At 59.9% G+C, this 47029-nt stretch carries 42 protein-coding genes; 17 read left to right on the top strand and 25 right to left on the bottom strand.

Annotated features, from left to right (window positions below; all coding sequences use genetic code 11):
• Window positions 1-359: 359 nt before the first annotated feature.
• The 7 genes from thiO to AC30D9_RS29110 are packed head-to-tail and all read right to left on the bottom strand — an operon-like array spanning window position 360 to window position 7148.
• On the bottom strand, window positions 360-1460 hold the full coding sequence (gene thiO / locus AC30D9_RS29080; protein ID WP_490145350.1) for a glycine oxidase ThiO: 1101 nt from the start codon (window positions 1458-1460) through the stop codon (window positions 360-362).
• Window positions 1461-1516: 56 nt separating this feature from the next.
• On the bottom strand, window positions 1517-1918 hold the full coding sequence (locus tag AC30D9_RS29085; RefSeq protein WP_134925875.1) for a type IV pilin protein: 402 nt from the start codon (window positions 1916-1918) through the stop codon (window positions 1517-1519).
• Window positions 1919-1928: 10 nt separating this feature from the next.
• Window positions 1929-5030: a pilus assembly protein gene (locus AC30D9_RS29090; protein ID WP_490145351.1), complete on the bottom strand. Its 3102-nt coding sequence runs from the start codon at window positions 5028-5030 to the stop codon at window positions 1929-1931.
• Complete coding sequence (locus tag AC30D9_RS29095; RefSeq protein WP_490145363.1) at window positions 5017-5487, bottom strand: pilus assembly PilX family protein; 471 nt, start codon at window positions 5485-5487, stop codon at window positions 5017-5019. Before AC30D9_RS29095 ends, AC30D9_RS29090 begins: the two co-directional genes overlap by 14 nt.
• A 19-nt stretch (window positions 5488-5506) precedes the next feature.
• On the bottom strand, window positions 5507-6220 hold the full coding sequence (locus AC30D9_RS29100; protein WP_134925877.1) for a PilW family protein: 714 nt from the start codon (window positions 6218-6220) through the stop codon (window positions 5507-5509).
• The gene (gene pilV / locus AC30D9_RS29105) at window positions 6217-6678 is read right to left on the bottom strand and encodes a type IV pilus modification protein PilV (RefSeq protein ID WP_134925878.1); all 462 of its coding nucleotides are present in this window, start codon (window positions 6676-6678) and stop codon (window positions 6217-6219) included. Before pilV ends, AC30D9_RS29100 begins: the two co-directional genes overlap by 4 nt.
• Entirely contained in the window at window positions 6675-7148 is a 474-nt protein-coding gene (locus AC30D9_RS29110) for a GspH/FimT family pseudopilin (RefSeq protein ID WP_176689112.1), read from the bottom strand. Before AC30D9_RS29110 ends, pilV begins: the two co-directional genes overlap by 4 nt.
• A 189-nt stretch (window positions 7149-7337) precedes the next feature.
• On the opposite strand from AC30D9_RS29110, the gene AC30D9_RS29115 reads away from it, so the two are divergent.
• The gene (locus AC30D9_RS29115; RefSeq protein WP_134925880.1) at window positions 7338-7877 is read left to right on the top strand and encodes a GspH/FimT family pseudopilin; all 540 of its coding nucleotides are present in this window, start codon (window positions 7338-7340) and stop codon (window positions 7875-7877) included.
• Here AC30D9_RS29115 and ispH read toward each other — a convergent pair.
• The 6 genes from ispH to murJ all read right to left on the bottom strand — a co-directional run bounded on the left by ispH (window position 7831) and on the right by murJ (window position 15302).
• Window positions 7831-8778: a 4-hydroxy-3-methylbut-2-enyl diphosphate reductase gene (gene ispH, locus AC30D9_RS29120; RefSeq protein WP_134925881.1), complete on the bottom strand. Its 948-nt coding sequence runs from the start codon at window positions 8776-8778 to the stop codon at window positions 7831-7833. The genes AC30D9_RS29115 and ispH overlap by 47 nt on opposite strands.
• Window positions 8779-8914: 136 nt before the next feature.
• Window positions 8915-9352: an FKBP-type peptidyl-prolyl cis-trans isomerase gene (gene fkpB, locus AC30D9_RS29125; protein ID WP_018600973.1), complete on the bottom strand. Its 438-nt coding sequence runs from the start codon at window positions 9350-9352 to the stop codon at window positions 8915-8917.
• Window positions 9345-9857: a signal peptidase II gene (gene lspA / locus AC30D9_RS29130; RefSeq protein WP_134925882.1), complete on the bottom strand. Its 513-nt coding sequence runs from the start codon at window positions 9855-9857 to the stop codon at window positions 9345-9347. The genes fkpB and lspA overlap by 8 nt, the downstream gene beginning before the upstream one ends.
• Window positions 9850-12681 (bottom strand): isoleucine--tRNA ligase, encoded by a 2832-nt coding sequence (gene ileS, locus AC30D9_RS29135; RefSeq protein WP_307576380.1) that lies wholly within the window; start codon window positions 12679-12681, stop codon window positions 9850-9852. Before ileS ends, lspA begins: the two co-directional genes overlap by 8 nt.
• A 13-nt stretch (window positions 12682-12694) precedes the next feature.
• Entirely contained in the window at window positions 12695-13633 is a 939-nt protein-coding gene (gene ribF, locus AC30D9_RS29140; protein WP_490145352.1) for a bifunctional riboflavin kinase/FAD synthetase, read from the bottom strand.
• Window positions 13634-13763: 130 nt separating this feature from the next.
• On the bottom strand, window positions 13764-15302 hold the full coding sequence (gene murJ, locus AC30D9_RS29145) for a murein biosynthesis integral membrane protein MurJ (RefSeq protein ID WP_134925884.1): 1539 nt from the start codon (window positions 15300-15302) through the stop codon (window positions 13764-13766).
• Between the two features lie 254 nt (window positions 15303-15556).
• Here murJ and rpsT point away from each other — a divergent pair, with 254 nt between their 5' ends.
• Window positions 15557-15835, top strand: coding sequence for a 30S ribosomal protein S20 (gene rpsT, locus AC30D9_RS29150; protein WP_003185593.1), 279 nt, complete (start codon window positions 15557-15559; stop codon window positions 15833-15835).
• Window positions 15836-16020: 185 nt separating this feature from the next.
• Here the strand turns inward: rpsT and AC30D9_RS29155 are convergent, their stop codons facing one another.
• The 5 genes from AC30D9_RS29155 to rplU form a co-directional block, all read right to left on the bottom strand.
• A complete protein-coding gene (locus tag AC30D9_RS29155) occupies window positions 16021-16485 on the bottom strand; it encodes a CreA family protein (RefSeq protein WP_134925885.1) in 465 nt (154 codons plus the stop codon).
• A gap of 9 nt (window positions 16486-16494) precedes the next feature.
• Complete coding sequence (proB, locus tag AC30D9_RS29160) at window positions 16495-17613, bottom strand: glutamate 5-kinase (RefSeq protein ID WP_003205734.1); 1119 nt, start codon at window positions 17611-17613, stop codon at window positions 16495-16497.
• A 193-nt stretch (window positions 17614-17806) separates the two neighbouring features.
• The gene (gene cgtA / locus AC30D9_RS29165) at window positions 17807-19030 is read right to left on the bottom strand and encodes an Obg family GTPase CgtA (protein ID WP_134925886.1); all 1224 of its coding nucleotides are present in this window, start codon (window positions 19028-19030) and stop codon (window positions 17807-17809) included.
• Between the two features lie 190 nt (window positions 19031-19220).
• Window positions 19221-19478 (bottom strand): 50S ribosomal protein L27, encoded by a 258-nt coding sequence (gene rpmA / locus AC30D9_RS29170; RefSeq protein ID WP_003205738.1) that lies wholly within the window; start codon window positions 19476-19478, stop codon window positions 19221-19223.
• 35 nt (window positions 19479-19513) lie between these two features.
• Entirely contained in the window at window positions 19514-19828 is a 315-nt protein-coding gene (rplU, locus tag AC30D9_RS29175; protein WP_003176051.1) for a 50S ribosomal protein L21, read from the bottom strand.
• Window positions 19829-20067: 239 nt separating this feature from the next.
• Here rplU and AC30D9_RS29180 point away from each other — a divergent pair, with 239 nt between their 5' ends.
• The 3 genes from AC30D9_RS29180 (at window position 20068) to AC30D9_RS29190 (ending at window position 22061) form a co-directional block, all read left to right on the top strand.
• The gene (locus AC30D9_RS29180) at window positions 20068-21036 is read left to right on the top strand and encodes a polyprenyl synthetase family protein (protein ID WP_490145353.1); all 969 of its coding nucleotides are present in this window, start codon (window positions 20068-20070) and stop codon (window positions 21034-21036) included.
• 220 nt (window positions 21037-21256) lie between these two features.
• Window positions 21257-21598 carry a zinc ribbon domain-containing protein YjdM gene (locus AC30D9_RS29185; protein WP_490145354.1) on the top strand — a complete coding sequence of 114 codons (342 nt, stop codon included), beginning with the start codon at window positions 21257-21259 and terminating at the stop codon, window positions 21596-21598.
• Between the two features lie 205 nt (window positions 21599-21803).
• Window positions 21804-22061, top strand: coding sequence for a PA4570 family protein (locus tag AC30D9_RS29190; RefSeq protein WP_116833489.1), 258 nt, complete (start codon window positions 21804-21806; stop codon window positions 22059-22061).
• 132 nt (window positions 22062-22193) lie between these two features.
• Here AC30D9_RS29190 and bamJ read toward each other — a convergent pair whose 3' ends face one another.
• From bamJ to AC30D9_RS29210, 4 genes are all read right to left on the bottom strand, one after another.
• Complete coding sequence (gene bamJ / locus AC30D9_RS29195; protein ID WP_003205746.1) at window positions 22194-22811, bottom strand: BamJ family beta-barrel-assembly machinery protein; 618 nt, start codon at window positions 22809-22811, stop codon at window positions 22194-22196.
• A 202-nt stretch (window positions 22812-23013) separates the two neighbouring features.
• Window positions 23014-23502 (bottom strand): TIGR00645 family protein, encoded by a 489-nt coding sequence (locus AC30D9_RS29200; protein ID WP_042731944.1) that lies wholly within the window; start codon window positions 23500-23502, stop codon window positions 23014-23016.
• 132 nt (window positions 23503-23634) lie between these two features.
• Entirely contained in the window at window positions 23635-23976 is a 342-nt protein-coding gene (locus tag AC30D9_RS29205; RefSeq protein WP_013694243.1) for a PA4575 family protein, read from the bottom strand.
• A 335-nt stretch (window positions 23977-24311) separates the two neighbouring features.
• Window positions 24312-26750, bottom strand: coding sequence for a Lon protease family protein (locus AC30D9_RS29210; protein WP_134925889.1), 2439 nt, complete (start codon window positions 26748-26750; stop codon window positions 24312-24314).
• Between the two features lie 285 nt (window positions 26751-27035).
• Here AC30D9_RS29210 and AC30D9_RS29215 point away from each other — a divergent pair, with 285 nt between their 5' ends.
• The 6 genes from AC30D9_RS29215 (at window position 27036) to lanM (ending at window position 34348) form a co-directional block, all read left to right on the top strand.
• Window positions 27036-27524, top strand: coding sequence for a DUF3015 domain-containing protein (locus tag AC30D9_RS29215; RefSeq protein WP_030140293.1), 489 nt, complete (start codon window positions 27036-27038; stop codon window positions 27522-27524).
• A gap of 87 nt (window positions 27525-27611) precedes the next feature.
• Window positions 27612-29465, top strand: a complete 1854-nt coding sequence (locus AC30D9_RS29220) for an Lnb N-terminal periplasmic domain-containing protein (RefSeq protein ID WP_490145355.1) — start codon at window positions 27612-27614, stop codon at window positions 29463-29465.
• A gap of 103 nt (window positions 29466-29568) precedes the next feature.
• A complete protein-coding gene (locus tag AC30D9_RS29225; protein WP_490145356.1) occupies window positions 29569-29925 on the top strand; it encodes a hypothetical protein in 357 nt (118 codons plus the stop codon).
• A gap of 70 nt (window positions 29926-29995) precedes the next feature.
• Window positions 29996-30487 carry a GreA/GreB family elongation factor gene (locus tag AC30D9_RS29230; RefSeq protein ID WP_109756394.1) on the top strand — a complete coding sequence of 164 codons (492 nt, stop codon included), beginning with the start codon at window positions 29996-29998 and terminating at the stop codon, window positions 30485-30487.
• 539 nt (window positions 30488-31026) lie between these two features.
• Complete coding sequence (locus AC30D9_RS29235; protein WP_167659358.1) at window positions 31027-31185, top strand: hypothetical protein; 159 nt, start codon at window positions 31027-31029, stop codon at window positions 31183-31185.
• Window positions 31186-31270: 85 nt separating this feature from the next.
• A complete protein-coding gene (lanM, locus tag AC30D9_RS29240) occupies window positions 31271-34348 on the top strand; it encodes a type 2 lanthipeptide synthetase LanM (RefSeq protein ID WP_490145357.1) in 3078 nt (1025 codons plus the stop codon).
• Window positions 34349-34523: 175 nt separating this feature from the next.
• Here lanM and ettA read toward each other — a convergent pair whose 3' ends face one another.
• The gene (ettA, locus tag AC30D9_RS29245) at window positions 34524-36188 is read right to left on the bottom strand and encodes an energy-dependent translational throttle protein EttA (protein ID WP_134925892.1); all 1665 of its coding nucleotides are present in this window, start codon (window positions 36186-36188) and stop codon (window positions 34524-34526) included.
• Window positions 36189-36459: 271 nt separating this feature from the next.
• Between ettA and AC30D9_RS29250 the strand changes: the two genes are divergently transcribed.
• From AC30D9_RS29250 to AC30D9_RS29275, 6 genes are all read left to right on the top strand, one after another.
• Entirely contained in the window at window positions 36460-40308 is a 3849-nt protein-coding gene (locus AC30D9_RS29250) for a sensor domain-containing protein (protein ID WP_307576357.1), read from the top strand.
• A gap of 229 nt (window positions 40309-40537) precedes the next feature.
• A complete protein-coding gene (gene glyA, locus AC30D9_RS29255) occupies window positions 40538-41791 on the top strand; it encodes a serine hydroxymethyltransferase (protein ID WP_490145358.1) in 1254 nt (417 codons plus the stop codon).
• 223 nt (window positions 41792-42014) lie between these two features.
• A complete protein-coding gene (locus AC30D9_RS29260) occupies window positions 42015-42554 on the top strand; it encodes a hypothetical protein (protein WP_490145359.1) in 540 nt (179 codons plus the stop codon).
• A gap of 302 nt (window positions 42555-42856) precedes the next feature.
• A complete protein-coding gene (locus AC30D9_RS29265; protein WP_134925895.1) occupies window positions 42857-44170 on the top strand; it encodes a C4-dicarboxylate transporter DctA in 1314 nt (437 codons plus the stop codon).
• A 59-nt stretch (window positions 44171-44229) separates the two neighbouring features.
• Window positions 44230-44934 carry a FadR/GntR family transcriptional regulator gene (locus tag AC30D9_RS29270; protein ID WP_490145360.1) on the top strand — a complete coding sequence of 235 codons (705 nt, stop codon included), beginning with the start codon at window positions 44230-44232 and terminating at the stop codon, window positions 44932-44934.
• A 22-nt stretch (window positions 44935-44956) separates the two neighbouring features.
• Window positions 44957-45670, top strand: coding sequence for a GntR family transcriptional regulator (locus AC30D9_RS29275; protein ID WP_490145361.1), 714 nt, complete (start codon window positions 44957-44959; stop codon window positions 45668-45670).
• Here the strand turns inward: AC30D9_RS29275 and yjiA are convergent.
• Together yjiA and AC30D9_RS29285 are read right to left on the bottom strand one after the other, a co-directional pair.
• Window positions 45662-46633 (bottom strand): GTPase, encoded by a 972-nt coding sequence (yjiA, locus tag AC30D9_RS29280; protein ID WP_490145362.1) that lies wholly within the window; start codon window positions 46631-46633, stop codon window positions 45662-45664. The genes AC30D9_RS29275 and yjiA overlap by 9 nt on opposite strands.
• Window positions 46634-46923: 290 nt before the next feature.
• A partial coding sequence (locus AC30D9_RS29285) for a CstA-like transporter-associated (seleno)protein (protein WP_490143715.1) occupies window positions 46924-47029 on the bottom strand: 106 nt, incomplete at its 5' end.

Here is a 47029-nt window from a genome sequence, read left to right on the forward strand (position 1 = left end):
TGTCAGGCCGCCTCGCGGTGGACGTAGATTTTGGCGCCCCGTTAACCACGATGGCCGAACGAAGGTATTGCGCAGTGGGCACCTCGGCATGGATGCCGAGGTAGCCGCGCTGGGCCATGGATGGCCCTTCGCGGCGGCCCACGGAGCAATGCCTTCGTTCGGGCATGCCGAGCCTAGGCGAGGCACCGAGTGGTGGGGCAGAAGCGCTTTGCTTACTTTCGCGCTCTTCGAAAGTGAGTCGCTGTAAAAGCGAAACCATAAGTGGCCGTTACCGCAGGAATGGATATGTACTCGGTCAACAAATCCCGGTCGGCTTTAAGGCCGCCTCGTCACCAAAACTCCCAAGCCAAAACCGAACCTTACAAGCGCCCCGCTGGCGCATAAGGCGCAGGATCAATCACAGGCTCAAGCCCCAACATCAAATCCGTAAACAACCGACACGACGCCGGCGCCAACACCAACCCATTGCGATAATGCCCACAGTTCAACCACAACCCCGCCACCCCCGGCACTTCGCCGATATAAGGAATGCCCTCAGGCGATCCAGGCCGCAGCCCTGCCCAATGCCCAACCACCTCAGCATCGGCCAGCTCCGGAATAAGTGCCACCGCCGAAGCCTTCAGACTCTCCAGCGCAGCATCAGTCGGGGTCTTGTCAAAGCCTTCGCGCTCCAGCGTGCTACCAACCAGGATATGCCCATCACGACGCGGAATCGCATAACGCCCTTTGGCCAGCACCATGCTCGACAGAAAATCCGACGCGCACTTGTACAAGATCATCTGGCCCTTGACCGGCTCGACCGGCAACTTCAAGCCCAATGTCTTGAGCAACTCGCCGCTCCAGGCACCGGCGGCCAGTACCACCTCATCGCCACGAATTTCACCTGCCGAACTGTGCACACCCACCACTCGCCCGCCATCACGGATGAATCCGCTGACTTCACAGTGTTCATGCAAGGTGACATTGGGCAGCGCCAACAATGCAGCCTTGAGGGACTTCACCAACCGGGGGTTACGCACGTTGGCCACGTCGGCCATGTAGATCGCCCGGGAAAACCCCGCGCCCAGCACCGGCACCGCATCGTGAACAATCGAGATATCCACGGCTCGCAACGGACGTCCTTCCCGTTCTGCCCAGGCCAGCGCTTCCTCTTGGTCATCCAGGTCCAACCAATACAATCCGGTGACATGCACTTGCGGATCGATCCCGGTAGCAGCGAATAGACGCTCACCCAGCTGTGGATAGAAATCCTGCGACCAGTGGGCCAGCGCCGTGACCGCCGGACTATAGCGCCACGGATACAGCGGCGACACGATACCGCCGCCAGCCCAGGACGATTCCTGGCCGACACTGGAGCGGTCCAGCAGCACCACGCGCTGCCCTTCGGACGCCAGATTGAACGCTGTCAACAGGCCAATCACTCCGCCGCCGACAATCACCACTTGCTGTTGCCTGGTCATGTTCTGATTCGACTCATAAGACAGAGGGCGCAGGACAGCGCCCGAATAAAAGAAACTCAGCGGCCCCAGCAATCCTTGGTGGTCAGCCCGGCAGCAGCGTTGATCATGCTCCGTACACCGGTATTGTTGATCGTGAAGTCACCGCATTTGTCCGTGGCCATGGACGAGCCACTCTTGCGCACGGCGGTCAGGGTGAAGCTCTGGTCTGCCAGGGTCGGGGTAATGGTGTAGAAATCGTTACCGCTGCTCAGGCCGGTCGCGTTGGTGTAGACGTTGTTCTTCGAGTAGTAGCGCTCGAGAATCTGCGCCTGCTGCGACAGCAACCCAGCGATTTCGGTACGCCGGCCCTTTTTCATGTATTCGGTCAGGCTCGGATAGCCGACGGTGATCACGATACCGATGATCGCAATCACGATCATGATTTCGATCAAGGTGAAACCCCGGTTGGATCTGCGCATGCCTTGCCTCTCACTGTATTTGTCGCCACATGATGCGACGGCTGCCGCTCACGGATTTTTCCAGCAACTCGGTGATATTGCCGCTGGAGTCGTTGACGATCATGTTGGTAGCCCCACTGGCGCTGACTACGGCGCTCAAGGTCGGAATACCGCCCGTGAAGACCACCCCGCTGGAAATCGTGTCAGAGCTGTTGAGCGTGCCGTCACCGTTGGTATCGAGCACTGCATAGTTGAGCATCTTACCGTTGAACGCATCCACTTCGATCAGTTTGCCGGTACCAAAGCTGGCGCAAGGGTCGGTGGTGTCCACGGCGGCCGTGGTAAAGACCACGCGCCCGCTCACCAGATTGGCCGGGTTGATCACCCGCTCCCCGGTCAGCACGTTGTTGTACACCAAGGGCAGGTACCAGCCTTTCTTCGCTGGATACGCCACATCGGTCTGGCTGGTGGTCACAAACTGCCCCGTGCTGCCCGAAAACACTCCCGTGATCGACTGGGCCTGCAGGCTCGACACGGTGATTTGCCCGGCACCGCCGGTGGCATCCCAAATCGAATAGAATCCCTGCAGGTCCTTATTGAGTTTGTCCGCCGTCTCGTTGAACTTGCCGGTGCCGAAAAACACCTGGGTACCGCCCTGCGGATTGTCTGCCAGCAACGGTTGAACGGTGATCGGCTGAGTCGCGCCACCGGAGGTGGTGAACAACGGCTGGCCGGAAAACGCCACGCCCCATGTGGCCGGGGAAGTGGCACTGAGGTCGAATTTCCACATCCGCCCTTTCAAATCGCCCCCGTATGCCGCCTGCACCACGTTCTGGGAATTGACCCGCAGCTTGACGGACGACAAGCCATTGCCGGTCTCGCTGCTGTTGATGACGATTTTCCTGATCAGCGAGCCGTCGCGGATATCCACCACGTACAATGCCGCGACACCGCTGTTGCTGCCGTAGCCATTGGAAATGAACGCCGCCCAACGTCCGTCCGCCAGGCGGGCGACTTCGGGCCGGGCGTAGGCGTAGCCCAGGTCATTGAAGGCGTTGGCGGTGTTGGCCACGGTCGGCGCGCTGATCTCCCACAACGCCCGCAACACATTGCCCGCTGTTGCATCGAACAATTGAACCGCATAGAACGTCTTGCCCCCGGCACCGGTGCCACCCAGGGCCACGGTCTTCCAGACACTCCCCGATTGCGTATCGAATACGCCGACCTGTCCATCCACCAGGAACTTGTGGCTCACACCGTTGATGTAGTTGGTGTCGGCAATGTTCTGCAACGAGGGCAGCACGCTCGACGGCATATAGGCGTAGCGCCGGCTACCGTTGGCACTGTTGATGACGCTGAAAAAACCATCGTTGGCGTTCACCACCAGGCTGGTATTCATGTTCGTCGCCTTGGTGGTCAGGTAGGTGCTGTAGCTGGTGTCGTTGAGCAAATCGGCAGCGGTCTGCTCATTGGGCGATGCCAGCACCAGCGGCGAATTGATGATGTCCCCCAGCAATACACTGCGCACCTTCAAACCGGTCTTATTGACCCCCTTGCTCCACTCCACCAGATCGTTGCCGGTGATCCCCGTGGGCAGGTTCTGGCTGAGGCTGGTTTGCTGGACCGGCGAGAAGTTAGCGTAGGCCAGGGTGACAGGCACATTGGTCGCGGTATTCCACGACTGATAGATCGGCGCCGTGGCGCCGGGCACGATGGCCGTGTCGGTGGTCCATTGCACAGCGGCCCTGTTGACCGTACCTGCCGCCGTGAAGCCGAATGCCCGGATGGTCCCGCGCCAGTCCTTGGGGTCATAGGTGGTCTGGTAGTAGCTGGAGGTGTTGGACACCGTGGCGGCGTTGGTGGTGCCAGCACCCCCGGAGCCGGCCTTGGAGGTGATGTCGCTCAGGGCAGAGGCCAACGCTGAGTTCAGGCCTTCGCTGTCGGTCGCCTGGTAATACTTGCCGGCGCCATAGCGGGCGGCATCAGACAGCATCTGATTGGTGGCAGTAAAGCCCACGGTGTAGGTATTGAGGTACTGCCGAGTGAAATCCGTGGCGTTCCAGCTCTGGCCGGTGGCATCGGTGCCGGTGGAGCGCATGTCGATGTCGAAGGCGAACTTGGCGATGTCGTCCAGGTACAGCGTATCGCCCTCGCCGTCACCACTGGGGTTGTCACCATCGTTGGTGCTGATGCCATCCCAGTTCGGCAAACGGGCCCCTCCCAGCGGGTCGTTGGTGGGAAACGTGCGGTCATAGGTAGGCAAGCCGTCGGTGATCACCACGCCGAAGTTTTTCTGGCAACGGTACTGGATCGGGCTGGTGTAGGTGGTCGGTGTGCTGTTGTAGTACGGCGCCATACCCCTGAAGTAACGGGTGACTTCGTAATAGCTCTCGGCCAGCGGCGTATTCGCTACGGCACCCAGACCGTTGATCGCGTTGATCAAGGCAGTGTAGTTGCTGTTGGCCTGGGTCTGGGTCACGCTGCCGCTGACCGGCGAAAGGTCGCTGACCGAACGGGCGATATAGCCTCCAGGACCGGAGTTGCCGCTGTTGGGTGGGTTGAACGTGGCGAGACCAATGCGCAAGGCGCGGTTATTGGTGACCAGGTCATTGGACACATCCCGCGCCACGTTGATTCGATAGTCATTGGGAATCGTCCCGGTGGTGAAGTCCCGGTTCGAGCCGTTGGCCAGGGTCAGCAGATACGCCAGGTATTTGGTGGTATAGCGGGTATTGCCACCGCCCACCGGGTCCGGCAAGCGCAGGCAGACCCGGCCCAGATTGCCTCGATAAAAACCGTACCAGCCGCTTGAACAGCCACCGCGCAACAGGCTGACCAGTAACACGTTCCCATCGTCTGGATCCAACGTCACTCCGCCGGAACAGCTGCTGCTGGAGTTGCAGTTATTGACAGCCGGACGTGACACATTCGGATCGAACCCCGCCGCCCAGATAATGTTGTTCATACTCCCCGAGTCATCGATCAGCAGCATCACGTTCGGTGTGACGGCACCCGCACTCAGCAATGGCGAGTCCGAAGGCGTGAACGCATAGGCCGGGGCAGCCAGGTAAAGGCTGAGCAACACCCCCCACAACATCGCTATCCAGCCACGGCGAGCCTCAGTATTTCGCATAGATGCTCTCCACCACGCTGCGCTGGTTATTGCCCACCACTGCCACCGCCGTGATCCGGTATAGCGTCGCTGAAGTACCGACCGGAACATTCACCGCCGCGAGCGTGGTGCCGATGTTCTGCACGCCATAAAACCCGCCGGCAGCGGCAACCCAGAGCACCCCCGAGGATGAATTGCGCCCGGCCGCCGTGATGGTCGTCGACTCGGCCGGTGGCGCGCACTGAGTCGCGGTGGTACAGACCGCCAGTGAATAGGTCTCGACCTGCACCGCGCTCTCACCCACCCTCAACGCCGCCTCGGCAATCTGGAAGGACTGGTTGCGCAGCATGACGCTGCTGGTCATTTTTTCCTGGAGAGTGGCGCTCTGCATCGACGACAGGCCGATCAGCGTCAGCAGCAACAGAAAAACCAGGCTGACCAGCAGCGCCATGCCTCGCTGGCGCTGCTTGAGATTCATCGAACTCATCGATCGCCTCTCATAGAAGCCGGTTGCGCAAGGCGGCAACCACATTGAAGGTCTGCTCGCGCACCGCGTTCTTCGGATCAAAGAGCGTCAGGGTCAAGCGCACGCTGCGGATCAGTGCCGGGTCTGCCGGGTTGGCGGTGTAGCTCGACGCCGCGATATCCGTCGCGCTCCCGGCCACGCCGAAGGTCACGTCGAACGCCCGTACGTTGTCCACCAGCACCGACAAGGTCGGGTTACCGGCGCCGCTACCCAGCAGCAATTGATTGTTGTTGAAGCTGTAGATCAGTCGGCGGATCGGGAAGGCCAACTGCCCCGCCGCCGGTAACCGTGCATTGGTATAGGCCGTCGCCGAGGTGCGGCAATCGGAGAGGACGGTCCAGGTCGGAGTGCTCCCGCCACTGCCTATGTCCGCGGTGACCAGGGTCAATCTCCGGTTGGCGTTGTCCCAGCGGATCGGGGTGATCTGGCTGGCATTGAAATCATTGGCCGTGGACGCATCGGTAATGGTCCCCAGGCAGCCGAACATGCCCACCATGCGAATCTCCTGGACCATTTTGCTCAGCACGAACCGGGCGTCCTCCTGCATCACCGCGGCCGCGCTCTGGCTGATGTAGGTGTTCTTGGCGGCGATGAAGATCTGCACGACACCCAGCACGACGATCAAGCTGAGCACCAGCGCAATCATCAACTCGATCAGGCCGAAACCGCGACTGTGCCGGTTCATGGCGTCGCCCCCACCGGATCGACGGCGACGCGACTGGTCAGCACAAAGCTGCGCCGCGCCTCGGCCGCGTTGGTGGTGTTGGCGGCGCGTGCGTCGTCCCAGGAAATGGTGATGGTGTAGACCCGCTGGTTCAGCGCAATGGTGCCGGTGGCCGTGGCGCCGCCGAAGGCGATGATGTTGGTCTTGAAATCATAAAGGTCCTGGTCCCGGGCCACGTTGAGGTTCGGCGAGCTGGGCGGCGTGATGGTGTAGTCGGCGCCGGAATTGGCGCGAATGCGGTCCAGCAGGTCGTAGGCAATGAAACTGGCCTGGCTGGTCATGCGCGAACTGTCGGTGTATTTGAGCGCATTGAGCTGGATCATTGCCGCCCCCAGCAAGCCGACGCCGAGAATCAGCACCGCCACCAGCACCTCGATCAACGTCATGCCGGCCTGCGCCCTTTTACTGCAACCCTTCATCCGCAACTTCCACCCAATACGATTCTTCCATTGAGGCAAACACTCAGCGTCCTGCTCTGCGCCCCTCGTACATAATTGAAACTCACCGGCGTGGTCGGTGCCGACAATCCGCCAAGGTTGTTGAAATCAATATTGCTCACCTCTGAGGTTAGCGTCAGAGTCGCGCCGCTGCCCATTGCTGGAACAACCCGCAATACATTGGGCGACGAGCCAGTACTGTCATACACCGTCAGTTCGCCACTCCAGACGCTGCCTTGGGCCGTGGGACGAATTCGCGTGGTGATACCGCGGTCGATCGCCTCCATGCGGGCAAAGTTCAGCGCCCGACGAAGATCGCCGATCTCGGTATCGGCCTTGGTGCTCTGCATCGATCCGGTAAATGCCGGCACCGCCATGGTGATCAGGATCAGCAGCACGCCGAGGGCCACCAGCACCTCGATCAGCGTGAAACCTTTTGTACGAAGATCCATCGGTGCCCTCCGTTGCCGTCGGCTATACCTGCTTGTACACGCTAGAACAAACCACCGCCTTTGTGTGCATCTGTGACGAGGGGATTTAGCTTCATTGGGGCTGCTACGCAGCCCAACGGGGATAAATCCCCTCACCACAATGATTCATTAGTCTTGAATCCGCTTCACGCTCTCCAGGGAGGAGACGTCATGTATCAACAGGGCTTCAGCCTGATCGAACTGCTCATGGGACTGGCAATTGCCGCAATTGTTCTGCCGTGGGCCGGCGCGGGCTACAAAGAGCTGATCGAATCCATCGAACGCGAGGACACCGCGCAGTTGCTGATCAGCGGCTTGCGCAGCGCCCGCAGCGAAGCCATTGCCCGCAACCAGACAGTCGTGCTCAGGGGGATAGACGGCGATTGGGGCCGAGGCTGGCGCATTACCCTGGACGACAAGGACAAGACCGTACTGATGGAGCGCAGAGCAAGCGCCCGGGTGGTCGGCAACCAGCCGGTGAAACGCAGGGTGAGGTTCGGCAGCCAGGGGGAAGCGCTACACGCCAACGGCGCATTCCAGGCAGGCACGCTGCATGTCTGCGCCAAACGCGGGCCGGTCAGCCACCATCAAGTGATATTGGCGCCCTCCGGCCGCGTTCGCCTGGAAAGTGTCGAAGCCAAGCAGGCGCTATGCGAGAAAGAACTTAAAGCAAGGAGCGGACGCGCAGCTCTTTCGGCATCGAGAACGTGATGTTTTCCTCGCGACCAGCCAACTCATCGGCACCGGTTGCGCCCCAGGCCTGCAATTGCTGGATCACGCCGCGCACCAGCACTTCCGGCGCGGAAGCACCGGCGGTAATGCCGATACGTTCGACGCCATCGAACCAACTGCGCTGCATGTCCTCGGCACCGTCAATCAGGTAGGCCGGCGTATTCATGCGCTCGGCCAGCTCGCGCAAGCGGTTGGAGTTGGAGCTGTTCGGGCTGCCGACAACAAGCACCACATCGCATTCGTTGGCCAGTTGCTTGACCGCGTCCTGACGGTTCTGGGTGGCGTAGCAGATGTCATCCTTGCGCGGGCCGCCGATGGCCGGGAATCGAGCACGCAGGGCGTCGATCACACGGCTGGTGTCATCCATGGACAGGGTCGTCTGGGTGACAAAAGCCAGGCTCTCAGGGTTGCGTACCTGCAAGGCCGCAACATCATCCTCGTCTTCGACCAGGTAGATCGCACCACCGTTGCTGGCATCGTATTGGCCCATGGTGCCTTCGACTTCCGGATGGCCTTCATGGCCGATCAGGATGCATTCGCGACCGTCGCGACTGTAGCGCGCCACCTCAATGTGCACCTTGGTCACCAGTGGGCAAGTGGCATCGAATACCTTCAGGCCACGGCCGGCGGCTTCGGTGCGCACCGCTTGGGAAACCCCGTGGGCACTGAAGATCACGATGACGTCGTCCGGCACCTGGTCCAGTTCCTCGACGAAAATGGCGCCGCGGCTACGCAGGTCTTCGACGACGAATTTGTTGTGGACCACTTCGTGGCGCACGTAGATCGGCGGCCCGAAGACTTCCAGGGCGCGGTTGACGATTTCGATCGCCCGGTCCACACCGGCGCAGAAGCCACGGGGGTTGGCGAGTTTGATTTGCATGCTGTGCCTCGTGTCTGTGGGAGCGAGCCTGCTCGCGATGCGGTGGATCAGTCAACTCGACGGTGGCTGGGACTCAGCTATCGCGAGCAGGCTCGCTCCCACAGGAATTGTGGGGGCAGCCACTGCCCGTTAAACCTTAAAGCGCCTTGACCTCGAGGATTTCCACTTCGAAGTTCAAGGTCTTGCCCGCCAGCGGATGATTGAAGTCCACGGTTACCTGGGCGTCGTCGAATGCCTTCACCACACCCGGCAGCTCGGTATTGGCCGCGTCGTTGAAGATCACCAGCAGGCCCTGGGACAACTCCATGTCCTGGAACTGGGAGCGTGGCATGGTCTGCACGTTTTGCGGGTTGGGCTGACCAAAGGCGTTCTCTGGCGGTACGACCACAGTGCGCTTGTCGCCGGCCTTGAAGCCGAAGATCGCCGCTTCGAAGCCTGGCAGCAGGTTGCCGTCACCGACCTTGAACACCGCCGGAGCCTTGTCGAAGGTGCTGTCGACAGTGTCGCCGTTTTCCAGGTGCAGGGCGAAGTGAAGCTTCACTTCGGTGTTTTGAGCGATACGCTGCTCAGTCATGGACGGCTTCTCCGGTTTTCTTGCTCTTGAACATGTCCAGGGCGAGCATCACGGCGCCCACGGTGATAGCGCTGTCGGCAAAGTTGAACGCCGGGAAATACCAACGGTTCTGCCAATGCACCAGGATGAAATCGATCACGTGGCCCAGGGCAATCCGATCATAGAGATTGCCCAACGCGCCACCGAGCACCAAGGCCAGCGCCACCGCCAGCCAGGTCTCATTGCGCCCCAGGCGCTTGAGCCAGACCACCAGCACGGCGCTGACCACAACGGCAATCAGGGCAAACAGCCAGCGCTGCCAGCCTGAACTGTCGGCCAGGAAACTGAACGCCGCTCCGGTGTTGTAGGCCAAGGTCCAGCTGAAGTAGTCAGGAATGATCACGATCTGCTGGTACATGGTCAGCGAGTGCTCGAAGTAGTACTTGCTGGCCTGGTCGATAACCAGGACCAGCACGCTCAACCACAACCAACCCAGCCGTCCGAAACGGCTCGCCACGTTAGGCATAGTGACGAACCTCACCGCTGCCGCTGATGTTGTCCACGCAACGACCGCAGATTTCCGGATGCTCCGGGTTCACGCCGACGTCTTCGCGGCAGTGCCAGCAACGGGCGCACTTGGTGTGGTTCGACTTGACGATCTTGAGCTTCAGGCCACTGACTTCAGTGGTCACCGCATCAGCCGGCGCCTGCACGAAAGGTGCAACGCTGGCGGTGGAGGTGATCAGTACGAAGCGCAGCTCGTTGCTCAGCTTGGCCAGATCGGCACTCAGGGCTTCTTCGGCGTAGAGGGTCACTTCGGCCTGCAGGTTGCCACCGACGGCCTTGGCCGCGCGCTGGATCTCCATTTCCTTGTTGACCGCTGCCTTGACCGCCATCACGCGGTCCCAATACGCACGGTCCAGCTCGAAACCTTGCGGCAGCTCGGTCAGGCCTTCGTACCAGGTGTTGAGCATCACTGATTCGTTACGCTCGCCCGGCAGGTACTGCCACAGCTCGTCGGCGGTGAATGCCAGGATCGGCGCGATCCAGCGTACCAGCGCCTCGCTGATGTGGAACAGCGCGGTCTGGCACGAACGGCGCGCCTTGCTGTTGGCGCCGGTGGTGTACTGGCGATCCTTGATGATGTCGAGGTAGAAACCACCGAGCTCCTGCACGCAGAAGTTGTGGATCTTGGAGTAGACATTCCAGAAACGGTATTCGCCGTAGTGTTCCTGCAACTCGCGTTGCAGCAGCAGGGTACGGTCCACGGCCCAACGGTCCAGCGCGAGCATGTCTTCGGCCGGCAGCAGGTCGGTGGCCGGGTTGAAACCGGTCAGGTTGGAAAGCAGGAAGCGCGCAGTGTTACGGATCCGCCGGTAGGCGTCCGCGCTGCGCTGCAGGATCTGCTCGGAAACGGCCATTTCACCGGAATAGTCGGTGGAGGCAACCCACAGGCGCATGATGTCGGCGCCCAGGGTGTCGTTGACCTTCTGCGGCGCGATCACGTTGCCCAGGGACTTGGACATCTTGCGGCCGGATTCGTCGACGGTGAAGCCGTGGGTCAGCAGCTCGCGGTACGGCGCGTGGTTGTCGATGGCGCAACCGGTCAGCAACGAGGAGTGGAACCAGCCACGGTGCTGGTCCGAACCTTCCAGGTAGAGGTCGGCACGCGGGCCGCTCTCGTGGCCCATCGGGTGCGAGCCGCGCAGCACGTGCCAATGGGTGGTGCCGGAGTCGAACCAGACGTCCAGGGTGTCGCTGATCTTGTCGTACAGCGGCGCTTCATCGCCCAAAAGCTCAGCGGCATCCATCTTGAACCAGGCTTCGATGCCTTCGGCTTCGACGCGCTTGGCCACCTCCTCCATCAGTTCGACGGTGCGCGGGTGCAGCTCGCCGCTTTCCTTGTTCAGGAAGAACGGGATCGGCACGCCCCAGTTGCGCTGGCGGGAGATGCACCAGTCGGGACGGTTGGCGATCATCGAGTGCAGGCGCGCCTGGCCCCAGGCCGGCACGAATTTAGTGTCTTCGATAGCCTTGAGGGAGCGCTGGCGCAGGGTGTCGCCAGTGGAGGGCTGCTTGTCCATGCCGATGAACCACTGCGCGGTGGCGCGGTAGATCAGCGGAGTCTTGTGGCGCCAGCAGTGCATGTAGCTGTGTTCGATGACGGTGGTGTGCAGCAGCGCACCGACTTCGGTCAACTTGTCAACGATGGCCGGGTTGGCTTTCCAGATGAACTGGCCGCCGAAGAATTCCAGCGACGGCACGTACACGCCATTGCTCTGCACCGGGTTGAGGATGTCGTCGTTGACCATGCCGTATTTCTTGCAGGTCACGAAGTCGTCAACGCCATAGGCCGGCGCGGAGTGAACCACACCAGTGCCCGCACCCAGTTCCACGTAGTCGGCCAGGTACACCGGCGACAGGCGATCATAGAACGGGTGACGGAAATTGATCAGCTCCAGCGCCGAACCTGGCGCGGTGGCAACCACCGAACCTTCGAGGTTGTAGCGGGCCAGGCAGGATTCGACCAGCTCTTCGGCCAGCACCAGCAGCTTGTCGCCGACGTCGACCAGGGCGTAGTTGAACTCCGGGTGGACGTTCAGCGCCTGGTTGGCCGGGATGGTCCACGGGGTGGTGGTCCAGATCACGATCGCGGCCGGCTTGGCCAGCTTGCCCAGGCCGAAAGCGGCGGCAAGCTTGTCTTCATCGGCAATCGGGAACGCGACGTCGATGGTCGAGGACTTCTTGTTCTCGTATTCGACTTCCGCCTCGGCCAGAGCCGAACCGCAATCGAAGCACCAGTTCACCGGTTTGAGGCCCTTGAACACGAAGCCGCCCTCGACGATTTTCGCCAGGGCACGGATTTCGCCGGCTTCGTTCTTGAAGTCCATGGTCTTGTACGGGTTGGCGAAGTCGCCCAGCACGCCAAGACGGATGAATTCGGACTTCTGCCCTTCGATCTGCTCGGTGGCGTAGGCACGGCACAGCTCGCGGGTCTTGTCCGCGCCCAGGTTCTTGCCGTGGGTCACTTCGACCTTGTGCTCGATCGGCAGGCCGTGGCAGTCCCAGCCCGGGACATACGGCGCATCAAAACCCGACAGGGTCTTGGAGCGGATGATCATGTCCTTGAGAATCTTGTTCAGCGCGTGACCGATGTGAATGGTGCCGTTGGCGTACGGAGGGCCGTCGTGCAGGACGAACTTCGGACGATCCTTGCCAATTTCGCGCAACTTTCCGTACAGGCCAATGCTGTCCCAGCGCTGCAGAATCTGTGGTTCGCGCTGAGGCAGGCCGGCCTTCATTGGGAAGGCGGTGTCCGGAAGGTTTAGCGTGGCTTTATAGTCGGTCATTTAAGGCTCTTCATTAGCGATTGGCGCTGGTTGCGACAAGGGCACGGGCGGCGGCGATATCTGCATTGATCGCCGTCTTGAGCGCCTCCAGAGAGGCAAAACGCTGCTCTTCACGCAGCTTTTGGTGGAAAACCACCGTCAAACGCCGGTCATACAGATCGCCGGCAAAATCCAGAACATGTACTTCGAGGTGGGCCTTGCCATCCCCTTGGACCGTGGGCCGTACGCCGATATTGGCGACGCCGGGCCAGGTCTTGCCGTCGATCTCGACACTCACCAGGAATACCCCGGTCAGTGGCACGCGGCGACGCTTGAGTTGCACGTTGGCCGTCGGCGTGCCCAATTGGCGCGCCAGCTTCTGCCCGTGCAGGATCCGCCCGGCAATCCGGTACGGGCGGCCGAGCAAGCGCTCGGCCAATTCGAAGTCGGCAGCCGCCAGGGCATTACGGACCTGGGTGCTGCTGACGCGCAAGCCGCCCATCTCGACGGTCTGCGCCGCTTCGACAGTGAAACCATGGACGCTACCGGCCTGTTGCAGGTAATCAAAATCCCCTGACCGGTCGCAGCCGAAACGGAAATCATCACCGACTTCCAGATGCTTCACGTCCAGACCGTCCACCAGGATGGTCTCGACGAACTCGGCGGCGCTGAGCTTGCTCAGGCGCTGGTTGAAGGCCAGGCACAGGACCCGGTCGACACCTTCGGCGGCCAGCAATTGCAGTTTGTCCCGCAACCGGGCCAGCCGGGCCGGGGCGGTGTCCGGGGCGAAAAACTCTCTGGGCTGCGGTTCGAAGATCACCACGCAGCTCGGCACGCCCAATTCCAGCGCACGCTCGCGCAGCCGCGCCAGGATAGCCTGGTGGCCACGGTGAACACCGTCAAAGTTGCCAATAGTGGCGACACAGCCCCGATGTTGGGGGCGCAGGTTGTGGAGGCCTCGAACCAGCTGCATAACGCGCTTCTTGCTCATAAAGTGGCCGATTATAACCACACCCGGCGGCCGACGACAGGCAACACCGCACCCCAAAGTGATCGAACCGACAAAACCGCCGTCAGCCCCTGAATTATCGAGGGCCGCCCCTTCAGCTCAAGGCCTTGCGGTTGAAGTCGCGCAGACGGAAACCCATCAGCAGCAACATACCGAAATACGCCACCACGCCAGCGACGACCAACACGCCCAGGCGCAGGAAACGCGCGAGCATCTGCCCTTCGCCCCAGGCCGGCATGAAATGCATCGCGCCAAGCAAAACCGCCGACATCACCGCCACGGCCACCAGCAGCTTGAGGCCAAACTTGCCCCAGCCCGGTTGCGGTTGATACATCTTCTGCTTACGCAACTGATAAAACAGCAACCCGGCGTTGAGGCAGGCACCGGCGCTGATCGCCAAGGCCAGGCCGGCGTGCGCCAGCGGACCGATCAGCAACAGGTTGAACAACTGGGTCATCACCAGGGTGAAAATGGCGATTTTCACCGGTGTGCGAATGTTCTGCTGGGCATAGAAGCCTGGCGCCAGCACCTTGATCACGATGATCCCGAGCAAGCCCACCGAGTAGGCGATCAGCGCACGCTGGGTCATCAAGGCGTCGAACGCATTGAATTGACCGTATTGGAACAACGACACCGTCAGCGGCTCGGCCAGGATTCCCAACGCCAGGGAACAAGGCAAGACCAGCACGAAGCACAGGCGCAGGCCCCAGTCGAGGATGCGCGAGTATTCCTGGCGATCCTGGCTGGCGTAGGTCTTGGCCAGGGTTGGCAGCAGGATCGTGCCCAGGGCCACACCCAGTACACCGGACGGCAATTCCATCAACCGATCGGCGTAATACATCCACGACACCGAGCCGGCTACCAGGAATGAGGCGAAGATGGTGTTGATGATCAGGGAAATCTGGCTCACCGAAACCCCGAGGATCGCCGGCAGCATCTGCTTCATCACTCGCCACACGCCGCTGTCGCGCAGGTTCAGCCGTGGCAGCACCAGCATGCCGATCTTTTTCAGGTGCGGCAGTTGGTACAGCAATTGCGCCAGGCCACCCACCAGCACCGCCCAGCCGAGAGCCATCACCGGCGGGTCGAAGTATGGCGTAAGGAACACCGCAAACACGATCATGCTGACGTTGAGCAGGGTCGGCACAAAGGCCGGCACCGAAAAGCGGTTCCAGGTATTGAGGATCGCCCCGGCCAGGGACGACAGGGAAATCAGCAATATATAAGGAAAGGTCACCCGCAGCAGGTCCGAGGTGAGCTGGAATTTTTCCGGCGTATCGGTGAAACCCGGCGCCGTGGCCCAGATCACCCATGGCGCGGCGAGCATGCCGGCGGTCGTGACCAACGCCAGCACCAAGGTCAGCAGACCCGTGACGTAGGCAATGAATGTGCGAGTCGCTTCGTCGCCCTTCTGGCTTTTATATTCCGCCAGGATCGGCACGAAGGCCTGGGAGAACGCCCCTTCGGCGAAGATCCGCCGCAACAGGTTGGGCAATTTGAAGGCGATGAAGAAGGCGTCGGTGGCCATTCCGGCACCGAATATCCGCGCGATCAGCGTGTCGCGAACGAATCCCAGGACTCGGGAAAGCATCGTGATAGAGCTGACAGCGGCCAACGATTTGAGCAGATTCATGAAAAGAGTTTTTGCCTGTCGATAAACAGCAGGCGAACAACGCGCCCACTTGTGCGATACTCCGCGCCGCTAAACAGTACAGAGCCAAAGCCCGCGAGTTTACAGGTCGCACGCCGGAAAGAAATCCTTCGGTGCGCCGCACCTGCCATTCAGCGGAACGCGTCACCCGCCCTTGACAAGACCTCAACTCATCGGCATGATTCGCGGCCTATTTTGTTTGCTATTTCCTAAAAAGTCTTTCGAGGAGCTCGACGGTGGCCAACACACCTTCCGCCAAAAAACGTGCAAAACAGGCTGAGAAGCGTCGCAGCCACAACGCCAGCCTGCGTTCCATGGTCCGTACCTACATCAAGAACGTAGTCAAGGCCATCGACGCAAAAGACGCTGAAAAAGCTCAAGCTGCTTACGTTCTGGCTGTGCCAGTTATCGACCGCATGGCCGATAAAGGCATCATCCACAAGAACAAGGCTGCTCGTCATAAGAGCCGCCTGAATGGCCACGTAAAGGCCCTGAACGTTGCCGCTGCTGCCTAAGCGACGCGCTCGTTAAAAAACCGACCCCAGGGTCGGTTTTTTATTGCCTGGGATTTAACAGGCACGCCACAAAAAATGTGGGAGCGGGCTTGCTCACGAAAGCGGTGCGCCAGGCAACCTCTACGCCACTGACAGACCGCATTCGCGAGCAAGCGCGCTACCACACGAGTGATCCATGGGCAGGCTTACTGAGTACGGGCCCACGGCAAGATCGGAATCGCCGTCACCGCGTTCTGCGGACTACCCTCGATCACGCGGTCGCTGTAGACCAGATACACCAGCGTATTGCGCTTCTTGTCGAGGAAACGCACCACCTGCATGGTCTTGAATACCAGGGAAGTGCGCTCCTTGAACACCTCCTCGCCATCCTTGAGCTCACCCTTGAAGTTGATGGGCCCCACCTGACGACAGGCGATAGAGGCCTCGGCACGATCCTCGGCCAGACCCAGACCACCCTTCACGCCGCCGGTCTTGGCCCGCGACAGGTAGCAGGTCACGCCATCCACCTTGGGATCATCGAACGCCTCGACCACGATCCGGTCGTTCGGCCCGACAAACTTGAACACCGTCGATACCTGGCCGATTTCCTCGGCCGAAGCCAGCAGCGGCAATGCCAGCAGCAAGCCGATCAATCCTTTTGCCAAACCCATGATTTTTCCTTAGACGAGGATCAGGTTGTCACGGTGAACCAATTCCGGCTCAGCCATGTAGCCCAACAGACCGACAATCGCATCAGACGACTGGCCGATGATTTTCTGCGCTTCCAGGGCGCTGTAGTTGGCCAGGCCACGGGCAATCTCGCGACCATCCGGCGCCACGCACACCACCATCTCGCCACGACGGAAACTGCCCTGGACCAGCTTCACACCTACCGGCAACAGGCTTTTGTTGCCTTGGGACAAGGCCGCCACCGCACCTGCGTCCAGCACCAAGGTGCCGCGGGTTTGCAGGTGCCCGGCCAGCCATTGCTTGCGTGCCGCCAACATGCCGCGCTCAGGGGAGAGCAAAGTGCCGATGCGCTCGCCCGCCTTCAGGCGATCCAACACCCGCTCCAATCGACCGCCGACAATGATGGTGTGCGCCCCGGAGCGCGCCGCCAGACGCGCAGCACGCAACTTGGTCTGCATACCGCCACGACCCAGCGCACCACCGGTACCGCCCGCCACCGCATCCAGTGCCGGATCATCGGCACGGGCTTCGTAGATCAGCTTGGCATCGGGATTATTGCGCGGATCGGCGTCGAACATGCCATCGCGATCCGTGAGAATCACCAGCAGATCCGCCTCCACCAGGTTCGCCACCAGCGCGGCCAGGGTGTCGTTATCGCCGAAACGGATTTCGTCGGTGACGACCGTGTCGTTCTCGTTGATCACCGGGATGACCTTGAGCTCTACCAGCGCGCGCAAGGTGCTGCGGGCGTTGAGGTAGCGCTTGCGGTCGGACAGGTCGTCGTGGGTCAGCAGGATCTGCGCCGTGTGGCGGCCGTGCTCGGCAAAACTTGATTCCCAAGCCTGCACCAGGCCCATCTGGCCGATGGCGGCAGCGGCCTGCAATTCGTGCATCGCGCTGGGTCGCGACGTCCAGCCCAAACGGCTCATACCGGCTGCCACAGCCCCCGAAGAGACCAATACCAGCTCGACGCCAGCCTCATGCAAGGCCACCATCTGCTCGACCCACACCGCCATGGCCTGGCGATCCAGACCCTTGCCATCCGCTGTCAGCAGTGCGCTGCCGATCTTCACGACCCAGCGCTGCGCACCCGTCACCTTGCTCCGCATCATCTTCAACCTTTGCCAGCGAACGGCGCGACCCAGCGCCGCCCATGGGATTATTCGTATTTGCGTTTTACAGATACCAAAACGCCGCTCGAATGAGCGGCGCCTTGGGAACCGGCTTGCCGGCGATGATAACACTGCGCTGAAACACTTGAACCTGTGGTCTTGGCTTCAGTTGAGTGGCATCAGCACATGGTCAGTCGCGAACGTAGATGATTTCCGGACCGTCCTCGTCATCCACATCTTCTTCGTCCCAATCGTCGTCACCGATGTCATGGACCGACTTCACGCCGCTGCGACGCAGGGCACGCTGGTCATCCAGCGCCTGCAACTGGGCACGGGCCTCGTCTTCGATGCGCTGGTCGAGCTCGGCCAGTTCTTCCTTGTAGGCCGGATCGTTGGCCAGGCGGTCGGCGCGATCTTCCAGGTAACGCATGATGTCGTGGCACAGACGCTCGGTGCCTTCTTTGGCAATGGCCGAGATCACATAGACCGGGCCTTCCCACTCCAGGCGGTCGACGATTTCCTTGACTCGCTCTTCATGCTCTTCTTCGAGGATCTGGTCGCATTTGTTCAGCACCAGCCAACGGTCACGCTCGGCCAGGGCCGGGCTGAACTTGGTCAGTTCGTTGACGATGACTTCGGCGGCATCGGCGGCATCGGTGTCATCCAGCGGCGCCATGTCCACGAGGTGCAGCAGCAGACGAGTACGGGACAAGTGCTTGAGGAAGCGAATGCCCAGGCCCGCGCCCTCGGAAGCACCTTCGATCAACCCCGGAATGTCGGCGATCACGAAGCTTTTCCAACGATCGACACTGACCACGCCCAGGTTCGGCACCAGGGTGGTGAACGGATAATCGGCGACTTTCGGCTTGGCCGCCGACACCGAGCGAATGAAGGTACTCTTACCGGCGTTCGGCAGACCCAACAGGCCCACGTCGGCCAGCACTTTCATTTCCAGCTTGAGATCACGCTGCTCGCCCGGCTTGCCTGGCGTGGTCTGGCGTGGCGCACGGTTGGTACTGGATTTGAAACGGGTGTTGCCCAGGCCGTGCCAGCCGCCATGGGCGACCAGCAGACGCTGGCCAGCCTTGGTCAGGTCGCCAATCACTTCCTGGGTGGCGGAATCGATCACCGTGGTGCCGACCGGCACGCGCAGGATCAGGTCTTCACCCTTCTTGCCGGTGCAGTCGGTGCTGCCGCCGTTGGAGCCACGCTCGGCATCGAAGTGCCGGGTGTAACGGTAGTCCACCAGGGTATTGAGGTTTTCGTCGGCGAGCATGTAGATCGAGCCGCCGTCGCCACCGTCACCGCCGTTCGGGCCACCATTTTCAATGAATTTTTCCCGACGGAAACTCATGCAACCATTGCCGCCGTCGCCGGCCTTCACTCGAATCGATACTTCATCAACAAACTTCATGACACACGCCTCTCGCCATACGGACGAGCCAAAAAAACAAGACATAAGACTCTTGCAAAAATGAGCGCAGCGACCTGATGACACGCCCCAACCGCAGCGCCGACAGCCCATACAAACAGTTTTGCAAGAGACTCACCCCACAAACGAAAAAGCCCCGTCGCAAGACAGGGCTTTTCCAGCGGTCTCGCAATTAAGCTGCGATAACGCTTACGTAACGACGACCGAAGGCGCCTTTTACTTCGAACTTGATCACGCCTTCGACTTTAGCGAAGAGGGTGTGATCCTTGCCCATGCCAACGCCGTAGCCAGCGTGGAATTGGGTGCCGCGCTGACGCACGATGATGTTGCCTGCTTTGATAGCCTGGCCGCCATACATCTTCACGCCAAGGCGTTTGGCTTCTGAGTCGCGACCGTTACGGGTACTACCACCAGCTTTTTTGTGTGCCATGAGTTCAATTCTCCTAGTGAGGAATTAGGCTGAAATTAAGCCTGAATACCGGTGATTTTGATCTCGGTGTACCACTGGCGGTGGCCCATACGCTTCATGTGGTGCTTACGGCGACGGAACTTGATGATGCGGACTTTATCGTGACGACCTTGGGAGATCACTTCAGCCACAACGGTAGCGCCAGCAACGACTGGAGCGCCGATATTCACGTCATCGCCATTGGCGACCAACAGAACGCGATCAAAAGTCACGGATTCGCCGGTAGCGATTTCCAGTTTTTCGATCTTCAGGTATTCACCTGGGGCGACCTTGTATTGCTTGCCACCAGTAACAATTACTGCGTACGACATGGTATTTCTCCGATAATCCTGCTCACCCAGCGCTTTATAAGAAGAGGTATTGGCTGGCATGGCTGCATGGGCTGGAAGGCCCGGATGCAATTGCGTAAGGCAGGTGCTGCCCAGGAAGTTCAGGGTGCGCGATTGTACGCAAGCCAAGACAGCCTTGCAAGTAGCCGTCCATCGCGCCTTGACACCTGCGGACGTGGGTCCTAGCATGCCGCGCAACCCTTCTGGAGCACCTGTCGCTGATGCAACCCCAAGCTTTCTACCGCGCGGTGGCGGACGATTTTAGCGCCGTCGACGGCATCATCAAGAAGCAGCTGACTTCCCGAGTGCCTCTGGTATCGAAAATCGGCGACTACATCACCTCAGCCGGTGGCAAGCGCCTGCGTCCATTATTGGTGCTGCTGTGTGGCAAGGCCCTGGGTCGCGAAGGCGACGACATGCGCCTGCTGGCCGCCACCATCGAATTCCTGCACACCGCGACCCTGCTGCACGACGACGTGGTCGACATGTCCGGCATGCGTCGTGGCCGCTCGACTGCCAACGCCATGTGGGGCAACGCCCCGAGCGTACTGGTGGGCGACTTCCTGTATTCGCGCTCGTTCGAAATGATGGTCGAACTGGGCTCGATGCCGGTGATGAAGATCCTGTCCCAGGCCACGCGCATCATCGCCGAAGGCGAAGTGTTGCAGTTGTCCAAGGTACGTGATGCCAGCACCACGGAAGAAACCTACATGGAAGTCATCCGCGGCAAGACAGCCATGCTCTTCGAAGCGTCGACCCACAGCGCCGCAGCCCTGGCCGGCGCCAGCGCCGAGCAGAGCGAAGCGTTGCGCACCTTTGGTGATCACCTGGGCGTGGCCTTCCAGTTGGTGGACGACCTGCTGGACTACAAGGGCGACGCCGAGACACTGGGCAAGAACGTCGGTGACGACCTGGCCGAAGGCAAGCCGACCCTGCCGCTGATCTACACCATGCGCGAAGGCACGTCTGAACAGGCGGCATTGGTGCGCCAGGCGATCCAGAAAGGCGGGATCGAAGACCTGGAAAGCATCCGCGTCGCGGTCGAAGCGTCTGGCTCGCTGGACTACACCGCGAAACTGGCCCGGGACTACGTCGCCCGCGCGATCAAATGCCTCGATGCCCTGCCAGCCAGCGAATACCGCGATGCACTGGTGGAACTGAGCGAGTTTGCGGTGGCGCGTACCCACTGATACACATGGGTTTCTTGTGGCGAGGGGATTTATCCCCGCTGGGCTGAGCAGCAGCCCCAAAAGTCACACCTCGATATTACTGATCAATCGGGTCAGGTCTTCCAGGGGCTGCTTCGCAGCCCAGCGGGGATAAATCCCCTCGCCACGCACCGTGCCTCTTTAGCCACAAATCCCTATATAATGTGCGCCCTTTTGTCCTCCTGATATCCAAGGAACCTTAGTGAGCACGTTGCCTCCCTGCCCGAAATGCAATTCCGAATACACCTACGAAGACGGTACTCAACTGGTCTGCCCGGAGTGTGCCCACGAATGGTCCGCCAGCGGCGAAGCTGAAGCGACCTCTGACGTCACCGTGAAGAAAGATTCGGTCGGCAACGTCCTGCAGGACGGCGACACCATCACTGTGATCAAGGACCTCAAGGTCAAGGGCACCTCGCTGGTGGTCAAGGTCGGCACCAAGGTCAAGAACATTCGCCTGTGTGATGGCGACCACGACATCGACTGCAAGATCGACGGCATCGGCCCGATGAAACTCAAATCCGAGTTTGTCAGAAAAGTCTGATTCTGCTGTATTCCATCCCATGCCCCGTGTGTGGGATGGTGCCGCACCCTCCTCGCTCCAGCCCCATTTCTCGGGCGCCAGCCAAGTGCCAGCCGTCTTGAGCGGCCACAACTCATCATCAGAAAAACAATCGGAACACCAATAGAGACTTGCTATTTAGCGAATAAGAATTATTCTCATCGAATCCATCAAGGAGATGAGAACCATGACTTATTTGATCGATGCCTGGCTGGACCGCCCACATCCCTACCTCAGGATCCTGCATCGGGAAACCGGGGAAGTCTGTGCGGTGCTTGAAGAAGAAGCCTTGAATGAGCTGCAGGACCAGGGGGATCTGGACCTCAACAGCCTCAATTCCAGCGAGCCGCTGGTGCTCAAGGAACTGGTGCGCAATCTGTTCCTGTTCTGCTATGCCCGGGCGTTGCGCCCGACAGGCGATTTCAATGCCAGGTTCCACGGATGAACGCAGACGTCATGTGGGAGCGGGCTTGCTCGCGAAAGCGGTGTGTCAGTTAACGATAATGTCGACTGACAGTCCGCATTCGCGAGCAAGCCCGCTCCCACCTATTTGCCCGACGCTAAACCAGGCAGGGTCTTACAGAACGTCCAACAGCTCGACGTCAAACACCAGTACGCTGTGCGGCGGAATGCTACCAACGCCTTGAGCGCCGTAAGCCAGTTCGCTCGGCACGTACAGGCGCCATTTGCTGCCGGCGTTCATCAGTTGCAGCGCTTCGGTCCAGCCTGGGATCACGCCGCCCACCGGGAATTCGGCTGGCTGGCCACGATCGTAGGAGCTGTCGAATACGGTGCCGTCGATCAGGGTGCCGTGGTAATGGGTACGCACTTGGTCTTCACGGGTCGGTTTGGCGCCTTCACCTTGGGTCAGCACTTCGAATTGCAGACCGGAAGCCAGGGTGGTGATGCCTTCACGCTTGGCGTTTTCGGCCAGGAATGCACGACCTTCACCAGCAGCGGCTTCAGCCTTGGCAGCGGCTTCGGCCTGCATGATTTCACGAATGACCTTGAAGCTGGCGGACATCTCGTCCTGGCCCACGCGGCTTGGCTTGCCGGCGAACGCGTCGGTCAGGCCGGCCAGGATCGCGTCCAGGCTCACGCCCGGTGGCGGGTTGTCGCGCAGTTGGTCGCCCAGTTGGCGGCCAATGCCGTAGCTGACGCGGGTTTCGTCGGTGGACAGGTTAACTTCGGACATGATGCTGCTCCGCTGTGCGGACGGCTCCAGAGTTGCCGTGTGTGCCACAGCGCCTCCGGGAGCGCCCGGAACCAAAAGGGCGAGCAGACTAGCACAGATGCCGGGGCGGGTGACGAGCCCCGCATCAAGGGCCGCCGCCAGAAACGACAACGCCCGCCTGCTTCTCGGCAGGCGGGCGTCGCGCCAGGGCGATGAAACGACCTCAGTGCTTGGTCAGTTTATCCAGGTAACCCATGGCAAATGCCGAGACCACGAAGGTCATATGGATGATCACGTACCACATCAAGTGTTCGGGATCGACGTTCTTGGCATCCATGAAAATGCGCAACAGGTGGATGGAGGAAATGGCCACGATCGAGGCAGCGACCTTCATCTTCAGTGATGAAGAGTCCATGGTGCCCAGCCAGTTGAGCTTTTCCTTGTCGGAATCGATGTCCAATTGCGAGACGAAGTTCTCGTAGCCGGAAATCATCACCATCACCAGCAGGCCGCCCACCAACGCCATGTCGATCAGCGACAGCAGCACCAGGATCAGGTCGGACTCGGCCATGGAAAACACGTTGGGGATGACGTGAAAGACTTCCTGGAAGAATTTCAGCGCCAGGGCCAGCAAGCCCAGGGACAGCCCGAAATAGATTGGCGCCAGCAGCCAACGGGAGGCGTACATTGCGTTTTCGATAAAGCGTTCCATTGAATCTCACACCAGGGCTGAAAAATCGCGGCGAGTATATCAGCCACGACTGCCCTCACAAATGCCGGGGCCCTCCATGGTCCCGGCCCTTGTGTCAAAATTTTACTGCCAGTGCCCGTGTGGTGCTGACAATCAATGCAGCGGACGAAACTCGAAGCCGCCCACGTTGCGACAACGCCCCCCATTGATTTCCCGCAGTTGAGCTTGCATGTGCAAGGACCAGATCTGTGGGTCGTCGGCCAGCTCATAGCCGTGCAATGTCAGGCTTTGCACAATGGTATCGAGGATGGATTCGGCGGCAGTCGGGCCGGGGAATGGCCCTTGGGCCTTGATGGCGGATGGTTGTTCACCGGCCATTCCGGCGGCGAAGAGCAAGGTCCACATCCCGGTATCTCCCGCCAGGGGGCGGATGGCGCATTCGATACGGGTGACAAGGCCCAGGCATTGACGAGTGAGGCAAAGGTTGCGCGACATGGCGGCGCCCCTCGGTAGATCCGGTATTCAGTCTCGGGAAGAGGCTGTTTCGATCCGATGATGACTCTCGTTATCCTTGAGCTGAGGATAGAAGAAAAGTTCCGAGCGCAAGGGTTTTCGAGACCAGAATACGCCGAGCGGTCACAGTGTGAATATTGACGCCAAAGCGGTGACACTTTTGGGTCAAATCCAAGCATCACTTCAGAATCCATTGTGGGAGCGGGCTTGCTCGCGAAGGCGGTGTGTCAGCTAACGACCATGTCGACTGACAGTCCGCCTTCGCGAGCAAGCCCGCTCCCACAATTAGATCTCCACAATTAACAATTGGCGACGCATCAAGCCGGCTTGGCCTCCGCCAAGGCTTGCTGCGCCAGTTCCTTTTCCGCTTCCTTGATGTCGTCTTCGCTGATCATCTCCGCGATCACCCGCAGCCGCTCCACCACCCGGGCGTTGACGCTGCCCTCCGGGAATTCGCCGTTTTCATCCGGCTCGCCGGCAGGTTCACCCACCAGCAGGCTCAGGGCTTCGTCGGCCTGACGCACCGCATAAACATGGAATTGACCGGCGCGTACGGCAGCCAGGACTTTCTCGTCGAGCATCAAGGTAGCGACGTTGGCCTGGGGAATGATCGCCCCTTGCTCGCCGGTCAACCCGCGGGCTTCGCAGAGGCGGAAGAAACCTTCGATCTTCTCGTTGACCCCGCCCACCGCCTGCACTTCACCGAACTGGTTGATCGAGCCGGTGATGGCGAAGCATTGCTTCAACGGCGTTTTCGACAGGGCCGAGATCAGCGTGCAAGCCTCGCCCAGGGACGCGCTGTCGCCGTCCACGTAACCGTAGGATTGCTCCAGGGCGATGCTGGCCGAGATCGCCAGTGGGAATTCCTGGGCATAACGGCTACCCAGGTAACCGGTGAGGATCATCACGCCCTTGGAGTGGATCGGCTGGCCAAGGTTGACCTCTCGTTCGATATCGACGATGCCGCTGCCGCCCGGATACACCGTGGCGGAAATCCGCGCCGGCACACCAAACGCCGAGTCGCCGACCTCGAGCACCGTCAGCCCGTTGCACTTGCCCACCGCCGCGCCGTCGGTGTCGATCAGGATGATCCCGGCCAACATGTCGTCGAGGATCCGCGCCGAGACACGCCCAGTGCGCGTGGCCTTGGCCTTGAGAGCACGCTCGATGTGGCCGGCGTCGGTCATCTCGTCACCGGCCAGCTGGCGAATGAAATCCGCCTCGCTGACCAGTTGGAACAGATCGCCGATACGCGCCGACAAGCGTCCCTGGTGTTCGGCCAGCCGGGCGCTGTAGGTCGCCAGGCGCGCCACCGCATCGGCGGTCAGCGGCGCCATGCCCTCCTCCGAAGTGCGGGTCTTGAGCAACTGGGCGAACTGCTCCAGGCTCTCGTCGCCCATCGGGATGTCTTCGTCGAAATCCACCAGTACGCGAAACATTTCCTGGAAGTCCGGATCCAGGTCCTGCAAGGCGTAATACAGTTGGCGGGCACCGATGATCACGACCTTGACCTGCAACGGGATGTGTTGCGGTGTAAGGGTGACCGTCGCCAGCCGTCCCAGCTCGCCCAGCGGCGATTCCATCTTCAGCTTGCGCGATTGCAGGGCGCGCTTGAGCGCATCCCATACGAACGGCTCGCCGAGCATTTTTTCCGCTTCGAGAATCAGGAAACCGCCATTGGCCCGATGCAGGGCGCCCGGTCGTAGCTGCCGGTAAGTGGTGTAGAGCGCGCCCTGGTCGGTGCTGTATTCAATCCGGCCGAACAGGTTGTCGTAGGTCGGGTGCGGCTCGAACACCACCGGCGCGCCACCACTGAACGGGTGCCCGACCACCAGGCTTGGGGCGTACTGTTCCTCCAGCAGCTTGCGGGCGATGGCGTCGGTCTTGCTGTCGTCCACCAGTTGCTCGACCACGGTCTTGAGCAGATAGACCTGCATGGCCTGCAAATAACCGCAGACCGCAGCGTTCTCGGCGTACTTCTCCGACAGCGGTGCCAGCAACGGTTGCAGGGCCAGGGTGATGGTTTCTTCGTTGAGCTGGCGCAGTTGATTACTGGACTCACGCTTCCACTGCGGCAGGCTGGCAAGCTCTTCGTTCAAGCGCTCTTCCAGGCCCGAGATGTCCTCATGGAAACGCTCGCGCTCGGCTTCCGGCAACTGGGCGAATTCCGCCTCGTCCAGGGCCTTGCCTTCGCTCATCGGCGTGAAAGCGATGTTGCTGCTGTCACGATACAGCGCGACATCCTTCTCCAGCGCCAGGCGCTCGATCACATCCAGGGCACGGTCGTAGCGCTGGTTGAAGGCGCGGTCGATGGCGCTTTTTTTCTGCTGATAGGACGGGTGTTCGAACACCGCCGGGAAAGTCGCCAGCAGGTTGTCGATCAGGCCGTTGATGTCGGCGATGAAAGCCCCGGCCGTGCCTGATGGCAATTCCAGGGCACGGGGTTCGCGGGGCTCATCGAAGTTGTTGACGTAGACCCAGTCGGCCGGGGTCTGCAGGCGCTTGCCTTCGGCCTTGAGGTAGCGTTTGACGAACGAGAACCGGCCAGTGCCGGGCTCGCCCATGACAAATACGTTGTAACCGGGGCGCGGCATGGCCACGCCGAACTGCAAGGCTTCGACCGCACGTTCCTGGCCAAGCACACCGCGGAAGGGCTCCAGATCATTGGTGGTAGAGAAGCTGAACTGTTCAGCGGAAAACGGACGGGTCAGCGCTTCGGGCGCTAGACGCAAGCTGGCAGCAACAGGATCAGGCATCGGGCTTCCTTACATCAGGCGGGGCAGATAGCGGCATTCTGGCGCCGCCTGTACCTGACTGGCAAGGAGCGTCTCTGACCAAAGCATAGTCAACGGGAAAACCTCGGGCGGGCCCGTAGAGAAGCGATCCCCCGTAATGTTTTTGCAAAATGTCACGGAACCCTCGGATCGTGCCTAAACTCCAAATTGCGCGGCTGGAACAATAACCGGCCCACTGGCGCCTAGCCCTACAGGAACGAGGTGCCAGACCCTGTCCATCGGTATGCACATAAAGAGAACATAGCTATGAAACGGATTCTTCTCGGTACTCTCTTCACCGCTGTATCCATCAACGCCATGGCTCAGGCGCCGGGCGGCCCGGATTGCGGCTGGGGCAACATGCTGTTCGAAGGTCAGCGTGGCACCCCGGCTCACTTCCTGGCATCCACCACCAACGGCACTTCCGGTAACGCTACCTTCGGCATGACATCCGGCACCAACGGTTGCTCGACCAACGCGGCACTGACCTACGGTGGCAAGTCCTGGCTGGCCATGAATGGCATGATGAACGAGCTGTCCGAGGACATGGCCAAGGGTCAGGGCGAAGCGCTGACCACCTATGCCGTGGTACTGGGCGTAGCCCCGGAAGACCGCGCGCACTTCTCCGCCGTCACCCACGAGCACTTCCAGCAGATCTTCAGCAAGGCTGACGTGACCGCCGAAGATGTGCATACCAATACCCTGGCCGTGTTGAAAAACGATCCTCGCCTGGCCAAGTACGCCACTCAAGCTTAAGCTCGACAGCACTCGCTCCTCTCGGGGAGCGGGTTTTCTTTTTGGGGCCCCTTCGGTCTTTTTTTTCGACTTTCCAAGTAGCCGACTATGCTCAAACGCCTTGCCTGGCTGGCGCTCTGTGTGTGCGCCCCGCTGTCCGCCGCGCCTCATGTCGATCCTCAACGTTTGCAGCAACTGGCCAATGACCGCTTCTGGATTTCCCTGGGCCACTACGAAACCGCCAAACTGGGTGGCTGGCGCAGCTATATCAGCGACAAAAAATTCTTCCTCGCCCCCGACGGCAACGAACATCCTGACCGAGAACTGACCGCCACGCTGCGAGCCCTCTATGGCCCGGCCAGCGCCGGCCAGCAGCATGCCCAGTGCGTGTACCCGGCGCGAACGCGCTGGCTCAAGGCGCAGCTCAACCTGACCGACCTGCCGACCGTCGATTGCAGCGAATTCAACCAGTGGTTCAAGGATGTATCGCCCCACAGCGCGGTGATGATCTTTCCCGCCGCGTACCTGAACAGCCCGTCCTCGATGTTCGGCCATACCCTGCTGCGCATCGATCAGGCCGACGTGCAAAGCGACAAGACCGCCCTGCTCAGCTATGCGATCAATTTCGGCGCCTACATCGAAGGTTCGGACAACAGCATCCTTTACGCCTGGAAAGGCCTGATGGGGGGGTATCCTGGCCTGTTCGCGCTGGTGCCGTACCAGGAAAAACTCTCCGAGTACCGTAGCCTGGAGAACCGCGACCTGTGGGAATACCGCCTGAACCTGAGCCAGGCGGAAACCGAGCGCATGGTCGAGCACGTCTGGGAACTCAAGCAGATCCAGTTCGACTATTTTTTCTTCGACGAAAACTGCTCCTATCGCCTGCTCGAACTGCTGCAAGTGGCCCGCCCCAGCCTGCGCCTGACCGAACAATTTCCGCTGACAGCGATTCCCACCGATACCGTCAAGGCGGTGAAAGAAGCCGGGTTGGTGGAAAGCATCCAGTATCGACCGTCCCGGGAACGGGAACTGCTCAGCCGCGCCGAACCGCTCAGCGATGACGAGCAACAATGGGTGCTGAAAGTCAGCGCCGACCAGCAACAACTGCAAGCCCCCGGCTTCAAGGCTCTGCCACGAGCGCGCCAGGCGCTGATCATCGATGCGGCCTATCGCCTGGAACGCTATCGCGCCAACGGCCAGGAACGCGATCCGCAACGCGCCCAGCGCAGCTTCGAACTGTTGCGGGCGATCAACCAGAACCCCGCGCCAGAACTCGAGATCCCGCAACCGGGCCTGCCCGAGGACGGTCATGAATCACGCACCTGGCAGGCCGGCCTCGGCACGCGGGGCGACCGGGCGTTCGGCGAATATGGCTTGCGCATGGCCTACCACGACCTCAATGACAACGCCGAGAGTTTCCCCTTGGGCGCGCAGATCGAGATCCTGCAATTGAAACTGCGCCAATACGAAGGCAACGATTGGCAGGTGCAGCAACTCGACCTGGCAACCATTCGCTCGCTGACCCCGCGCAACGAGCTGCTGCAACCACTGTCCTGGCAGGTCACCGGCGGCCTGGAGCGGGTGCCGGGCAAACACGACGATGAAACCTTGGTGAGCCACGTCAACGGCGGCGCGGGCGGCACCTGGGCACTGGGTGAAGATGTGCTGGGCTTTGCCCTGGGCACGGTGCGAATCGAGCACAACAATGACTTCGCCCAATTCATCGCCCCGGCCGCCGGCTTCAACAGCGGTGTGCTGTGGAAAAACCCGCTGGGCAACCTGAGCCTGGAAGCCAAGGGCGATTATTTCGTCAACGGCGAAGTGCGCCGTAGCCTGAGCCTGAATCAACAGTGGGAATTGTCCCGCAACCTCGGCCTGCGCCTGAGTGCCCAGCGGGAATTCAGCCAGTTGGCCTCGCCGGAGAACGAGGTGATGCTTGAGGTGAAGTGGTACCACTACTGACAATGGCGCGTGCAACGAACAGATTAATCACCGGCCTTTCACGCCTTTCTGACGAATTCACTCCTAGACTTCTTGTATGAGCGGGAATCGGCGGAAAAGCGGAATGAAGCGTGTGGCAGTGGTCCTGGGTATGTTGATGTTGCTCGGTGGCTGTGAAACCACCCACGAAGACCTGATCGCCCGAGGTTATCCACCGGCGTTCGCCGACGGCTACGACGACGGTTGCAGCAGTGGCCGGCAAGCGGCGGGGGTGATCACCGGCCAGTTCAGGAAAGACGTACCGCGCTACCTCAAGGACCCGCGCTACGCCGAAGGCTGGAGCGATGGTTTCCGCCAGTGCCAGGCCATGCGCGAGAGCGAAGAGCGCAATGCCTATCGCGAACGCCATTGGGACGAACATGAACGAGCCTGGCAGCAACAGAAAGACCAGGACGCTGCCCGGGCTTATCGCTCGCAGTGAGTCGCGTACAGACATTCATCGAAACCAAAACCCTGCGACCATGGCCCAAACTCCAATAGAGGAGAACACCATGAGTCGCGCTTTCGTCAACGAAGACAACGCCGCAGCCCAGGCCGACCAGCCGGTCGAACGCCAGGTCAGCGCACAGCCCAACTATGTGACCCCTTCGGGACTTGCCCAGTTACAGGCCCGCGTCGCCCAGTTACAAGCGCTGCATGGCCAGCACGCGGCCAAAGGCGATCAGGCAGACAAACAACGCATCGCCGACATTGAACGCGACCTGCGCTACTTCAACCAGCGTTTGCAAAGTGCACAGGTCGTTGTACCGACGTCAATGGATCAGGTGCGGATTGGGCATTGGGTGACCTTCGTCGACGAGCATGATCACGAACAGCGCGTGCAACTGGTCGGTGAAGACCAGGCCGATGCGGCCAGTGGACTGATCAACTGGGGCTCGCCGCTGGGGCGCGCGTTGCTGGGAGCGAAGGTCGGGGATGAGGTGATCTGGGAACGACCGGTGGGGAATCTCGCCATTGAGATCATTGCGATAGAGCTTGATTAAGCGACTGTTATTAAGTGCATCGATAAAAGATTGCAAACTATTCCCATCACCAACAGGACCGGATAAAGCGCTTTAAATGCTCTAGCACTAGAGTATGACAACAGCACATTAGATGCCTGTAGCAACATGTAACCGCAACATAAGGTCATAACGACAAGTTGGTGTTAAATCAGGAGCATGTTACTGTTTTTCCCGCACCCAACAGGTGCACAACAACAAAAGAGGAGAAACATAATGAGCGAACAAATACTGACAATGTCAGGTGACTTCGACGGTGACTTCAAGTCCTACCAACAAGTTAACAGCCTTGGCACTGAGTCAGCAGCGCGGACCATTGTCGAGTGCGGCACCATAGGGTGCACCGCTCTTTTGTGCTAAATCCCACCCTTTCAAAGTCATCCATGCAATACGACTTTGAACATCCCTAATCCCATTCATAAAAACACTTCATTTCACATCCTACAGTTCGGGCGCAGTGATTGGCTCCGATTGACCGCAGGTTGCTGTACGTGATGTTTAATAATTGATGAGGAAATACCATGAGCGAAAAAATCCTGAACATGTCCGGCGACTTCCATCTCGAATTCGACGCTTACCAAGCGCCTGCCAACAACATCGGTGGAATGCTGGTAACCACGATGGAATGTTACACATTTGGCGGCTGCACCGTCATTGAATGTTCGACACTCGGCTGTTAACCCCGGTTAACTAATCGTCGAAACAGGCAACACCTATAAACATAGAGCAGGCATCGCCTGCTCTATCCATGCCAGGAGCTACGGCATGCTTGTTAATGCTTTGAGTTTGGATCAGCGAGGGAAGTACAGAGGTTCTTCCGACGACGACATCGCCCTTTTTGAAAACAACCTGACCCGTCTGCACACTGACGACCAAACCTTGCTGAATCACTTTGGGTTGAACAGGGAACAGCTGGTCTCTTATGTCAAGGAACCTATCAACCAGCAGTGCTTGCCCGCCGATGGCGAAACCGCCCTGAACACCCTTAAGGATAAGCTTGCTCGCCTCGACAGCATTCATGTCGAAACAAAAGAAAGCTCAGGCGGCACGGATAATTTTTATTGGTTCAGCTATCGTTTTTTTCTTTATTTCGTCGACACCTTCAAGGCCGATGAGCGCTATTTGAATGCGTCAACGCACATTGATGAACCCGCTTTGTTTGCAAGCCTTGAACGCTATGTCCTGGCCCGGGTTGGACGCACTGCAGAGCAGAGCCTGGTTCATTATTTGAATACACGGATTGCGAACGGTGATGACATTGACTTGAACGGATTCAATGAGCATCTGCGCACGTTGTCGCTGCTGAAATTCTTCGAATCCTATCCGGTGCTGGCGACACTGCTGTTCGATCTGCTGGAAGACACCCTCCATTACCTTTATGCAGTCATTCACAACTTCGCCGACGATGCAGAAGCGCTGGAGCGGGAATTCTCGATCCCGTCCCGGAAAATCGAGGCTATCGAGCTTGGCCTGGGTGACCCCCATGGTCGCGGCGAAACGGTCTGCCAAGTCAAAATCAGCACGACTTCACTGGTCTACAAGCCAAGAGCAAACCGGGAGGCGATTTTTTTCTATCGTCTTCTTGGGCAATTACATGAGTGGACAGGCGCGGATTGTTTTTCCATCCACACCCCAAGAATCCTCAGCCGCGAGCGACATAGCTGGGTAGAGAAAATCGACAACCTGCCCTGTGACAGCGAAGCGGACGTTGGACTGTTCTATGAAAAAATGGGGGCACAAATAGCCGTCATTCATGCGTTGAATGGAATCGACTTTCACTACGAAAACATTATCGCGTGCGGCAACAGTCCGGTCATGATTGACCTGGAGTGTTTGTTCACGGCTTCCACCAGCGACCTGCTCACTGAGCTGCCCGCTGGCTGCGCACTGTCCAATAGCTTTAAATTGGTCCAGCGGTCGATATGTTCCAGCGGCTTCGTACCCTTTTCACAACAGTCCAAAAACGACCAAAGCGGTCTGACCCGGCAAGCGCTATTCATCTCGACCCGCCATTCCCTGGTTTTCGACAGTGGCTTTTACCATCTGCGTAAAGTTGAATTCGAACACCACCTGATGCAAAAACACCTGCCGCTTTTGCAGGGTGAGCGCAAGGGGCCCGAAGCTTATAAAGCGGAGCTTCTCCAAGGCTTTGAATATGCCTATGGCAGGCTCATGGTTCATCGGCACGCGATCATGCAAAGGCTTGAACAAGCCGCAGGCGAACTGTCGACCCGGGTGTTGCTGAAAAACTCTCAGCGATACGCTGATTTCATCGGGCTGATCCGCCACCCACGCTTCATGCAGAACATGCTCGACAGAGAACTCCTGCTCGCGACCTTGTGGAAAGATTTGAAAGAACCCTATCGGGAAAAGGGCATTCCCCGTTATGAAATAGCCGACCTGCAAAGGTCCAGCATTCCGTGCTTTACCATGCCGCTGAACGCCAACTATTTTACGAGCGCACAGGGTGAAACAATACCGATGGCAGCCGTGGAGCCCCCGCTAGAAAGCTGCCTGCAGAAAATAGCCAACCTGTCCCGCAAAGACTGGGCCTTGCAACGCACCTTGCTCGAAATCTGTTTGTTCCCAGAACCTAACGGACATCTTCCATCGCGTATCAAGCAGCCCCCGGCGAACCTTGTAAAGAAGCCCCTCGACGCAATCCTGAGCATCAGCTCCCGCCTCGAGGAGCTCGCGGTAGTGGGCGCAGCAGAGGATGTAAGCTGGCTGTCTTTCCACATGCACCCCACGACCCAGAGAAAATACCCCTCGCCTATGGATCACGGGCTGTACTCCGGTATCGCCGGAATTGGCCTGTTTTATCTGAGCCTGTTCAAGGTGAGCGGCAAACCGTACTTTCTGGCGCGCACGGATCAGGTCCTGGACTCACTGGAACAACACTTCGGCTTTTTCAAAACCGATTTGACGATCAGTGCGTATCACGGGCTGGGGGCTTACCTCTATCTGCTCATCAATCGTCGCCAGGTCACTGGGGACGCCAGGCATGATGAGAAAATCGCGGGCCTGCTGACCCAACTGATTGAAGTGCCTCCTGAAGATTATGATTTCGACTTCCTGGGAGGTTGTTGTGGTGCAGTGACGCTGCTGGCCAATATCCATGCGCTGTCTGCGCAAGAGGATGTGCTGCCGGCGATCCGACGCATGATCGACTACATAAAGAGCCAGATCCTGATTGAAGACGGCCAGCTTCTGCGACGCGATGATCGCTCCGTCATTTTGACGGGCCTGTCCCACGGCCTCTCGGGTGTCATCCACGCATTGTGCAAAGCCTATGAGGTGACCGGCGACGTGACCCTGGTGCCCTTGGCCGTCCAGGTGCTCGAGGGCGAAAACCGCTTGAGTCGGGATGGTTTCTGGCTGGACCTGCGCGACCTCGGGCCGGTGGACCATACGTCCAAGTGGTGTCACGGCGATGGCGGTATCCTCATCGCCAGGCGTCAGCTCATGGAATCGATGGGGGACGCCCTGGACGAAGCGACCCGGCAGACGGTGCTCGACGATATACAGCGGTGCGAGAACAATCTCTGGCAACACGGGTTTGGCGATGGCTACAACCTTTGTCATGGCGATTTTGGCAATTTGCTCTGCCTGTATGACTTGTATCGGCACTCGGATAATCCCGAGGGCATCAGCAGAGTCAGAAAAGCACTTGAGGATGTCTCCCGGCAGTTTTTCGAAGGGCCCTATCTCGACAGCGATCGGGTGCCCGATGTCAGTCTGTTGACTGGAATAACCGGTGCAGGCTATGCCTTGCTGTACCAGATGGATCCGACCCTTCCAAATATTCTTTCGCTCGATTTCGCGAAGCAATCCGCGGGATAAAAACAGCCACATACCTTGTGGGAGCGGGCTTGCTCGCGAAAGCGCTGGGTCAGTCAACCACAATGCTTGCTGATCCGACGCCTTCGCGAGCAAGCCCGCTCCCACAGGGAATTTGTGGCGGCCATAAAAAAACGGAGCCTTTCGAAGGCTCCGTTTTTTTATGCAACTGACCGAATCAGGCCAGCTTCTTGTGCCGTACGCGGTGCGGCTGGGCAGCCGCTTCGCCGAGGCGTTTCTTGCGATCGGCTTCGTACTCGGTGTAGTTGCCTTCGAAGAACACCGCCTGCGAGTCGTCTTCGTACGCCAGGATGTGGGTCGCCACACGGTCGAGGAACCACCGATCGTGGGAGATCACAATGGCGGCGCCCGGGAAGTCCAGCAGGGCTTCTTCCAGGGAACGCAGGGTTTCGACGTCGAGGTCGTTGGACGGTTCGTCGAGCAGCAGGACGTTACCGCCCTCCTTCAAGGTCAGCGCCAGGTGCAAGCGACCGCGCTCACCACCGGACAGGTCCTTGACGAACTTCTGCTGGTCGCCGCCCTTGAAGTTGAAGCGGCCCACATAAGTGCGCGACGGAATTTCATAGTTGCCGATGCGGATCTGGTCGGAACCGTCGGAGATCTGCTGGAACACGGTCTTGCTGCCGTCCAGGTCTTCACGGCTCTGGTCGACGCAGGCCAGTTGCACGGTTTCACCGATTTCGATGGTGCCCGAATCCGGGGTTTCCTTGCCCATCAACATGCGGAACAGCGTGGATTTACCCGCACCGTTACCACCGATCACACCGACGATGGCGCCTTTGGGCATGGAGAACGACAGGTTGTCGATCAACACGCGATCGCCATAGCCCTTGGTGACGTTCTTGAACTCGATGACCTTGTCACCCAGGCGCGGACCGGCCGGGATGTAGATCTCGTTGGTTTCGCTGCGCTTCTGGAATTCCTGGGATTGCATTTCCTCGAAGCGTTGCAGGCGCGCCTTGGATTTGGACTGGCGGGCCTTGGCGCCTTTGCGCACCCACTCCAGTTCTTCCTTCATGGCTTTTTCATGGGCCGACTGCTGCTTGGATTCCTGGGCCAGACGATCGGACTTGGCTTCCAGCCAGCCCGAATAGTTGCCCTCGTACGGAATGCCTGCACCGCGGTCGAGCTCCAGGATCCAGCCGGCGACGTTGTCCAGGAAGTAACGGTCGTGCGTGATCGCGACCACGGTGCCCGGGAAGTCGTGCAGGAAGTGTTCGAGCCAGGCGACGGAATCGGCGTCCAGGTGGTTGGTCGGTTCGTCGAGCAGCAGCATGTCCGGGGCCGACAGCAGCAGGCGGCACAGGGCCACGCGGCGCTTCTCACCGCCGGACAAGTGCTCGACCTTCGCATCCCAGGCCGGCAGGCGTAGCGCATCGGCGGCGACTTCCAACTGACGGTCCAGGTTGTGGCCGTCGCTGGCCTGCAGGATCGCTTCGAGCTTGGCCTGTTCGGCGGCCAGCTTGTCGAAGTCGGCATCCGGGTCGGCGTAGGCGGCATAGACCTCGTCGAGGCGCGCCTGGGCGTCCTTGATCACGCTGACCGCTTCCTCGACCACTTCGCGAACGGTCTTGCTCGGGTCCAACTGAGGTTCCTGCGGCAGGTAGCCGATATTCAGGTCCGGCATCGGGCGGGCTTCGCCGTCGAATTCGTTATCGACGCCGGCCATGATTTTCAGCAGCGTGGATTTACCCGAACCGTTGAGGCCCAATACGCCGATCTTGGCGCCAGGGAAGAAGGACAGCGAAATGTTTTTCAGGATTTCCCGCTTCGGCGGAACAACTTTGCTCAGCCGATGCATGGTGAAGACGTATTGAGCCATGGTGAACCTAGCGTCAGTGACAGGTGAAAAGAACGAGCCAGGCCATGCGCGGCGCCGGCACTTGACGGTCATCAATGCCTGCGGGCGGATAGAGCCTGGGAATCTGGAGCTGGAACGCTCTTGTTTGACCGGCAAAGCTACCTCAACCGTCGGTCAAGGTCCAGCCGCCAGGGGCTGGCACTTTGCCACAAGTCAAGGCATGCTAGCCGCCCTTCGGGCGTCCGGCTTATAGTGCACGTCGCGCCAGTCCAGCAAACCGCAGGATTACAGCTTGTCCAACGTCACGCCGCCCCTGTCCCCTCGCGCACCCGCTGTCGTGCCCGGCTCGCCCCTGCGCGGGACATTGAAGGGCGCGCTGGCCACCCTCGTGCTGCTATTGCTCGGGTTGCTGTTCTGGCAATTGCTCGATCAACTGCGCGAAACCCAGCAACAGCAACGCCAATACACCATCGACTACACCGCCGATCTCGCCGCGCAGGTCAGCCTGAACATGGCCCTGAACGCGCAAATCGCCCTCAACCTGCTACCGATCGTCGAACAGCCACAAACAGCCGACGAACAGCGGGCCCTGGTTCGCAAGCTCCAGCAATCGCTTCCGGAATTGCGCAGCCTGGCACTGCTGAGCCCCTCCGGCCGAGTGCTCAGTGACAGCGACGCCGACAGTCACGACGCCGATTACCTGGCTGAGCTGGTGCGACGTAGCCGGGCCCAGGCACATTATTTCAGCAATGCCGAAGACGGCTCCGTGGTGCATCTATTGCTGCACCAGGCCAGCGGTAGCAGCCGTGGCTACTGGGCCCTGCGCCTGACGCCGAGCTTTTTCTCGACCCTGACCAAGCAGGCCGATGTGGGGCTGCGCCCGCTGTGGCTGGTGGAAAACCGTCTCAACCAGCAGATCATCAGCCGCGACGAAAGCCTGCCCTCGAGCAGCCCGACCCATCTGTCGCCGGATGACCTGGAGAACACCGTACTGACAGTACCCCTGAGCAGCAGCGACTGGCAGCTGCGGGGGCTGTTCGACCGTCGCCAGGTGCTCGAGCAACTGCTGCCGGCCTTCATCGGCAAGTGCCTGCTGGGCCTGGCGTTTTCGTTGTTGCCAGTGATCGCGCTGTTGAACATGCGCCGGCGGCAGCGACAGTTGCATGAAGGTCGGCGGCGCTACCAGGACATTTTCGAAGGCACCGGCGTGGCCCTGTGCGTGCTCGACCTGTCGGGGCTCAAGGCCTTTTTTGAGCGGGCCGGCCTGCACAATGGCGATCAACTGCGCGCCTGGATGAAAACCTCTCATCAACTCGAACAATTGCGCCAGGAAGTTCACGTCACCGAAGTCAACCAGATGGCGTTGAAACTGCTCAACGTCGACTCCTGCGACCAGGCCTGGCAACTGCTGGTCGGCAAGGGTGCGCAGGAACACAACCCCGTTGGTTCGAAGCTGCTCGAAGCACTGCTCGACCAACACAAGCAACTGGAACTGGAAATCAAGCTCCAGGACGCCCATGGCCGCGACCAGCACCTATGGCTGGTGTTGCGCCTGCCGGAAAAACAGCACGACTACAACGCGGTCATCCTGAGCATCAGCGACATCACCAGCCGCAAGCTGATCGAACTCTCGCTGCTCGAACGCGAGGGTTTCTGGTCCGACGTGGTGCGCACCGTGCCGGATCATCTCTATGTGCAGGACGTCATCAGCCAGCGGATGATCTTCAGCAACCATCACCTGGGCCAGACCCTCGGATACGACCGTACCGAACTGCACCAGATGGGCGAGTACTTCTGGGAAATCCTGCTGCACAGCGAAGACGCCGATCACTACCACAACCTGCGCCAGGAACAGCGCCGTGGCGGGTATACGCAACTGCTGCAATGCCAACTGCGCTTTCGTCATCGCAATGGCAGATGGCGCTGCTTCGACATCCGTGAACAGGCCCTGGCCCGGGACCGGCACGACCAGGTGACACGCATCATCGGCGTGGCCAAGGACGTCACCGAGCAGATCGAGGCCAGCGAATCGCTGCGCGACAGCGAGCAGCGCTACCGGATGCTCGCCGAAAGCATCAGCGACGTGATTTTCTCCACCGACAACAAGCTTTCGCTCAACTATGTCAGCCCGTCGGTGCAAGCGGTGCTGGGCTATACCGCCGACTGGATTTTCCAGAACGGCTGGCAATCAATCATCGCCAATCCGCAACAACTGACCGGCATCTACAGCCTGATGGACCGGGTCAGCAAGGCCCTCGACAAGCCCGAACAACTGGCCGAGCTGCGCAACCAGATGCAGACCCAGCTATTCCTGTTCGACTGCCTGCGTGCCGACGGGCGCAAGATCCCCATCGAGCTGCGGCTGGTGCTGGTGTGGGATGAAAGCGGCGCGTTCGAAGGCGTGCTTGGCGTCGGCCGCGACATCAGCCAACAGCGTCGTGCCGAAAAAGACCTGCGCATGGCCGCCACGGTATTCGAGCATTCGACTTCGGCAATCCTGATCACCGACCCGGCCGGCTACATTGTCCAGGCCAACGAGGCGTTCAGTCGCGTCAGCGGTTATGCCGTGTCGCAAGTGCTGGACCAGTTGCCCAACATGCTGACCGTGGACGAGCAGCAGGAAGCGCACCTGCGCTACGTGCTCAAGCAATTGCAACAGCACAGCACCTGGGAAGGCGAAGTCTGGCTCAAGCGCCGCAATGGCGAACACTATCCGGCCTGGGTCGGCATCACCGCCGTACTGGATGACGAAGGCGACCTGGCCAGCTATGTGTGTTTTTTCAGCGACATCAGCGAACGCAAGGCCAGCGAACAACGTATTCATCGCCTGGCCTATTACGACGCCCTGACTCACCTGCCCAACCGCACGCTGTTCCAGGATCGCCTGCACACCGCGCTGCAATCGGCCGAGCGGCAGAAGACCTGGGTGGTGCTGATGTTCCTCGACCTGGACCGTTTCAAGCCCATCAACGACTCCCTGGGCCACGCCGCCGGCGATCGGATGCTCAAGGAAATGGCCACGCGCCTGCTCGGCTGTGTCGCCGACGACGACACCGTGGCGCGCATGGGCGGCGACGAATTCACCCTGTTGCTGCAGCCGCGCGCCAGTCGCGAAATGGCGTTGAACCGGGCCATTACCGTGGCCGAGCAGATCCTCGCCAGCCTGGTCCGGCCATTCGTGCTCGAAGGCCGGGAGTTCTTCGTCACCGCCAGTATCGGCATCGCCCTGAGTCCCCAGGATGGCAGTGAACTGAGCCAGTTGATGAAAAACGCCGACACGGCCATGTACCACGCCAAGGAACGCGGCAAGAACAACTTCCAGTTCTATCAGGCCGACATGAACGCCAGCGCCCTGGAGCGCCTGGAACTGGAAAGCGATTTGCGCCACGCCCTGGAACAGAACGAGTTCGTGTTGTACTACCAACCGCAGTTCAGCGGCGATGGCAAACGTTTGACCGGCGCCGAAGCGCTGCTGCGCTGGCGCCATCCACGTCGCGGCCTGGTGCCGCCGGGAGACTTCATCCCGGTACTCGAGGAACTCGGGCTGGTGGTGGACGTCGGCGACTGGGTCATCACCGAAGCCTGTCGGCAGCTCAGGACGTGGCACCAGGCCAAGGTCCGGGTACCCAAGGTCTCGGTCAACATTTCCGCCCGGCAGTTCTCCGACGGCCAGTTGGGCACGCGCATCGCCAATATCCTGCGCAGCACCGGCTTGCCGCCGGCCTGCCTGGAGCTGGAACTGACCGAAAGTATCCTGATGCGCGAAGTCAGCGAGGCGATGCAGATTCTGGCCGGCTTGAAAAACCTGGGACTGAGCATCGCCGTGGATGACTTCGGCACCGGCTATTCATCGCTCAACTACCTCAAGCAATTCCCCATCGATGTGCTGAAGATCGACCGCACGTTCGTCGACGGCCTGCCGTCCGGCGAGCAGGATGCGCAGATTGCCCGGGCGATCATCGCCATGGCCCACAGCCTCAACCTGGCGGTAATCGCCGAAGGGGTCGAGACCCACGAGCAACTGGACTTTTTGCGCGAACACGGCTGTGACGAAGTCCAGGGCTACCTGTTCGGTCGACCGATGCCAGCCAACCGGTTCGAAGCGCAGTTCAGCAATGATGCGTTGTTCATGCTCGACTGAAATCCCCGCTGCCTGGACTGGCCTCATCGCGAGCAGGCTCGCTCCCACATTTGGACCTGCGTACACATAACCCTGTGGGAGCGGGCCTGCTCGCGAAAGGGCCAATCCGGGCGACGCTGAGCGCTGCGTGAAACCCATTCGTCCGCGACATGATGTCCTTTCATATGCCTTCCAAAACCGGTTGGGTTAGAATGCCCCCCTTTTCTGCCCCCGATCCTTGAGGACCGCCATGTTCAGCCGTGATTTGACTATTGCCAAGTACGACGCCGATCTCTTTGCCGCCATGGAGCAAGAAGCTCAGCGCCAGGAAGAGCACATTGAGCTGATCGCTTCGGAAAACTACACCAGCCCCGCGGTGATGGAAGCTCAAGGCTCGGTACTGACCAACAAGTACGCCGAAGGCTATCCGGGCAAGCGCTACTACGGTGGTTGCGAGTATGTCGACGTGGTCGAGCAACTGGCCATCGACCGCGCCAAGCAACTGTTCGGCGCCGATTACGCCAACGTCCAGCCCCACGCAGGCTCCCAAGCCAACGCCGCCGTATACCTGGCGCTGCTGTCGGCCGGTGACACCATCCTGGGCATGAGCCTGGCCCACGGCGGTCACCTGACCCACGGCGCCAGCGTTTCCTCCTCCGGCAAGCTGTACAACGCCATCCAGTACGGCATCGACGGCAACGGCCTGATCGACTACGACGAAGTCGAGCGCCTGGCCCTGGAACACAAGCCGAAAATGATCGTGGCCGGTTTCTCCGCCTACTCCCAGGTTCTCGACTTCCCGCGCTTCCGCGAGATCGCTGACAAGGTCGGAGCCTACCTGTTCGTCGACATGGCCCACGTGGCCGGCTTGGTCGCCGCTGGCGTCTACCCGAACCCGGTGCCATTCGCCGACGTGGTCACCACCACTACCCACAAGACCCTGCGCGGTCCACGTGGCGGCCTGATCCTGGCTCGCGCCAACGCCGACATCGAGAAGAAGCTGAACTCCGCCGTGTTCCCAGGCGCCCAAGGTGGCCCGCTGGAGCACGTGATCGCTGCCAAGGCGATCTGCTTCAAGGAAGCCCTGCAACCTGAGTTCAAGGCTTACCAGCAGCAAGTGGTGAAAAACGCCAAGGCCATGGCCGGCGTGTTCATCGAGCGCGGCTTCGACGTGGTCTCCGGCGGTACCGAGAACCACCTGTTCCTGCTGTCCCTGATCAAGCAAGAGATCTCCGGCAAAGACGCCGACGCGGCGCTGGGCAAGGCGTTCATCACCGTGAACAAGAACTCGGTGCCAAACGACCCACGCTCCCCGTTCGTCACCTCGGGCCTGCGTTTCGGCACCCCGGCCGTGACCACTCGCGGCTTCAAGGAAGCCGAGTGCAAGGAACTGGCCGGCTGGATCTGCGACATCCTGGCAGACCTGAACAACGAAGCGGTCATCGATGCCGTGCGTGAGAAGGTCAAGGCTATCTGCAGGAAACTGCCGGTATACGGCGCTTAATTCAGCCCGTCAGACCGCAGCAAAAAGGCCCGCATCGAAAGATGCGGGCCTTTTTTATTAGTCTTGAACAAGACAAGATCCATTAACCAAGTTACCCACAACAATATATAGCACTCGCCACGCACTTAACTTCCTGCAATACAGACAACACCACCGACAATCAATAAACCAATATTATCCAGCTCGTCCCACCTCAAAACTCAATACAGGATTCAATTATCACATGGACAGTGAAAAATCTTTTCATGCAACACTTAGCATGTTTGACGCACACGTAAATCTACTTGAAGCGCTGCATGGCAAACCCGCGATGGCGACCGTCAGTTCATTCAGCGGTGGATTCTTTACCGGCAAACCGCAAACCCATGACCACTCGCATTTGCTCGGCATGCGCAGCGAAGCCCAGGGCGTGGACTGCACTCAATTAATGCTGCATTTCCGGCCTACGCCTCATGGTTACATCCTGACCCTGAAGAACCCCGGCGAGCACTATAACAAACTGATCAGCAAGAGCTGGCTTGAAGTACTTGGCGCAGAAAATTCCAATACAGTTAATCCGACGCGCTTCATTCTTATCGATCATCAGCAAAACATTATCACCCGCACTAACATCAATACCCAGCACACTCCCATCTCGCTCATGACCGCGACCAATAAATATGTCGGAGGACTAAGAATGCGCGGATCGCCTTATATTTATCTTGCCGAAACCGAGGAAAAATCAAAGATAACTTTTATCTTGAGTCTGCGTGAAAGCGTATAGACCAGCTAAAGACCTAAAAACAGGCAGCCCCCGTGGCGAGAGGTTTATCCCCTCGCCACAGGGGCTGTCTCAGGCTGATTGGCTGAAAATTTTTTTATTGGAAGAGAAGGCTCAAGCACAAGGGTTTCGTCACAACTGGTAAGACCGGTCATGCCAAAACCTACAAACCAGCTTGCAAACCCTGAAAAACACCGCCTAGACTGCGCCTGCACTGGACAAACCGGTAAGACCACAATAATGAAGTCCTGACGCCAACAGCCCTCGCGCCGGCGGACAAGGACACCGAACCAGGAATCCCTCCCATGCTCAAATGGTGCTCGCGGTCGATCTTCCTTCAAGTTGTCCTCGGACTGGTGCTCGGCATCGTCTGCGGGCTTACCCTTCCCGAATACTCCGCACAGCTCAAACCCCTCGGCGATGGCTTTATCAAGCTGATCAAGATGCTCATCGGCCTGATCGTGTTCTGCGTGGTGGTCAGCGGCATCTCCGGTGCCGGCGACCTGAAGAAAGTCGGACGCATTGGCCTCAAATCGGTCATTTATTTCGAAGTACTCACCACCATCGCCCTGGTCCTCGGCCTGGTGCTCGCCTTCAGCACTGGCATCGGCAGCGGGGCGAACATTCATCTGGAGCAGTTTTCCAGCACGGACATGGGTGATATCGCTCAGCGTGGCCAGCACATGGTCACCACCACTCAGTTCCTGATGAACCTGATTCCAACCTCGGTGATCGGCGCATTCGCCGACAACAACATTCTGCAGGTGTTGCTGTTCTCGGTACTGTTCGGCAGTGCGCTGAATCTGGTGGGCGACGCGGCTTCCGGCATTTCGCGGTTGATCAACGAACTCAGCCACGTGATCTTCCGCATCATGGGCATGATCGTGCGCCTGGCCCCTATCGGCGTGTTCGGCGCCATTGCCTTCACCACCAGCAAATACGGCCTGGACTCGCTGCAACACCTGGGCAGCCTCGTCGGGCTGTTCTACCTGACCTGCATCGCTTTTGTCGCGGTGATCCTGGGCCTGGTCATGCGTGCGTCGGGCCTGCCGATGCTGCCGTTTCTCAAATACCTGCGCGAAGAGCTGCTCATCGTCCTCGGCACCGCTTCGTCCGATGCCGTGTTGCCACAGATCATGCGCAAGCTCGAACACCTGGGGATCGGCAGCTCCACCGTGGGCCTGGTCATTCCCACCGGCTACTCGTTCAACCTGGATGGTTTTTCGATCTACCTGACCCTGGCGATTGTCTTCATCGCCAACGCGACCGGTACGCCCCTGGCCCTGAGCGATCTGTTGACCATCCTGCTGGTCTCGCTGATCACCTCCAAGGGTGCCCACGGGATTCCGGGCTCGGCGCTGGTGATCCTGGCGGCCACGCTGACCGCGATCCCGGCAATTCCGGTGGTCGGCCTGGTGCTGGTATTGGCCGTGGACTGGTTCATGGGCATTGGTCGCGCCCTGACCAACCTGATTGGCAACTGCGTGGCCACCGTGGCGATTGCCCGCTGGGAAAAAGACATCGATGTCCCTCGGGCGCGCAAAGTACTGTCCGGCCAACAGGGTTATACCTTCCAATCGAGAAAACCGGTGGGCACTGCCCATCATCAGCAATTCTGAAAGACGGCGGTGCCGGCCCGCGAACCGGCACCGCCTGAGTGATTTTCAAGGAGTGGCATGTGATCAGTTCATCAACCGTCGTCAATTCCGTGGTGGAGAAACTCCGCGCCGCCCTGGCCCGAGGCCAATGGCGCTCGGGCGAGATGCTGCCCGGCCAACGCGAGCTGGCCGAACAACTAGGCATCAGCCGGCCAAGCCTGCGTGAAGCGGTGATTGTGCTGGAGACCCTGGGACTGGTGCGCTCGATGCCCGGCAAGGGCGTCGTGGTGCTGGAGGCCACGTTCAGCGATACGGCCGGTGAAAGCAGTGCCATGGCCGGTGCGAGCCTGGAAGATGTGCTGCAACTGCGCTACACCCTGGAGCCCTTCATCGTCGGTCTTGTGGCCCAGTCCATCAGCAGCAAGGAAGTCGGCCAGTTGCGCCTGACCCTCATGGACATGCGCGAAGCCCTGGAAGCCGGCGACAGTGACGCCTGCGCCAACGCCTACATTGCGTTTCATGAAGAGCTGTTTGCCCTGACGTCCAACCCGATCTTCCAAAGCGTGGTCCAGCAGACCAGCAACGCGCTCAAGCAAAGCGCCGATGTGCTGCGCAATTCGCCCGAGCACCTGGCCGAACGCCTGGAAGAGAACGAAGCCGTGGTCCGTGCCATCCGTGGCAAGAACAGCGCCCAGGCCAGCGCTGAAATGCGTCGGCACATACTCCGGGAAGGCCAGCGCATGGGCATCGAATTGAATATTCCGGACGACAACCTAGGCGCCTGAACCATTGCCTGCGGAGACCGCCATGAACTCTCTCGTTTCCCATCAACATAATCGCAATATGCTTGCCGCCCTGCCCCTGCCCGGCCGGATCGGCAAACCGTCGGTGGACGATATCTACCCGCGGATTTTCGATGCCATCCTCGAACAACGCATTGCCCCGGCCAGCCGTTTCACCGAGGAAAGCCTGGGGGATGTGTTTGGTGTCAGCCGCAGCATCATTCGCCGCGTCCTGGCGCGCCTGTCTCACCAGCAAGTGGTGATCCTGCGCCCGAACCACCGGCCACAAGTCGCCGCGCCAGACCTGGAGCAGACCCGGCAGATCCTCCATGCCCGCCGCCTGGCTGAGCAGACCCTGGTGCGTCTGGCCTGCAAGGCACCGCAACCGCAGGATCTACGGCACCTGCGGGATCTGGTGGAACAGGAACAGCGCTGCCTGGATCGCGGCGAGCGCGGCCCGGCGATACGCTTGTCCGGGGAGTTTCACCTGTACTTGGCGACGATGGCTGGCAACGCGCCATTGGCACAATTCCTCGGTGGCCTGGTGCCATTGACCTCGCTGGCCCTGGCGCGGCACGAGGTCAAATCCCGTCGGCACTGCGCCTGGCAGGAACACCTGGAAATCGTCGATGCCGTGGAAAGCCGCAACGTCAACGAAGCGCTGCGACTAATGGATGAACACCTGGACCATCTGGAGCAAAAACTGCTGCAGGCCGCAGGCACGGGATCGTCAAAGTAGCGCGGCTTCGAAGCCGGCGCGGATCTTCTCTTCGGGCAGTTCGTCGGCGATGAACACCATCACGCTTTCCCGGGCCTCGCCTGGCGCCCATTCGGTGTCCCAATCGAAACCGTACAACTTGAGCACGCCCTGGAACACCAGCCGCCGGGACTCACCGGCGATGTTCAGCACGCCTTTGTAGCGCAGCAATTGCTTGCCATGTTCTTCCAGCAACTGGTTCATGAACTCGCTGAGCTTGTCGATATCCAGCGGCTTGTCGGTACGCAGCACCAGACTACTGATGCGGTCGCCCGGGGTCGCCTTGCTGACTGGGCGCAGGCTGAACCCCGCGCCCAGGTCGGCATTGAGATTGAAACCACGGATGTCGAGCAGCTCAGCCAGATCGATCCTGCCGTGTTCGACCACCCTGATCGGCGCGCGCCGGTTGATCCGCGTCAGACGCTCGCCAAGGGCTTCGACCCGGGCCGCATCCACCAGGTCGGTCTTGCTCAAGAGCAGGCGGTCGGCAAAACCGACCTGGGCCTGGGCGATGGCCTGGGTCAGGTGGATCTCGGCGTGCGCGGCGTCCACCAGGGTCAGGATCCCGTCGAGGATATAGCGCTCGCGCAGGTCCTCGTCGATGAAGAACGTCTGCGCCACCGGTGCCGGATCAGCCAGGCCGGTGCATTCGATCACCAGGCGGTCGAAGGCGATTTCGCCGCTGTCCAGTCGTTCAAGCAGCAGGTACAGGGCCTTGGTCAGGTCGGTGTGGATGGTGCAGCACACGCAACCATTGGCCAGGGTCATGACTTGCACCGGCTCGTCGCCCAGCAGTTGGGTATCGATGCCGGCATCGCTGAATTCATTCTCGATCACGGCGATTTTAAGGCCGTGCTCGGCCTTGAGCAGATAGCGCAACAGCGTGGTCTTGCCGGCGCCGAGGAAGCCGCTGAGGATGGTGACCGGGATGGGAGAGGACAACATGGTTCTCCTGTTTCGAAATTAAAGAAAAGCACAAGCCAATGTGGGAGCGAGCTTGCTCGCGATAGCGGTGGGTCAGTCGGTATTGATGCTACTGACCTGACGCCTTCGCGAGCAAGCTCGCTCCCACAAGGGATCTGTGCTGTATGCAAATGTTGAGGCCACCCCAAAACAACTGTGGGAGCGGGCTTGCTCGCGATCGCGGTGGGTCAGCCACATGATCTGCTAGCTGACACTACGCCTTCGCGAGCAAGCCCGCTCCCACAAGGAGTTATCTCAACCCAAGCGGTGCTTCAACAGCACTTGGGCCCACCCTTGCCACCGTAACGGGCCTCCTGGCGTTCGCGGAAGAACGCCTCGTAGTCCATCAACGGTTTGTCCGGGTGTTTGGTCTGCATG

It is taken from the genome of Pseudomonas sp. DF11, assembly GCF_058148565.1.

Bases quoted from the DNA above. Each gene is read 5' to 3' on its own strand.
- proB (WP_003205734.1), bottom strand. From the start codon at position 17,613: ATGCGGAGCAAGGTGACGGGTGCGCAGCGCTGGGTCGTGAAGATCGGC.
- fkpB (WP_018600973.1), bottom strand. From the start codon at position 9,352: ATGACTGAGCAGCGTATCGCTCAAAACACCGAAGTGAAGCTTCACTTC.
- ribF (WP_490145352.1), bottom strand. From the start codon at position 13,633: ATGCAGCTGGTTCGAGGCCTCCACAACCTGCGCCCCCAACATCGGGGC.
- bamJ (WP_003205746.1), bottom strand. From the start codon at position 22,811: ATGTCCGAAGTTAACCTGTCCACCGACGAAACCCGCGTCAGCTACGGC.
- AC30D9_RS29155 (WP_134925885.1), bottom strand. From the start codon at position 16,485: ATGGGTTTGGCAAAAGGATTGATCGGCTTGCTGCTGGCATTGCCGCTG.
- AC30D9_RS29085 (WP_134925875.1), bottom strand. From the start codon at position 1,918: ATGCGCAGATCCAACCGGGGTTTCACCTTGATCGAAATCATGATCGTG.
- AC30D9_RS29220 (WP_490145355.1), top strand. From the start codon at position 27,612: ATGCTCAAACGCCTTGCCTGGCTGGCGCTCTGTGTGTGCGCCCCGCTG.
- AC30D9_RS29230 (WP_109756394.1), top strand. From the start codon at position 29,996: ATGAGTCGCGCTTTCGTCAACGAAGACAACGCCGCAGCCCAGGCCGAC.
- AC30D9_RS29225 (WP_490145356.1), top strand. From the start codon at position 29,569: ATGAAGCGTGTGGCAGTGGTCCTGGGTATGTTGATGTTGCTCGGTGGC.
- AC30D9_RS29190 (WP_116833489.1), top strand. From the start codon at position 21,804: ATGACTTATTTGATCGATGCCTGGCTGGACCGCCCACATCCCTACCTC.
- pilV (WP_134925878.1), bottom strand. From the start codon at position 6,678: ATGAAGGGTTGCAGTAAAAGGGCGCAGGCCGGCATGACGTTGATCGAG.
- thiO (WP_490145350.1), bottom strand. From the start codon at position 1,460: ATGACCAGGCAACAGCAAGTGGTGATTGTCGGCGGCGGAGTGATTGGC.
- murJ (WP_134925884.1), bottom strand. From the start codon at position 15,302: ATGAATCTGCTCAAATCGTTGGCCGCTGTCAGCTCTATCACGATGCTT.
- AC30D9_RS29260 (WP_490145359.1), top strand. From the start codon at position 42,015: ATGGACAGTGAAAAATCTTTTCATGCAACACTTAGCATGTTTGACGCA.
- ispH (WP_134925881.1), bottom strand. From the start codon at position 8,778: ATGCAAATCAAACTCGCCAACCCCCGTGGCTTCTGCGCCGGTGTGGAC.
- AC30D9_RS29200 (WP_042731944.1), bottom strand. From the start codon at position 23,502: ATGGAACGCTTTATCGAAAACGCAATGTACGCCTCCCGTTGGCTGCTG.
- AC30D9_RS29275 (WP_490145361.1), top strand. From the start codon at position 44,957: ATGAACTCTCTCGTTTCCCATCAACATAATCGCAATATGCTTGCCGCC.
- rplU (WP_003176051.1), bottom strand. From the start codon at position 19,828: ATGTCGTACGCAGTAATTGTTACTGGTGGCAAGCAATACAAGGTCGCC.
- rpmA (WP_003205738.1), bottom strand. From the start codon at position 19,478: ATGGCACACAAAAAAGCTGGTGGTAGTACCCGTAACGGTCGCGACTCA.
- ileS (WP_307576380.1), bottom strand. From the start codon at position 12,681: ATGACCGACTATAAAGCCACGCTAAACCTTCCGGACACCGCCTTCCCA.
- AC30D9_RS29205 (WP_013694243.1), bottom strand. From the start codon at position 23,976: ATGTCGCGCAACCTTTGCCTCACTCGTCAATGCCTGGGCCTTGTCACC.
- AC30D9_RS29215 (WP_030140293.1), top strand. From the start codon at position 27,036: ATGAAACGGATTCTTCTCGGTACTCTCTTCACCGCTGTATCCATCAAC.
- AC30D9_RS29210 (WP_134925889.1), bottom strand. From the start codon at position 26,750: ATGCCTGATCCTGTTGCTGCCAGCTTGCGTCTAGCGCCCGAAGCGCTG.
- lspA (WP_134925882.1), bottom strand. From the start codon at position 9,857: ATGCCTAACGTGGCGAGCCGTTTCGGACGGCTGGGTTGGTTGTGGTTG.
- glyA (WP_490145358.1), top strand. From the start codon at position 40,538: ATGTTCAGCCGTGATTTGACTATTGCCAAGTACGACGCCGATCTCTTT.
- AC30D9_RS29110 (WP_176689112.1), bottom strand. From the start codon at position 7,148: ATGGATCTTCGTACAAAAGGTTTCACGCTGATCGAGGTGCTGGTGGCC.
- AC30D9_RS29095 (WP_490145363.1), bottom strand. From the start codon at position 5,487: ATGAATCTCAAGCAGCGCCAGCGAGGCATGGCGCTGCTGGTCAGCCTG.
- AC30D9_RS29100 (WP_134925877.1), bottom strand. From the start codon at position 6,220: ATGAACCGGCACAGTCGCGGTTTCGGCCTGATCGAGTTGATGATTGCG.
- cgtA (WP_134925886.1), bottom strand. From the start codon at position 19,030: ATGAAGTTTGTTGATGAAGTATCGATTCGAGTGAAGGCCGGCGACGGC.
- AC30D9_RS29090 (WP_490145351.1), bottom strand. From the start codon at position 5,030: ATGCGAAATACTGAGGCTCGCCGTGGCTGGATAGCGATGTTGTGGGGG.
- lanM (WP_490145357.1), top strand. From the start codon at position 31,271: ATGCTTGTTAATGCTTTGAGTTTGGATCAGCGAGGGAAGTACAGAGGT.
- yjiA (WP_490145362.1), bottom strand. From the start codon at position 46,633: ATGTTGTCCTCTCCCATCCCGGTCACCATCCTCAGCGGCTTCCTCGGC.
- AC30D9_RS29235 (WP_167659358.1), top strand. From the start codon at position 31,027: ATGAGCGAAAAAATCCTGAACATGTCCGGCGACTTCCATCTCGAATTC.
- AC30D9_RS29265 (WP_134925895.1), top strand. From the start codon at position 42,857: ATGCTCAAATGGTGCTCGCGGTCGATCTTCCTTCAAGTTGTCCTCGGA.
- AC30D9_RS29180 (WP_490145353.1), top strand. From the start codon at position 20,068: ATGCAACCCCAAGCTTTCTACCGCGCGGTGGCGGACGATTTTAGCGCC.
- ettA (WP_134925892.1), bottom strand. From the start codon at position 36,188: ATGGCTCAATACGTCTTCACCATGCATCGGCTGAGCAAAGTTGTTCCG.
- AC30D9_RS29115 (WP_134925880.1), top strand. From the start codon at position 7,338: ATGTATCAACAGGGCTTCAGCCTGATCGAACTGCTCATGGGACTGGCA.